General features: G+C 70.1%; 53 protein-coding genes, 1 tRNA gene and 1 pseudogene (2 of these 55 running past the window's edge). 17 read left to right on the forward strand and 38 right to left on the reverse strand.

Going from position 1 to position 55,581, the window contains the following annotated elements:
• The 6 genes from ACIPY5_RS02155 to sufB form a co-directional block, all read right to left on the reverse strand.
• Positions 1-1,158, reverse strand: the 5' portion of a protein-coding gene (locus ACIPY5_RS02155; RefSeq protein ID WP_400966128.1) for a MalY/PatB family protein. Its footprint begins 15 nt before the window's first position; 1,158 of the gene's 1,173 nt are visible here — the first part of the coding sequence; it begins with the start codon at positions 1,156-1,158; its stop codon lies beyond the left edge, outside the window.
• A 76-nt stretch (positions 1,159-1,234) separates the two neighbouring features.
• Positions 1,235-1,564, reverse strand: coding sequence for a metal-sulfur cluster assembly factor (locus ACIPY5_RS02160; RefSeq protein WP_045252088.1), 330 nt, complete (start codon positions 1,562-1,564; stop codon positions 1,235-1,237).
• 9 nt (positions 1,565-1,573) lie between these two features.
• The gene (gene sufC / locus ACIPY5_RS02165) at positions 1,574-2,344 is read right to left on the reverse strand and encodes a Fe-S cluster assembly ATPase SufC (protein ID WP_309338343.1); all 771 of its coding nucleotides are present in this window, start codon (positions 2,342-2,344) and stop codon (positions 1,574-1,576) included.
• 46 nt (positions 2,345-2,390) lie between these two features.
• On the reverse strand, positions 2,391-2,726 hold the full coding sequence (locus tag ACIPY5_RS02170) for a non-heme iron oxygenase ferredoxin subunit (protein ID WP_400966131.1): 336 nt from the start codon (positions 2,724-2,726) through the stop codon (positions 2,391-2,393).
• Complete coding sequence (gene sufD, locus ACIPY5_RS02175; RefSeq protein WP_400966133.1) at positions 2,723-3,925, reverse strand: Fe-S cluster assembly protein SufD; 1,203 nt, start codon at positions 3,923-3,925, stop codon at positions 2,723-2,725. The genes ACIPY5_RS02170 and sufD overlap by 4 nt, the downstream gene beginning before the upstream one ends.
• A gap of 1 nt (position 3,926) precedes the next feature.
• Positions 3,927-5,345 (reverse strand): Fe-S cluster assembly protein SufB, encoded by a 1,419-nt coding sequence (gene sufB / locus ACIPY5_RS02180; RefSeq protein ID WP_105687815.1) that lies wholly within the window; start codon positions 5,343-5,345, stop codon positions 3,927-3,929.
• A 250-nt stretch (positions 5,346-5,595) separates the two neighbouring features.
• Between sufB and ACIPY5_RS02185 the strand changes: the two genes are divergently transcribed.
• The gene (locus tag ACIPY5_RS02185; protein ID WP_400966137.1) at positions 5,596-6,603 is read left to right on the forward strand and encodes a heme A synthase; all 1,008 of its coding nucleotides are present in this window, start codon (positions 5,596-5,598) and stop codon (positions 6,601-6,603) included.
• A gap of 10 nt (positions 6,604-6,613) precedes the next feature.
• Here ACIPY5_RS02185 and ACIPY5_RS02190 read toward each other — a convergent pair whose 3' ends face one another.
• Positions 6,614-7,585, reverse strand: a complete 972-nt coding sequence (locus ACIPY5_RS02190; RefSeq protein ID WP_309338355.1) for a hypothetical protein — start codon at positions 7,583-7,585, stop codon at positions 6,614-6,616.
• A gap of 281 nt (positions 7,586-7,866) precedes the next feature.
• On the opposite strand from ACIPY5_RS02190, the gene ACIPY5_RS02195 reads away from it, so the two are divergent.
• Positions 7,867-8,343, forward strand: a complete 477-nt coding sequence (locus ACIPY5_RS02195) for a hypothetical protein (protein WP_400966140.1) — start codon at positions 7,867-7,869, stop codon at positions 8,341-8,343.
• Here ACIPY5_RS02195 and ACIPY5_RS02200 read toward each other — a convergent pair.
• On the reverse strand, positions 8,289-9,221 hold the full coding sequence (locus ACIPY5_RS02200) for a heme o synthase (protein ID WP_309338376.1): 933 nt from the start codon (positions 9,219-9,221) through the stop codon (positions 8,289-8,291). The two genes, ACIPY5_RS02195 and ACIPY5_RS02200, sit on opposite strands and share 55 nt — an antisense overlap.
• Positions 9,222-9,453: 232 nt before the next feature.
• Between ACIPY5_RS02200 and tkt the strand changes: the two genes are divergently transcribed.
• The 6 genes from tkt to pgl are packed head-to-tail and all read left to right on the forward strand — an operon-like array spanning position 9,454 to position 17,602.
• Positions 9,454-11,556: a transketolase gene (gene tkt / locus ACIPY5_RS02205; RefSeq protein ID WP_400966144.1), complete on the forward strand. Its 2,103-nt coding sequence runs from the start codon at positions 9,454-9,456 to the stop codon at positions 11,554-11,556.
• A 21-nt stretch (positions 11,557-11,577) separates the two neighbouring features.
• Positions 11,578-12,690 (forward strand): transaldolase, encoded by a 1,113-nt coding sequence (tal, locus tag ACIPY5_RS02210; protein WP_309338363.1) that lies wholly within the window; start codon positions 11,578-11,580, stop codon positions 12,688-12,690.
• Positions 12,687-14,306: a glucose-6-phosphate isomerase gene (locus tag ACIPY5_RS02215; RefSeq protein WP_400966149.1), complete on the forward strand. Its 1,620-nt coding sequence runs from the start codon at positions 12,687-12,689 to the stop codon at positions 14,304-14,306. Before tal ends, ACIPY5_RS02215 begins: the two co-directional genes overlap by 4 nt.
• 35 nt (positions 14,307-14,341) lie before the next feature.
• A complete protein-coding gene (zwf, locus tag ACIPY5_RS02220) occupies positions 14,342-15,889 on the forward strand; it encodes a glucose-6-phosphate dehydrogenase (protein ID WP_400966150.1) in 1,548 nt (515 codons plus the stop codon).
• On the forward strand, positions 15,886-16,821 hold the full coding sequence (locus tag ACIPY5_RS02225; RefSeq protein WP_400966152.1) for a glucose-6-phosphate dehydrogenase assembly protein OpcA: 936 nt from the start codon (positions 15,886-15,888) through the stop codon (positions 16,819-16,821). Before zwf ends, ACIPY5_RS02225 begins: the two co-directional genes overlap by 4 nt.
• 1 nt (position 16,822) lies before the next feature.
• Entirely contained in the window at positions 16,823-17,602 is a 780-nt protein-coding gene (gene pgl / locus ACIPY5_RS02230; RefSeq protein WP_400966155.1) for a 6-phosphogluconolactonase, read from the forward strand.
• Positions 17,603-17,643: 41 nt separating this feature from the next.
• Here the strand turns inward: pgl and ACIPY5_RS02235 are convergent, their stop codons facing one another.
• The gene (locus tag ACIPY5_RS02235; protein ID WP_400968448.1) at positions 17,644-18,702 is read right to left on the reverse strand and encodes a multidrug DMT transporter permease; all 1,059 of its coding nucleotides are present in this window, start codon (positions 18,700-18,702) and stop codon (positions 17,644-17,646) included.
• Between the two features lie 163 nt (positions 18,703-18,865).
• On the opposite strand from ACIPY5_RS02235, the gene def reads away from it, so the two are divergent.
• The 3 genes from def (at position 18,866) to ACIPY5_RS02250 (ending at position 20,319) form a co-directional block, all read left to right on the forward strand.
• Positions 18,866-19,432: a peptide deformylase gene (gene def / locus ACIPY5_RS02240; RefSeq protein WP_400966158.1), complete on the forward strand. Its 567-nt coding sequence runs from the start codon at positions 18,866-18,868 to the stop codon at positions 19,430-19,432.
• A 141-nt stretch (positions 19,433-19,573) separates the two neighbouring features.
• Complete coding sequence (locus ACIPY5_RS02245; protein WP_309341520.1) at positions 19,574-20,086, forward strand: septum formation family protein; 513 nt, start codon at positions 19,574-19,576, stop codon at positions 20,084-20,086.
• 160 nt (positions 20,087-20,246) lie between these two features.
• Positions 20,247-20,319, forward strand: a tRNA-Asn gene (locus tag ACIPY5_RS02250).
• A gap of 68 nt (positions 20,320-20,387) precedes the next feature.
• Here ACIPY5_RS02250 and ACIPY5_RS02255 read toward each other — a convergent pair.
• Complete coding sequence (locus tag ACIPY5_RS02255) at positions 20,388-20,921, reverse strand: DUF1003 domain-containing protein (RefSeq protein ID WP_400966162.1); 534 nt, start codon at positions 20,919-20,921, stop codon at positions 20,388-20,390.
• A gap of 235 nt (positions 20,922-21,156) precedes the next feature.
• Between ACIPY5_RS02255 and ACIPY5_RS02260 the strand changes: the two are divergent.
• Positions 21,157-22,632: pseudogene (locus ACIPY5_RS02260) on the forward strand (Na+/H+ antiporter); the annotation flags it as partial.
• Here the strand turns inward: ACIPY5_RS02260 and ACIPY5_RS02265 are convergent.
• From ACIPY5_RS02265 to ACIPY5_RS02285, 5 genes are read right to left on the reverse strand one after another with little or no spacing between them, the layout of a single operon-like run.
• Complete coding sequence (locus ACIPY5_RS02265) at positions 22,596-24,338, reverse strand: inositol monophosphatase family protein (protein WP_400966165.1); 1,743 nt, start codon at positions 24,336-24,338, stop codon at positions 22,596-22,598. The pseudogene ACIPY5_RS02260 and the gene ACIPY5_RS02265 overlap by 37 nt on opposite strands.
• Positions 24,335-25,444 (reverse strand): ABC transporter ATP-binding protein, encoded by a 1,110-nt coding sequence (locus tag ACIPY5_RS02270; RefSeq protein WP_400966167.1) that lies wholly within the window; start codon positions 25,442-25,444, stop codon positions 24,335-24,337. Before ACIPY5_RS02270 ends, ACIPY5_RS02265 begins: the two co-directional genes overlap by 4 nt.
• Before the next feature lie 8 nt (positions 25,445-25,452).
• A complete protein-coding gene (locus tag ACIPY5_RS02275) occupies positions 25,453-26,274 on the reverse strand; it encodes an ABC transporter permease subunit (RefSeq protein ID WP_309357221.1) in 822 nt (273 codons plus the stop codon).
• Entirely contained in the window at positions 26,274-27,233 is a 960-nt protein-coding gene (locus tag ACIPY5_RS02280; RefSeq protein ID WP_400966170.1) for an ABC transporter permease, read from the reverse strand. The genes ACIPY5_RS02275 and ACIPY5_RS02280 overlap by 1 nt, the downstream gene beginning before the upstream one ends.
• Positions 27,230-28,375 (reverse strand): extracellular solute-binding protein, encoded by a 1,146-nt coding sequence (locus tag ACIPY5_RS02285; RefSeq protein WP_400966172.1) that lies wholly within the window; start codon positions 28,373-28,375, stop codon positions 27,230-27,232. The genes ACIPY5_RS02280 and ACIPY5_RS02285 overlap by 4 nt, the downstream gene beginning before the upstream one ends.
• A 189-nt stretch (positions 28,376-28,564) precedes the next feature.
• Here ACIPY5_RS02285 and ACIPY5_RS02290 point away from each other — a divergent pair, with 189 nt between their 5' ends.
• Positions 28,565-29,674 (forward strand): LacI family DNA-binding transcriptional regulator, encoded by a 1,110-nt coding sequence (locus ACIPY5_RS02290; protein ID WP_400966175.1) that lies wholly within the window; start codon positions 28,565-28,567, stop codon positions 29,672-29,674.
• Between the two features lie 78 nt (positions 29,675-29,752).
• On the opposite strand, the gene ACIPY5_RS02295 is transcribed toward ACIPY5_RS02290, so the two are convergent.
• From ACIPY5_RS02295 to dusB, 8 genes are all read right to left on the reverse strand, one after another.
• On the reverse strand, positions 29,753-30,151 hold the full coding sequence (locus ACIPY5_RS02295; RefSeq protein WP_400966178.1) for a pyridoxamine 5'-phosphate oxidase family protein: 399 nt from the start codon (positions 30,149-30,151) through the stop codon (positions 29,753-29,755).
• Positions 30,152-30,160: 9 nt separating this feature from the next.
• Complete coding sequence (locus ACIPY5_RS02300) at positions 30,161-31,003, reverse strand: universal stress protein (RefSeq protein ID WP_400966181.1); 843 nt, start codon at positions 31,001-31,003, stop codon at positions 30,161-30,163.
• A gap of 166 nt (positions 31,004-31,169) precedes the next feature.
• Complete coding sequence (locus ACIPY5_RS02305) at positions 31,170-31,826, reverse strand: hypothetical protein (RefSeq protein WP_400966185.1); 657 nt, start codon at positions 31,824-31,826, stop codon at positions 31,170-31,172.
• Positions 31,827-32,448: 622 nt separating this feature from the next.
• The gene (locus tag ACIPY5_RS02310; protein ID WP_309357228.1) at positions 32,449-33,321 is read right to left on the reverse strand and encodes an AraC family transcriptional regulator; all 873 of its coding nucleotides are present in this window, start codon (positions 33,319-33,321) and stop codon (positions 32,449-32,451) included.
• Positions 33,322-33,806: 485 nt separating this feature from the next.
• A complete protein-coding gene (locus ACIPY5_RS02315; RefSeq protein WP_400966188.1) occupies positions 33,807-34,577 on the reverse strand; it encodes an ATP-binding cassette domain-containing protein in 771 nt (256 codons plus the stop codon).
• Between the two features lie 53 nt (positions 34,578-34,630).
• The gene (gene dnaG / locus ACIPY5_RS02320) at positions 34,631-36,520 is read right to left on the reverse strand and encodes a DNA primase (RefSeq protein ID WP_400966191.1); all 1,890 of its coding nucleotides are present in this window, start codon (positions 36,518-36,520) and stop codon (positions 34,631-34,633) included.
• Positions 36,520-37,905: a deoxyguanosinetriphosphate triphosphohydrolase gene (locus tag ACIPY5_RS02325; protein WP_400966194.1), complete on the reverse strand. Its 1,386-nt coding sequence runs from the start codon at positions 37,903-37,905 to the stop codon at positions 36,520-36,522. Before ACIPY5_RS02325 ends, dnaG begins: the two co-directional genes overlap by 1 nt.
• Entirely contained in the window at positions 37,895-39,049 is a 1,155-nt protein-coding gene (dusB, locus tag ACIPY5_RS02330) for a tRNA dihydrouridine synthase DusB (RefSeq protein WP_400966197.1), read from the reverse strand. The genes ACIPY5_RS02325 and dusB overlap by 11 nt, the downstream gene beginning before the upstream one ends.
• A gap of 60 nt (positions 39,050-39,109) precedes the next feature.
• Between dusB and ACIPY5_RS02335 the strand changes: the two genes are divergently transcribed.
• A complete protein-coding gene (locus ACIPY5_RS02335; protein ID WP_309357233.1) occupies positions 39,110-39,601 on the forward strand; it encodes a glutathione peroxidase in 492 nt (163 codons plus the stop codon).
• A gap of 145 nt (positions 39,602-39,746) precedes the next feature.
• Here the strand turns inward: ACIPY5_RS02335 and ACIPY5_RS02340 are convergent, their stop codons facing one another.
• Positions 39,747-40,430 carry a DsbA family oxidoreductase gene (locus tag ACIPY5_RS02340; RefSeq protein WP_309337328.1) on the reverse strand — a complete coding sequence of 228 codons (684 nt, stop codon included), beginning with the start codon at positions 40,428-40,430 and terminating at the stop codon, positions 39,747-39,749.
• A 54-nt stretch (positions 40,431-40,484) separates the two neighbouring features.
• Here ACIPY5_RS02340 and ACIPY5_RS02345 point away from each other — a divergent pair, with 54 nt between their 5' ends.
• Positions 40,485-41,054 carry an AAA family ATPase gene (locus ACIPY5_RS02345; protein WP_400966202.1) on the forward strand — a complete coding sequence of 190 codons (570 nt, stop codon included), beginning with the start codon at positions 40,485-40,487 and terminating at the stop codon, positions 41,052-41,054.
• A gap of 54 nt (positions 41,055-41,108) precedes the next feature.
• Here the strand turns inward: ACIPY5_RS02345 and ACIPY5_RS02350 are convergent, their stop codons facing one another.
• Positions 41,109-42,053, reverse strand: a complete 945-nt coding sequence (locus tag ACIPY5_RS02350) for a tetratricopeptide repeat protein (RefSeq protein WP_400966205.1) — start codon at positions 42,051-42,053, stop codon at positions 41,109-41,111.
• A complete protein-coding gene (locus ACIPY5_RS02355; RefSeq protein ID WP_400966208.1) occupies positions 42,050-43,951 on the reverse strand; it encodes a glycosyl transferase in 1,902 nt (633 codons plus the stop codon). Before ACIPY5_RS02355 ends, ACIPY5_RS02350 begins: the two co-directional genes overlap by 4 nt.
• A gap of 187 nt (positions 43,952-44,138) precedes the next feature.
• On the opposite strand from ACIPY5_RS02355, the gene ACIPY5_RS02360 reads away from it, so the two are divergent.
• On the forward strand, positions 44,139-45,203 hold the full coding sequence (locus ACIPY5_RS02360; protein ID WP_309337340.1) for an AI-2E family transporter: 1,065 nt from the start codon (positions 44,139-44,141) through the stop codon (positions 45,201-45,203).
• 4 nt (positions 45,204-45,207) lie between these two features.
• Here ACIPY5_RS02360 and ACIPY5_RS02365 read toward each other — a convergent pair whose 3' ends face one another.
• The 9 genes from ACIPY5_RS02365 to rpsB form a co-directional block, all read right to left on the reverse strand.
• Positions 45,208-45,921 carry an alpha/beta hydrolase gene (locus tag ACIPY5_RS02365; RefSeq protein WP_400966212.1) on the reverse strand — a complete coding sequence of 238 codons (714 nt, stop codon included), beginning with the start codon at positions 45,919-45,921 and terminating at the stop codon, positions 45,208-45,210.
• A 1-nt stretch (position 45,922) separates the two neighbouring features.
• Positions 45,923-46,207, reverse strand: coding sequence for a hypothetical protein (locus tag ACIPY5_RS02370; protein WP_400966215.1), 285 nt, complete (start codon positions 46,205-46,207; stop codon positions 45,923-45,925).
• 13 nt (positions 46,208-46,220) lie between these two features.
• Positions 46,221-46,784 (reverse strand): transglycosylase SLT domain-containing protein, encoded by a 564-nt coding sequence (locus ACIPY5_RS02375; RefSeq protein ID WP_309337349.1) that lies wholly within the window; start codon positions 46,782-46,784, stop codon positions 46,221-46,223.
• Between the two features lie 220 nt (positions 46,785-47,004).
• Entirely contained in the window at positions 47,005-47,586 is a 582-nt protein-coding gene (locus ACIPY5_RS02380) for a DivIVA domain-containing protein (protein ID WP_292718250.1), read from the reverse strand.
• A complete protein-coding gene (locus ACIPY5_RS02385; RefSeq protein WP_400966220.1) occupies positions 47,583-48,650 on the reverse strand; it encodes a phosphatidate cytidylyltransferase in 1,068 nt (355 codons plus the stop codon). Before ACIPY5_RS02385 ends, ACIPY5_RS02380 begins: the two co-directional genes overlap by 4 nt.
• Positions 48,651-48,658: 8 nt before the next feature.
• Positions 48,659-49,213 carry a ribosome recycling factor gene (gene frr, locus ACIPY5_RS02390; RefSeq protein ID WP_309337356.1) on the reverse strand — a complete coding sequence of 185 codons (555 nt, stop codon included), beginning with the start codon at positions 49,211-49,213 and terminating at the stop codon, positions 48,659-48,661.
• A 103-nt stretch (positions 49,214-49,316) separates the two neighbouring features.
• Positions 49,317-50,033 (reverse strand): UMP kinase, encoded by a 717-nt coding sequence (gene pyrH / locus ACIPY5_RS02395; RefSeq protein WP_251440384.1) that lies wholly within the window; start codon positions 50,031-50,033, stop codon positions 49,317-49,319.
• A 139-nt stretch (positions 50,034-50,172) separates the two neighbouring features.
• The gene (tsf, locus tag ACIPY5_RS02400) at positions 50,173-51,000 is read right to left on the reverse strand and encodes a translation elongation factor Ts (RefSeq protein ID WP_309337362.1); all 828 of its coding nucleotides are present in this window, start codon (positions 50,998-51,000) and stop codon (positions 50,173-50,175) included.
• Positions 51,001-51,078: 78 nt separating this feature from the next.
• Entirely contained in the window at positions 51,079-51,975 is an 897-nt protein-coding gene (rpsB, locus tag ACIPY5_RS02405) for a 30S ribosomal protein S2 (RefSeq protein WP_400966225.1), read from the reverse strand.
• Positions 51,976-52,260: 285 nt separating this feature from the next.
• On the opposite strand from rpsB, the gene ACIPY5_RS02410 reads away from it, so the two are divergent.
• The gene (locus tag ACIPY5_RS02410) at positions 52,261-52,854 is read left to right on the forward strand and encodes a peptidoglycan DD-metalloendopeptidase family protein (protein WP_400966228.1); all 594 of its coding nucleotides are present in this window, start codon (positions 52,261-52,263) and stop codon (positions 52,852-52,854) included.
• A gap of 46 nt (positions 52,855-52,900) precedes the next feature.
• Here the strand turns inward: ACIPY5_RS02410 and ACIPY5_RS02415 are convergent, their stop codons facing one another.
• The 3 genes from ACIPY5_RS02415 to ACIPY5_RS02425 form a co-directional block, all read right to left on the reverse strand.
• Positions 52,901-53,803 (reverse strand): tyrosine recombinase XerC, encoded by a 903-nt coding sequence (locus ACIPY5_RS02415; RefSeq protein WP_400966231.1) that lies wholly within the window; start codon positions 53,801-53,803, stop codon positions 52,901-52,903.
• A 118-nt stretch (positions 53,804-53,921) separates the two neighbouring features.
• Positions 53,922-55,178: a DNA-processing protein DprA gene (gene dprA, locus ACIPY5_RS02420; RefSeq protein ID WP_400966234.1), complete on the reverse strand. Its 1,257-nt coding sequence runs from the start codon at positions 55,176-55,178 to the stop codon at positions 53,922-53,924.
• A protein-coding gene (locus ACIPY5_RS02425) for a YifB family Mg chelatase-like AAA ATPase (RefSeq protein ID WP_400966237.1) crosses the window boundary here: on the reverse strand, positions 55,175-55,581 show its 3' end. 1,123 nt of this gene lie beyond the right edge of the window; only the last 407 of its 1,530 coding nucleotides appear in the window; the start codon falls outside the window, past its right edge; its stop codon occupies positions 55,175-55,177. Before ACIPY5_RS02425 ends, dprA begins: the two co-directional genes overlap by 4 nt.

The following is a 55,581-nucleotide window of genomic DNA, read 5'->3' on the forward strand; positions in this document are numbered from 1 at the left end:
AGCCGCGATCCGCAGCACGGCCTCGGTCAGCACCTCCGGCGCGCAGCCGAGGTTGATCCGCACGTGCCCGTTGCCTTCGTCGCCGAACGTCGGCCCGCGATTGAGCGCGACCCTGGCCTCGCGCAGGATGCGTCCTGCGGGGTCGTCGCCCCAGCCGAGGTGGCTCAGGTCGACCCAGGCGAGGTAGCCCGCATCGGGCAGGCGATAGCGGGCGCCCGGGATGTGCTCGGCGAGCAGGCGGCCGAGAAGGCGCCTGTTCTCGTCGAGCGCGACGAGGAGCGCGTCCAGCCAGGCGTCGCTCGCGGGATCCCAGGCGGCCACGGCCGCCATCGCGCCGAAGAGTCCCGTGCGCCACTCCACCTCCGGCGGAAGCGCGTGCACCACGGCGGCGGTCTGCTCGCTCGCCGTCACCATGACCGCGCACTTGAGCCCGGCGAGGTTGTACGCCTTGCTCGCACTCGTGACGGTGTAGCCGACCTCCCCGGCGAGAGGCGATGCGGCCAGGAACGGCGTGTAGTCGACGCCGGGCTGCACGAGCGGCGCATGGATCTCGTCGCTCACCACGACGGCCCCGTGCGCGGCCGCGAGCTCGGCGAGCCGTGCCAGCACTGCGCGGCTGTGCACGGTCCCGGTCGGGTTGTGCGGGTTGCACAGCAGCACGGCGCGCGCGCCGTCCGCGAGTGCTCGCTCGATGCCCTCGAGATCAAGGATCCAGGATCCGTCGACGTCGAGGAGCGGCACGCGCTCCACCACGCCCCCGGCCTCCTCGACGCAGTCGAAGAACGGCGGGTACACGGGCGGCGCCACGATCACGCGATCGCCCGGCGTCAGGACGGCACGGAGGATCTCGACCACGCCCATCATCACGTCGCACGTGGACCGGATGCGCGCGGGCTGAACGCTCCAGCCGAACCGGCGCTGAGCGAAAGCCGCGAACGCGTCCCGAAGCCCCGGGTCCGGCGGGGTGTAGCCGGTGTCGCCGAGCTCGATCGCCGCGCGCAGGCGCTCCGTGATCGGATCCGCGAGCGGGAAGTCCGTCTCCGCCACGAACAGCGGCAGCACGTCGTCCGGATACGAGCGCCACTTGGTGCTGGTGCGACGGCGGAGCTGTTCGAGCGGCAGCGCCTGAAGGGCTGCGGTGGAGGCGGCGATGGTCACCGTTCGAGCCTATCGAGGCGCAGACGGCGAAGGGTCCGACACCGTCATACGGCGTCAGACCCTTCGGTCGTACGTGTCAAATCGCGAAGCCGAGGGCGCGCATCTGGTCGCGGCCGTCGTCGGTGATCCGCTCGGGACCCCACGGCGGCATCCACACCCAGTTGATGCGGAAGCGGTCGACGACATCGTCCAGTGCCTGGCCGGTCTGCTCCTCGAGCACGTCGGTCAGCGGGCACCCGGCGCTCGTGAGCGTCATGTGGATGACGAGGGCGTCGTTCTCCTCGTCCCAGGAGAGGTCGTAGATGAGGCCGAGGTCGACGACGTTGATCCCGAGCTCCGGGTCCACGACGTCCTTGAGCGCCTCGGTGACCTCGTCGTACTTCTCTCCGGTCAGCGTTGCCGTCATGCCTTCAGCCTACGCTTCGATGGGAGCGGCGGGGTCGAGGAAGCGGTCGTAGCCCTCGTCCTCGAGACGGTCGGCGAGCTCCGCGCCGCCCTCTTCCACGATCTTGCCGGCGACGACCACGTGCACGAAGTCGGGGCGGATGTAGCGCAAGATACGCGTGTAGTGCGTGATCAGCAGCACGCCGAGGTTCGTGTGCTCCTTGGCGCGGTTGACGCCCTCGGAGACGATCTTCAGCGCGTCGACGTCGAGGCCGGAGTCGGTCTCGTCGAGCACCGCGATCTTCGGCTTGAGCACCTCGAGCTGAAGGATCTCGTGGCGCTTCTTCTCGCCGCCCGAGAAGCCCTCGTTGACGTTGCGCTGCGCGAACTTCGGGTCCATGCGCAGGTTCGCCATGGACTCCTTGACGTCCTTGGTCCACTGGCGGATCGAGGGCGCCTCGCCGTCCAGCGCGGTCTTCGCGGTGCGCAGGAAGTTGGTGACGGTGACGCCGGGGATCTCGACCGGGTACTGCATCGCGAGGAAGAGACCCGCGCGGGCCCGCTCGTCGACGCTCATGGCGAGGACGTCCTCGCCGTCGAGCGTGATCGATCCGCCCGTGACGGTGTACTTCGGGTGACCGGCGATCGTGTACGCCAGCGTCGACTTGCCGGAGCCGTTCGGGCCCATGATCGCGTGGGTCTCGCCCGTGCGCATGGTGAGGGTGATGCCGTTGAGGATCGGCGTGGTGCCCGCCTCGGTCTCGACGGTGACGTGCAGGTCCTTGATCTCCAGGACAGTCATGGATGGTTCCTTCGTATTCGTGAAGCTTCGTGTGCGGATGCCGGGCTCAGAGGCCGCTGACGTCCTTCGTGACGGTGGGGTCGATCATGAGGTCGTCTCCGACGATCTCCGTGACGTACACCGGGACCGGCTCGTAGGCCGGGAGGTTCAGGGGCTTGCCCGAGCACAGCGAGAACGCGGAGCCGTGCGCCCAGCACTCCAGCGTCGTGCCCTCGACGAACCCTTCCGACAGCGAGATGTCGCCGTGCGTGCAGGTGTCGCCGATCGCGTGGATGTCGCCCTCGGAGTCGAGCACGACAGCGATCGGCACGCCGTCCAGCTCGACGCGCAGCGGAGTGTCCTCCTGCAGGTCGCTCACGGCGCAGGCCCGCTGGGCGGTCACGCGTTCACCGCCTGCAGCTCGAGCTCGATCGCGGCGAGCAGCTCCTCCTCCAGGGAGGGCACGCCGAGGCGCTGCACGATGTCGCTGAGGAAGCCCAGGACGACGAGGCGGCGAGCCTCCTCCTCGGTGATCCCCCGCGCCTGCAGGTAGAAGAGCTGCTCATCGTCGAAGCGTCCGGTCGCGCTGGCATGGCCCGCGCCGAGGATGTCGCCGGTCTCGATCTCGAGGTTCGGGATCGAGTCGGCGCGCGCGCCCTCGGTGAGCACCAGGTTGCGATTCGCCTCGTACGAGTCGGTGCCGGTCGCGGCCGGGCCGATCAGCACGTCGCCGATCCAGACGCTGTGCGCGCCCTCGCCCTGCAGCGCGCCCTTGTACAGGACGTCGCCGACCGTGTGCGGGCCCTTGTGATGCAGGTACACCTGGCTCTCCAGGTGCTGGCCCGCATCCGCGTACGACAGGCCGTACAGGCGGGCCTCGGATCCTGCTCCGGCGAGCTCCACGTTCGGGTTCACCCGCACGACACCGCCGCCGAAGCTCACGACGAAGTGCGTGAGCGAGGCGTCGCGGTCGACGCGGGCCTGGTGGGACGACGCGTGGATCGCGTCATCGGCCCAGCGCTGCACGCTGACCACGGTGAGGCGGGAGCCGTCGCGGGCGATGACCTCGACGTTCTGCGCGTACTGGGCGGAGCCGTGGTGGTCGAGCACGACCGTGGCCCGGGAGTTCGGCATCGCCTCGATGAGGATCTGGCCGAACGCGCGCTTGCCCGCGTCCGTGCCGTCGATGCGGAGCACGATCGGCGCGTCGATCTCGTCTTCCTGCGGAATCCGCAGGTGCAGGCCGCGACGCGCGTGCTTCCACGCGAGGGCGCTCGGCAGATCCTCGGGACGGAAGAACTCGCCGTAGGCGTCGGCCTCGTCGGGGACGAGGAAGGCCTCGACGTCGTCGAGGTCGATCGACAGAGCGACGTCGTCGCCGGGCTCATCGGCCAGCAGGCCGGCGAGCTGCGCGACGGGCGTGTGCTTCCAGTTGACCTCGCGCCCCGTCGGCGCGCCGAAGTCGGCGGGGTCGTACGAGTGCGGGCGCTCCGACCGGGTCTGCACCGGAACGGTCTTCTCCGCAGCCACGAGCTGGGCCGCGGGGTCGATGTGGGCGTGCGTGTCCTGCGCCTCCGCGGGCGCGGCAGTGGGGGCCGTCATCTCAGCCGACCGATCCTTCCATGCCCATCTCGATGAGCTTGTTCAGTTCCATCGCGTACTCCATGGGCAGCTCGCGTGCGATCGGCTCGATGAAGCCGCGCACGATCATCGCCATCGCCTCGTCCTCGGGCATGCCGCGGGACTGCAGGTAGAAGAGCTGCTCCTCGCTGACCTTCGAGACCGTGGCCTCGTGGCCGAGCTGCACGTCGTCGACGCGGATGTCGATGGCGGGGTAGGTGTCGCTGCGGGACTTCGTGTCCACGAGCAGCGCGTCGCAGCGCACGGTGTTGGCGGAGTGGTGCGCGTTCGCGTCCACCCTGACCTCGCCGCGGTAGCCGGCGCGCCCGCCGCCTCGGGCGATGGACTTCGACACGATCGACGACTGCGTGTAGGGCGCCATGTGGATCATCTTCGCGCCGGCGTCCTGGTGCTGTCCGGGACCGGCGAAGGCCACGGAGAGGGTCTCGCCCTTCGCGTGCTCGCCCATCAGGTAGATCGACGGGTACTTCATCGTCACCTTGGAGCCGATGTTGCCGTCGACCCACTCCATGGTCGCGCCCTCGTGCGCGACCGCGCGCTTGGTGACCAGGTTGTAGACGTTGTTCGACCAGTTCTGGATCGTCGTGTAGCGCACGCGGGCGTTCTTCTTGACGATGATCTCGACCACGGCCGAGTGCAGCGAGTCGCTCTTGTAGATCGGCGCGGTGCAGCCCTCGATGTAGTGGACGTAGCTGTCCTCGTCGGCGATGATCAGCGTGCGCTCGAACTGACCCATGTTCTCGGTGTTGATCCGGAAGTAGGCCTGCAGCGGGATCTCCACGTGAACGCCCTTGGGGACGTAGACGAAGGATCCGCCCGACCAGACCGCCGTGTTGAGCGCGGCGAACTTGTTGTCACCGGCCGGGATCACCGTGCCGAAGTACTCCTCGAAGAACTCGGGGTGCTCGCGCAGCGCCGTGTCGGTGTCCATGAAGATGACGCCCTGCGCCTCCAGATCCTCACGGATCTGGTGGTAGACGACCTCGGACTCGTACTGCGCCGCCACGCCGGCGACGAGGCGCTGACGCTCGGCCTCGGGGATGCCGAGACGCTCATAGGTCTCGCGGATGTCCTCCGGGAGATCCTCCCAGCTCTGCGCCTGCTTCTCGGTGGAGCGCACGAAGTACTTGATGTTGTCGAAGTCGATCTCACTGAGGTCGGCGCCCCAGGTCGGCATCGGCTTGCGACCGAAGAGCTGAAGGCCCTTCAGACGGGTCTTCAGCATCCATTCCGGTTCGCTCTTGAGCGCCGAGATGCCCCGCACCACGTCTTCGGAAAGACCGCGTCGTGCGGTCGCGCCGGCGGCATCCGTGTCGTGCCAGCCGAACTCGTACACCCCCAGACCATCCAGCTCCGGGCGGTCGATCAGCACATCCGACATCACACTCTCCTCTTGGGCCGTAACGGTTCATCCGCCCCGGCACACCGTCGGTCCCGTCGAGTCTGCAGGGAACGGGTGCCGCTTCTGGGCCCTCATCATGGACGCAAAGCATTCGCGCCTAAACTGTGTTGTCGATGGCATCGCCATGCGCGTTCCGCGCTCCTGCGACCATCGCCAACACCTGAGATTCTACAGGTTCCCTCCGACATCCGGGCCGCAGTGCGCCCGCCGGAAGGGTTCCGGAGGAGCCATGCCCGAGATCGCACCCCAGCCCGCCCCCCGCACCCGCTCCGGATTCCTGGGCCGGGTCCATGATTGGCTCCCGGATCGCGTGGACCTCCGCGTGCGGATCGCGGCCTGGATCTCGCTCGTCCTCGAGGTGGCGATCGTCGGCACCGGAGGCGCCGTGCGGCTCACCGATTCCGGCCTCGGCTGCGAGTGGCCGCTGTGCACGCCCGACTCGCTGTTCCCCACCGCGGCGCAGAGCTACCACTCCCTGATCGAGTTCGGCAACCGCGGCCTCAGCTTCTTCGTGGGCCTCGCGGCGATCGCGGTGATCGTGCTGATCTCGCGCTTCAGGGCCGAGCGCCGCGACCTCTGGGTCATGTCCTGGATCATCTTCGCCGGCGTGCTCGCGCAGGCCGTGGTCGGCGGGATCCTGGTGATCTTCCAGCTGCACCCGAACATGGTCGCCTTCCACTACCTCGTCTCGCTCGTGCTCGTCGCGGTGTCGGCGGCCTTCGTGGTGCGCATGGGACAGCGTCGAGGACCCCGGGAGCGCGCCGTGCCCAAGGGCGTCGCGATCCTGGTGCACATCACCTCCTTCGTCCTGGCCCTCACCGTGATCTTCGGCGTGCTCACCACGGGTGCGGGCCCGCACTCCGGCGACCCCGCGGTCACCCTGCGCAACGGCTTCGACGCGACGATCCTGGAGCATGTGCACTCCTGGCCGGCATACGCGCTGTTCGCGCTCACCCTGACGCTGCTCGTGATCGCACTCGCGAACTCCCTCACCGCGATCCGCAACGCGGTGATCGCCCTGCTCGCGATCGAGCTCGTGCAGATCGCCGTCGGCCTCTACCAGGCGCGCAACGCACTGCCCCCGCTCGCGGTCGGCGTGCACATGGTCCTCGCCGCGATCCTCGTCGCCGCGTGCACGGCCCTCGTGCTGCGGCTGAAGCGCCCGGCGGCCGCGACCTGGCCCTCGACCGCCGGCACCGACGACGCCGGCGCCGCCACGGCGGCGACGCGCGGCTGACCTTCGCCCCTCAACCGCCCGATCGCTCGGAGCCCGGACTGCCGTCCTGCGCCCAGGCGACCCCGAGCGCGAACAGCGTGGCGACGCCGTAGCGGTCCATCGCGGCGGCGATCCTGCGCCGTCCGGTGCGCGGTGTGATCCCGAGCGAGCGCGAAGCTGCATCCAGGGTCATTCCGCGACGCATGCGATGCAGCAGCTGGCCGTAGCCGCCCGGATCCTTCTCGACCGGACTGGCCTGCTGCCACAGCTCCGCGAAGTAGGCCTTCGCGATCCCGGCGATCACGGGGCTCGCGACCGCCAGCACGCTCTGCGGCGCCGTGTCGCCCCACGCGAGCGGCACGCCCGTGACGTCCAGATCGTCCACCCAGAACCAGCTCGGCGGATCCGGCAGCATCCGGAACTCCACGCCGGAATCCGCGAACGCGCGCACCATGGTCATCAGCCGCTCGTCCAGCGGCATCGCGGGGATGATCGCCTGCACCGACGTGTACGTCGACATCGCGCGGGCGAAGGCTCTGCTCCGCTCCGGACTGCTCGAGCGGTAGCGATCGAGGTCCGTGAGCACGGCGCGCACCCGGCCGCCGGATCCGACCCGTGACGCCTGCACGGCGAACCACAGATCCTCCGCCGCATGCGGTCCGTGCGCACTCTGCAGCGAGAGCCGATCCTGGGCCACCGCCTCGCCGAAGTTCCATGACGAGGTGCGGCGCGCGACCGCGTCCACGACCGCGGCGAGCCGCTCGCTGCGAGCCAGCGCCTCCGCGCGCTCCGACTGCAGCATCCGCTCGATCGCGATCGCCGCGGCATGCACGGGCGGGTTGAGCAGGATCACGCCGTCCTGCAGCGACAGGCTGCCCTCGTCCGCGAGGCGTCCCAGGCTCGCGCGCGCCGCGTCGGGCTCGAGACCGGACCGTGCGACGACGGCCTCCACGTCGAGGAGGCGCTCGCGCAGGAGAAGATCCAGCAGATCGTCATCGGTCATGATGTGTCCTCTTGCGGACAGCGCACGAACCGGACCTTGCGCCGTCCTGATCAGGTCAGTTGGAATGACATCTGGACGCTATCAGGGTGCTCCGGATCAGGGACGGATCCGCACCCGGCGTGCTGGGGATGCCGGTCCCGGTGCCCGGGTGCCGGGACCTCTCCCCCGGCGCGACACCTCCCGCGACGCCCCGACAGGAGCGCCCGCGACCGTGGCGGACACATACCGGCCTCATAGGCGACGCAGATCGGACGCACGAGTTCCCCGGTGAGGCTGGAACGATGACACGCGTACTGAACCGAAGCATCCCGTTCTGGATCCTCCTCGCCGCCTCGATCGCCCTCGTGGCCGCCGGCCTGCTCATCGTCCTCGACCATCTCGGCACCATGACCGCGACCCTCAAGGACGGCAGCGCGACAGGACTCGAGGTCTACGGCGGACAGTCCTGGATCGTGCTCGGAGCGGCCCTGCTCGGAGCCGGAGCGCTCGGAGTGCTGCTCTCGCTCGCGCTGGCGGTCGTCTCCTCGCTGCTCGGCGCCGCCACGGCGAAGCCGGTGGACCTCGCCCCGCTCGCCTTCGACGAACTCGAGCAGGATGCCGATCCGGAGGGAGCCCTCGACGCTCCGGCCGCGCCGCACGAGATCGAGCAGGAGCAGCAGGACCGTGCCGAGACTCAGACCGACGACGCGCCGGCCGAGGAGGCTCAGAACGGAAGCAGCGGGTCGACCGCGACGGCGACGAAGATCAACGTCAAGTAGGTGATGGAGGCGTGGAAGACGCGCATCGGCTTGGCCGATGCGCCCTTCACCGCCTGCGAGTACAGCCGGTGGGACTCGTACACGAACCAGCCGCCGAAGACCAGCGCGGACACCGTGTAGACCAGGCCCATGCCCGCGACGGGGATGAGCAGCAGCGAGCAGGCCAGCGTCGCCCAGGCGTACAGGATGACCTGCAGCCCGACCTGGGACGCGGAGCGGGTGACGCCGAGCATGGGCACGTCCACGTCGTCGTAGTCGTCCTTGTACTTCATCGACAGCGGCCAGTAGTGCGCCGGCGTCCAGAGGAAGACCAGCACGAAGAGCACGAAGGCCGGCCAGTCCAGAGAGCCGGTGACGGCCGCCCAGCCGATCAGCACCGGGAAGCACCCTGCGATGCCGCCCCAGATGATGTTCTGCTCGGTGCGGCGCTTGAGGATGAGCGTGTAGATGACCACGTAGAAGAAGATCGCGGCGGCCGACAGCGCGGCGGCGACCCAGTTGGTGGTCAGCCACAGCCAGACGGTCGAGAGCACGGCGAGCACCCAGGAGAAGATCAGCGCGCCGCGCGGCGAGACCTCGCCGGTCACGAGCGGGCGCTTCTCGGTGCGGTGCATGTGCGCGTCGATGTCGCGATCGATGTACATGTTGAACGACGCCGCGGATCCGGCGCTCATCGACCCGCCGATGACGGTCGCCGCCACCAGCCAGAGGTTCGGCAGACCGTGCTGCGCGAGGAACATGACGGGCACGGTGGAGACGAGCAGGAGCTCGAGCACACGCGGCTTGGTCAGCTCGACATAGGCCTTGATGGTCCGCTTCAGAGAGCGCTCGGCGGCGACGGACTCGATGGTGGTCGCGATGCTGACCGCCTCCTTCATGCGCACACGGGAACGCGTCCATCCTACGCCACGACGGACTCCGGCCCGTCCGCTCCGGCGCCGCCGCGCACCGCGGACGACCGTGCGCAACATAGCGCCCCGACCGGCCACGCCGGCATGCGACCGCACTATGCTGAAATCACTCGCGCGCCCGTCAACGTGCCACGCCTCCGTGAAGTCGCGGTTGCGCGCTACAGCCGGGCGCACTCACTGTCTTGGAAAGGGCTCTGGAGTGTCGGAACTGCTGTGGGATGAGATCGATCGGCGCGCGGTGGACACCGCCCGGATTCTGGCGGCGGACGCCGTCCAGAAGGTCGGCAACGGCCATCCCGGAACCGCCATGAGCCTGGCCCCGGTGGCCTATCTGCTCTACCAGCGCGTCCTGCGCCACGACCCGGCGGACACCCACTGGATCGGCCGCGACCGGTTCATCCTCTCGGTGGGACACTCCTCGCTCACGCAGTACATCCAGCTCTACCTCGGCGGATTCGGCCTCGAGCTGACGGATCTCGAGGCGCTCCGCACCTGGGGATCGCTCACCCCGGGCCACCCCGAGTACGGGCACACCAAGGGGGTCGAGATCACGACCGGGCCGCTCGGCCAGGGCCTGGCCTCCGCCGTCGGGTTCGCTTACGCCTCCCGCTACGAGCGCGGCCTGTTCGACCCGGATGCCGCCGCCGGCACGAGCCCCTTCGACCACCACGTCTACGTGATCGCCGGTGACGGCGACCTTCAGGAGGGCGTGACGAGCGAGGCGTCCTCGCTCGCCGGCCACCAGCAGCTCGGCAACCTCATCGCGATCTACGACTCGAACCGCATCTCGATCGAGGGCGACACGAACGTGGCCTTCACCGAGGGGGTGCGCGAGCGCTACGAGTCCTACGGCTGGCAGGTGCAGCACGTGGACTGGGTGCGCACCGGCACCTACGTCGAGGACGTGAAGGAGCTCTTCGACGCGATCGAGCAGGCGAAGGCGGAGACCTCCAAGCCGTCGCTGATCATCCTGAACACGATCATCGGCTGGCCGGCGCCCAACAAGAAGGGCACGGAGTCGGTGCACGGCAACGCCCTCGGCGCGGACGAGGTCGCCGAGACCAAGGTCGTCCTGGGCTTCGACCCGGAGAAGTCCTTCGTCGTCGAGGACGCCGTGATCGAGCACACCCGCGAGCTCGGCGCACGTGCGGCCGAGAGCCGCGCCGTCTGGCAGGAGGGCTTCGACGCCTGGGCCGCGGCCAACCCGGAGCGCAAGGCCCTCCTCGACCGCCTCGAGGCGCACGAGCTCCCCGATGGCATCGAGGATGTGCTGCCGGTGTTCGAGGCCGGCACGGAGCTCGCGACCCGCGCCGCGTCCGGCAAGGTCATCAACGCGCTCGCTCCCGAGCTCCCCGAGCTGTGGGGCGGCTCCGCCGACCTGGCCGGATCCAACAACACCACGATCGCGGGTGCGAAGTCCTTCATCCCCGCGACCTGGTCCACGCACGACTGGGACGGCAACCCGTACGGCCGCGTGCTGCACTTCGGCATCCGCGAGCACGCCATGGGCTCGATCCTGAACGGCATCGTCCTGCACGGCCCGACTCGGCCGTTCGGCGGCACCTTCCTGATCTTCAGCGACTACATGCGTCCCGCGGTGCGCCTCGCCGCCCTCATGAACGTGCCGAGCGTGTTCGTCTGGACGCACGACTCCGTCGCCCTCGGCGAGGACGGCCCGACCCACCAGCCGATCGAGCAGCTCGCCTCGCTGCGCGCGATCCCCAACCTCGCCGTGGTGCGCCCCGCGGACGGCAACGAGACGGCCGCCGCCTGGCTCGAGATCCTGCGCCGTCACGGCGGTCCCACCGGGATCGCGCTGACCCGCCAGAACGTGCCGAACTTCGCACGAGACACGGGCGCGGCGTCAGGCGACACCTTCGCCGCCGCATCGAACACGGTCAAGGGCGCCTACGTGCTGGCCGAGGCTCCGAACGGCACGCCCGACGTGATCCTCATCGCCACCGGCTCCGAGGTCCAGCTCGCCGTCGCCGCGCGCGAGACGCTGGCCGCAGAGGGCGTCAACGCCCGCGTGGTCTCTGCGCCGTCGCTCGAATGGTTCGCGGAGCAGGACGAGGCCTACCGCGAGTCGGTCCTGCCCTCCGGCGTCAAGGCCCGCGTCTCGGTCGAGGCCGGATCCACCCTGACCTGGCACGGCATCGTCGGCTCGACCGGACGCTCGGTCGGCATCGACCACTTCGGTGCCTCCGCCGATCACAAGACGCTGTTCCAGAAGTTCGGCATCACCGCCGAGGCCGTCGTCGCCGCGGCCCACGAGACCATCGCCGCGAACGCGGCCGCATAAGCACGGATTCGAGGAGAACGCATGACCACCCCCACCGCAGCACTCGCCGCCGCCGGAGTCTCCATCTGGCTGGACGACCTGTCCCGCACCCGGATCACCTCCGGCAACCTCGCCGAGCTCATCGCCACCCGCAACGTCGTCGGCGTGACCACGAACCCGACGATCTTCGCGAACGCGATCACCAACCCCGACGACACCTCCTACGACGCCCAGGTCGCGCAGCTCGCAGCGTCCGGCGCGAGCGCCGAGGAGGCGATCTTCGAGGCGACCACCCAGGACGTCCGCGACGCGCTCGACGTCTTCCGGCCCGTCTGGGAGCAGACCGGCCACGTCGACGGCCGCGTCTCGATCGAGGTCTCCCCCGACCTCGCCCACGACACCGACGGCACGGCCGCCCAGGCCAAGGAGCTCTGGGCCAAGGTCGACCGCCCCAACCTGCTCGTGAAGATCCCCGCGACGAAGGCCGGCCTTCCGGCGATCACCGCCGCGATCGCCGAGGGGATCAGCATCAACGTCACGCTGATCTTCAGCCTCGAGCGCTACGCCGAGGTCATCGACGCCTACCTCACGGGCCTCGAGCAGGCCAAGGCCGCCGGTCATGACCTGTCCACGATCCACTCGGTCGCCTCGTTCTTCGTCTCGCGCGTCGACACCGAGACCGACAAGCGCCTGGCCGCGATCGGCACCGATGAGGCCGTCGCGCTCAAGAGCAAGGCCGGCCTCGCGAACGCGCGCCTCGCCTACGAGCTGTATGAGCAGACGTTCGCCGGAGACCGCGCCGCTGCGCTGCTCGCCGCGGGCGCCAACCGTCAGCGGCCGCTCTGGGCGTCCACCGGCGTCAAGGACCCCGCCCTGCCGGACACGCTGTACGTGACCGAGCTCGTCGCGGCGAACGTCGTCAACACGATGCCCGAGAAGACCCTCGAGGCGACCTTCGACCACGGCGTCGTCACCGGCGACACGGTCACCGGGGCGTACGAGGAGTCCCGCGAGGTGTTCGCGGGACTCGCGGCCGTCGGCGTGGACTTCGCGGACGTGACCCAGGTGCTCGAGGACGAGGGCGTCGAGAAGTTCATCGACTCCTGGCACGGCCTGCTCGCCCAGGTCCGCGAAGGACTGGAAGCCCAGCGGTGAGCTTCGAGATCCACACGTCGGGCGCGCCGAAGGCCGCGATCGACGAGGTCGTTCCTCGTCTGGTCGGCGAGCTGATCGCGTCCCGGATCACCGGCGGCGACCCGACCGTGTGGGGCGAGGCCGCCGAGGCCGAGGCGGGCATCCGTCTCGGCTGGGTGGACGCCGTCTCGGTCTCGCGACCGCTCGTGCCCGAGATCGTCGCCCTGCGCGAGGAGCTCGCGGGCAAGGGCGTCACGCGCGTCGTCCTGGCGGGGATGGGCGGATCCTCCCTCGCTCCCGAGGTCATCTCGCAGACCGCGGGCATCGACGTCACGATCCTCGACTCGACCTCACCCGGCCAGGTGCTGGCAGCGATCGACGCCGGCCTCGCCGACGTCGTGCTCGTGGTGTCGTCCAAGTCGGGGTCCACCGTCGAGACGGATTCGCAGCGCCGCACCTTCGAGGCGGCGTTCCGCGATGTCGGGATCGACCCCGTGGAGCGCATCGTCGTGGTCACCGATCCCGGCTCGCCGCTCGACGCGTCCGCGCGCGCCGCCGGCTACCGGGTGTTCAACGCCGACCCGAACGTCGGCGGCCGGTACTCCGCGCTGACCGCGTTCGGCCTGGTGCCCTCCGGTCTTGCCGGCGTCGACATCTCCGAGCTCCTCGATGAGGCCGAGGCCACGCTGCTGCAGGTCGCGATCGACTCGGCGGAGAACCCGGCGCTGCTGCTCGGGGCGGCGATCGCCGCCAGTGCGCAGACACCGGGCGGCCCGCGCCGCGACAAGCTGGGACTGATCACGGACGGCACGCACATCGTGGGCCTGCCCGACTGGATCGAGCAGCTCGTCGCCGAATCCACCGGCAAGGAGGGCACGGGGATCCTTCCCGTCGTCCTGCTCCCCGTCTCCCCCGAGGTGGAGAACCGGCCGGCGGATCTGCAGCTCGTGCGCCTGGTCGACGAGGCCGACGAATTCCACCTTCGCGAGCGTCACCCCGGCGAGATCCTCGTGAGCGGAACGCTCGGCGCGCAGTTCGTGGTGTGGGAGTACGCCACCGCGATCGCGGGGTACCTGCTCGGGATCAACCCGTTCGACCAGCCCGACGTGGAATCGGCCAAGGTCGCCGCCCGCGGTCTGCTGGATGCGCGTCCCGAGGCCGCACCCGCCGCCTTCGTCCAGGACGGTGTCGAGGTCCGTGCCTCCGACGCCTCGCTGCTCCTCTCCGGCACGATCGCCGGCGTCCTGGACGCCCTGTGGCAGACGCTGCCGGATGACGGCTACGTCTCGATCCAGGCGTACGTGAACCGCCTCGAGATGCCGCAGCTGCAGGGCCTCCGCGAGCTCGTCGCCGCCGACTCCGGCCGACCGACCACGTTCGGCTGGGGACCGCGTTTCCTGCACTCGACCGGCCAGTACCACAAGGGCGGTCCCGCGCAGGGCGTGTTCCTGCAGGTCCTGGAGCGCACGGACCTGGACGTCGAGATCCCGGACCGGCCGTTCACGTTCGGCCAGCTCATCGAGGCGCAGGCCGCCGGCGACGCGGGCGTGCTCGCGGCGCACGGCCGCCCCGTCGTCACGCTCACGATCACCGAACCCCAGGACGACGTCCTGGACCTCTTCGAGGCCGCGCAGTAAGCGCCCCGGAGAGCACTCAGGAGAATCCCCCACCGATGACTGTTCCCGTCTCCCGCGGCAGCAACCCGCTCCGCGATCCCGACGACCGCCGGCTGAACCGGATCGCAGGGCCCAGCGCCCTGGTGATCTTCGGCGTCACCGGCGACCTGTCGCGCAAGAAGCTGATGCCCGCCGTCTACGACCTCGCCAACCGCGGTCTGCTGCCCCCCGGGTTCGCCCTGGTCGGCTTCGCCCGCCGCGACTGGGAGGACCAGGACTTCGCCCAGGTCGTCTACGACGCCGTCAAGCAGCACGCGCGCACCCCGTTCCGTGAGGAGACGTGGGCGCAGCTGCTGCAGGGAATCCGGTTCGTCTCCGGCGAGTTCGGCGACCCTGACGCGTTCCGGCGCCTGCGGGAGACCGTCGAGAAGCTCGACGTCGAACGCGGCACCATGGGCAACCACGCGTACTACCTGTCGATCCCGCCGAACCAGTTCCCGCTCGTCGCGCAGCAGTTGCGCGACTCCGGACTCGTCGAGGCGCACGAAGACGCGGACCACTGGCGCCGCGTGGTGATCGAGAAGCCGTTCGGACACGACCTGGCCTCGGCGCGGGCGCTGAACGACGCGCTCGAAGGGACCTTCCCGGCCGACTCGATCTTCCGCATCGATCACTACCTCGGCAAGGAGACGGTGCAGAACATCCTCGCGCTGCGCTTCGCGAACGAGCTGTACGAACCGATCTGGAACCGCAACTACGTGGACCACGTGCAGATCACGATGGCCGAGGACATCGGCGTCGGAGGACGCGCCGGCTACTACGACGGCATCGGCGCGGCCCGCGACGTGATCCAGAACCACTTGCTGCAGCTGCTCGCGCTCACCGCGATGGAGGAGCCGATCAGCCTCTCCGCCGAGCACCTGCGGGCCGAGAAGGAGAAGGTCCTGGCCGCGGTCTCGCTGCCCGACGACCTCTCCCTCGCGACCGCCCGCGGGCAGTACGCGGGCGGCTGGCAGGGCGGCGAGCAGGTCACCGGCTTCCTCGACGAGGACGGCATGGATCCCGAGTCGACCACGGAGACGTACGCCGCGGTGAAGCTCGAGATCAACACGCGGCGCTGGGCCGATGTGCCGTTCTATCTCCGCACCGGCAAGCGGCTGGGCCGCCGCGTCACCGAGATCGCGGTCGTCTTCAAGCGCGCCCCGGAGCACCTGTTCGGCAGCGGGCAGACGTCGGAGCTCGGGCAGAACGCCCTGGTCATCCGCGTGCAGCCCGACGAGGGAGTGACGCTCCGCTTCGGCTCGAAGGTGCCGGGCAGCGGCAGCAACGTGCGCGACGTCACGATGGACTTCGGCTACGGGCACGCCTTCACCGAGGCCAGCCCCGAGGCGTACGAGCGGCTCATCCTGGACGTCCTGCTCGGAGATCCGCCGCTCTTCCCGCGCCATGAGGAGGTCGAGCTCAGCTGGAAGATCCTCGACCCGGTGGAGCAGTACTGGGCCGCGGAAGGCGGCCCCGTGGAGCAGTACGCTCCCGGATCCTGGGGTCCGGCCTCCGCCGACGCCCTGCTCGCCCGCGACGGACGTGTCTGGAGGCGCCCGTGATCATCGATCTGCCCGACACCACCACCAGCCAGGTCGCGAAGAACCTGGTCAAGGCGCGCGAGGAGGGCGGCGTCGTCGCCCTCGGCCGCGTGCTCACGCTCGTGATCGCCGCGACCGACGACGTCGCAGAATCGGCCATCGACGCCGCGAACGACGCGTCGCGCGAGCACCCGATGCGCGTCATCGTGCTGACCACGAGCGAGGGCGAGTCCCGCCTCGACGCGCAGATCCGCGTGGGCGGCGACGCCGGCGCGAGCGAGGTCGTGGTGCTGCATGCCTACGGCGACGCCGCGAGCAACGAGGAGAGCCTGGTCACCGGCCTGCTGCTGCCCGACGCCCCCGTGGTGGTGTGGTGGCCGCGCGAGGCGCCGGAGGCGCCCGCCGCCTCGCCGCTGGGCCGCATCGCGCAGCGCCGCATCACCGATGCCGCGACGGCGCGCGACGTCCGCGCACAGCTCGAGGTGCTCGGCCACAAGCACGTCCCCGGCGACACCGACCTCGCCTGGACCAGGCTCACGCACTGGCGCGAGCAGCTGGCGGCCGTGCTCGACCAGCCTCCGTACGACGAGGTCACCGCGGTCGAGGTGCGCGGATCCGCCGCCTCGCCGTCCACCGCGCTGCTGGCCGGCTGGCTGCGCCTCGCCCTCGACGTTCCGGTCCGCTGGGCCTACGAGAGCCCGCACGTGTGGCAGGAGGGCATCAAGTCGGTGCGCCTGACCCGCGCGAACGGCGACATCCTGCTGGAGCGTCCCGTGCCCGGCTCCGCCGTGCTCACCCAGCCGGGTCAGCCCGACCACGAGCTGCACCTGCCGCGGCGGACGCTGCGCGAGTGCCTCGCCGAGGAGCTGCGCCGGCTCGACCCCGACGTGCTGTACGGTCGCGTCATCACCGAGGGCTGGGAGCTGCTCGAGGCCCCGGAGCCGGTGGCCTGAGATGGCCGCAGACTCCCCCGCCAAGCGGGTCGTCATCGGCGAGGATCCGGCGTCCCTCGCCGGGCTCGTCGCCGACCGCTTCCTCGTCCGCGTGCAGGCGCGCATCAGGGACGGCCGGATCGCCCACGTCGCGCTCACCGGCGGCAGCATGGGATCCGCGGTGCTGCGGGCCGTCGCCGAGGACGCACGCGCGGCACAGGTGGACTGGTCGCTCGTGCACTTCTGGTGGGGCGACGAGCGCTTCGTGCCTGCGGATGATCCCGATCGCAATGCTGGGCAGGCGCGGGAGGCGCTCCTCGACCGGATCCCGGTGCCCGCGGAGAATGTGCACGAGATGGCGGCGAGCGATGCGGGTCTGAGCCTCGACGAGGGCGCCGCGGCCTATGCGGCCGAGCTCGCGCGCTTCGGCGACGGCGGGCGCGCCTGGCCCTCGTTCGCCGTGTGCTTCCTGGGCGTCGGGCCCGACGGCCACATCGCGTCGCTGTTCCCCGACCGCCCCGAGATCACCGCGACCGAGGCGGCGGTCCTGCCGGTGCGCGATTCCCCCAAGCCCCCGCCGGAGCGGATCACGCTGACCCGCCCCGTCATCAACGCCTCCAAGCGGGTCTGGCTCGTGCTCACCGGCGCCGAGAAGGCCTCGGCCCTCGGCCTCGCGCTGGCCGGAGCGAACTACGAGAACGTGCCGGCCGCGGGCGCCAAGGGCCGCAAGCGCACGGTGTTCTTCGTCGACGAGGCGGCAGCCTCCGAGGTCGCACCCGACCTCATCGACGTCGACTACTGATCGAGATCGCCGTCTGAGCGGGGACCGGAGCCGGTCTCCGTTCAGACGCCCGCGGATCCGTTCCCGCGCTCGTCGGCGTCGCCGCCGGTGCGGGGCGGATCCTCTCGCCGGATCGGGGCGACGTTGGATGGCCACTCCGGCACGTTCCCGGGCGGCACCCCGGGTGACGTTGACGGCTCCGAAGGCGTCTCGGTCGAGGAAGGCCGGGGATCCGCATAAGCGGCCGAGGGCTGCACGCCGCCGGAACTGCCTCGCGTGATCGGCAGCTCCTGGCTCTCGCTGACGACCTGCGGGTGGTAGCGGGCGAGCGTGACGACGCCCCAGCCCGCGATCGCGCCGGAGATGCCGAAGGCGACGAACACCCACACCGGCGCCGCCGCGCCCTCCTCGAGGACGAGGAGTCCGATCAGCACCGCGACCATCGGATCGACCACCGTGAGGCCGGCGATCACCAGGTCGGGCGGTCCCGATCCATAGGCGGTCTGCACGAAGTACGCGCCCGCGGCGCCCGCGGCGATCAGCGCGATGACGCACACGGCCGTCAGCCAGTCGAACTGCCCCGCCTGGATCCGGTTGATCACGGCCTTGGCGAGCGTGGCCACGAAGCCGTACAGGATGCCCGCGCCCGTGACGTAGAAGAGGGCGCGCATGCGGTGCCGCAGGATCAGCCAGCACGCGCCGAGCAGGATGATCACGACCAGCAGGATCGTGAGGATCGTGAACAGCTGGATCTCGCTGATCGCGCGCTCCACCGCGAACAGCGCCGCGAACAGCACGAAGATGAAGATGCCGCCGACGCACGCGAAGATCGACACGAGGGAGCGCTTGGTCGGCGTGATGCCGGTCACCCGGGCGTTCAGCAGCGTGGTGATGACGAGAGCGATCGCGCCCAGGGGCTGCACCACGATGAGCGGGGCCTTCGTGAGCGCCGCGAGCTGGCAGACGATGGCCAGGGCCAGCATGAGCGTGCCGACGATCCACGAAGGACGCGTGAGCAGCCCGCGCACCTGCACCCAGCTGAGGCCCGTGGCCGCATCGGATCCGCTGAGCCGCTCCACCTTCTCCACGCCGCGGTGCTGATATTGCGCGCCGAGCGACATGAACACCGCGCCCGCGAGGGCGAGCGGAATGCCCAGGAGCAGGCCGGGGTTCTGGAAGACCCCGGCGAGATGTTCGCCGACGTCGGCCGCCCCTATGGTCCGCGTCACGTTCTCCAGCACCCTTCGAGCCTACCTGTCGTCTTGCGCCGACTAGGGTTGACGCGTGGCTGTGCTTCCGATTCGCATCATGGGCGACCCCGTCCTGCATTCCCCCGCCGACCCGGTCGGCGAGATCACCGAGGAGATCCGCACCCTCGTGGCGGACATGCACGAGACCATGGACGTCGCTCCCGGCGTCGGGCTCGCAGCCCCCCAGGTGGGCGTCGGCCTGCGGATCTACGTCTACTCGTATGTCGATGACGACGAGAACCCCTGGCGCGGAGAGATCATCAACCCCGTGCTGTGGATGGCGCCCCTCGAGCCCGGTTCCCCGGATCCCGACCTCGAGTCGGAGGGCTGCCTCTCCTTCCCCGGTGAGCGGTTCCCGCTGCGGCGCTCCGAGCGCGTTCTCGTGACCGGCATCGATCTGAACGGCGATGACGTACGCATCGAGGTCGACGGCTGGCGCGCCCGCATCATGCAGCACGAGTTCGATCACCTCGACGGCATCCTCTATGTCGATCGCCTCGGCGACGGCGACTGGAAGACCGTGCAGAAGATCGCCCGCAAGCGCGGCTGGGGCCGCCCCGGCGCCAGCTGGATGCCGGGCGTGGACGATCTCGAAGGCTGATCCCGAAACTTCGACTCGGAACAGAAATCCCCCTGAACAGACCGACTTTCTTGCAGGTTTGAGATTTCCTCGCCTGCACCGGTACGTTCGTAGCGGTCCCGCTTTCTGCGTGGATTCATAGCTTCTAGAGGGGGAATTCCCATGAACGACCGCGCACTTCTCCGCGGCGTCGCCGTCGCCGGCGCCGCGCTGGTCCTGGCCGCCGGACTCAGCGGCTGCAGCGTGCTCAACAGCGTGCTCGGCAGCGGAGGCGGCGATGCGCCTCGCGACGACAAGTCCCAGGTCACGGCGAGCTCGAACATCGGCATCTTCAACCTCAAGCTCGGGGACTGCAAGATGAGCGACAGCGGCACGACGGTCAGCGAGACCGACGTGGTGCCCTGCGACAAGCCGCACGACGAAGAGGTGTTCTACGAGTTCAAGCTCGCCGGCGCCGAGTACGACTCCGCCGCGATCGACGCCGAGGTGGAGAAGTGCGCCGGCGAGGCGTTCACGACCTTCATCGGCATCGCCTACGACGACTCCTCGCTCGACGTCTCCTACATGACGCCGACGAAGGACACCTGGGACTCGATGAACGACCGCCTCGTGCAGTGCATCGTGAGCGACCCCGCCGGCCAGACCACCGGCTCCCTCAAGGGCGCAGCACGCTGATCCGCACGGATCCCGCGTCCTTCGGAGGGGCTCGCCACGGCGGGCCCCTCCGTCGTCCGCCCGCGAGCGCGGAGGGCGACGCGCCCGGGCTCCGCCCCGTGTCGGAGTCGGCGCGCATCCTTTGCTATAGTTGACGAGTTGCCCGCGCAGCGGGAAGCATTCCTCGGTAGCTCAATTGGCAGAGCAGCCGGCTGTTAACCGGCAGGTTCTTGGTTCGAGTCCAAGCCGGGGAGCGATCCCCCGAAGCCCCGTCCTCGTGACGGGGCTTCGTCGTTGGCGGGGCCGTCATGAGATCCCCCTGTCACTTCTCGGCACCGCCTGCGGAGGACGGGCGCCCATCCGCATTCGGCTCATCCCCTGCGGAGGGAACGACGTGGGCGTGGATCTGTGCCGTCATGTCGCGGATCTGCTGAGACAGATCACGGATGGTGCGGGTGAGCTCGGTGTTCTCGACGAGCAGCTTCTCCTGGTCGGAGTAGTCGCGGTCCGCCTTGGCCTGCTGGAACGACGCCTGGCGGTTCTGACCGATCATGACGAAGGTCGACAGGAAGATCGCCTCGAGCGACACGACCAGCGTCAAGGTCGGCCACGGGTTCTTCTCCATCCAGAGCATCCACACCGCGAAGAGCACGATGTGGATGTAGACGAAGGCCATCGATCCGGCGAAGGTGGTGATCCAGTCCGCGATCCGGAGCTGGACACTCGCCGCTCGATGCTCCGCCTGTGCAAGAACCGCGGGATGCAGACGCGTGCGGTCGACGTTCTTCAGGAGCCGCGAGGGTCTGAGATACGGGCGATGCTGCTTGTCCGTCGAGGGTGCTGTCGTCGTGGTCATGTCGTCCTCCGCCCGGCAGGCGCGTCCTGCCACGGGGGCGAGAGTACTCCCCCGGGTTCGGCGCGCTCGACATGCCGCCCGGGGCACCACGTGAGCGAAACACTCCCTGCCCGTGCCGGAAACCGCATCGAAACAGCGCGCTGAGACCCTTCTCTCCACCGAGCCTTCCGGATCGGCGTCGCGATGGCGGGATCCCCGGTCCCCGGCTCCGCCCATCCGCCGGAGAGGACACCCCATGAATCCGCTCGCCGTCTTCGTCCTGGTCGGGTCGCTCGTCGTGGGCGCATCCTGGATCGCGCCGCGGCTTCACCTGCCCGCCCCGCTGCTGCAGCTCCTCGCCGGGCTGCTGGTGGGGATCATTCCGGAGGTGCGGAGCATCCACCTGCCCTCGGAGGCGGTGCTGGTGCTCTTCCTCCCGGCGCTGCTCTTCTGGGAGGCGCTGATGACTCCGCTACGGGAGGTGCGACGGGATCTGCGGGTCATCCTGCTGCTGAGCACGCTGCTGGTCGTGGCTACGACGTTCGGTACGGCGGGGATCGGCGTGGCCCTCGGCTGGGGATGGCTGCCCGCGCTGATCCTGGGGGCCGCCTTGGCCCCCACCGACGCGACCGCGGTCGGGGCGCTCGCCCGAGCGCTCCCCCATCGGAACATCGTCCAGCTGCGCGCCGAGAGCCTGATCAACGATGGAACGGCCCTCGTCGTCTCCTCGGTCGTGATCGGGCTCGCCGGGAGCGGCGCCTCGTACTCCGGCGTGGAGATCACCGGACTCGTCGCACTCGCCTACGGCGGCGGGGCAATGGTCGGCCTCCTCGCCGGCCTGCTGGGCACGGTCGTGCTCCGACGGCTGGGCGACCCTCTCCTGCACAACGCGGCGCTGATCCTGGTGCCCTTCGCCGCATTCCTCGCAGCGGAGCAGATCCACGCTTCCGGCGTCATCGCCATCGTGCTCGCGGGCCTGCATCTGAGCCGCACCGGGCCGCGCTCCGGAACACCGCAGTCCCGGCAGCAGCGGGACGGCTTCTGGACCCTGACGACCACGGCGCTCAACGGCGCGCTCTTCGTGCTCATCGGGATCGAGGCGCAGTCCGCTCTGCGGTCCGTCTCACCGCAGAGCATCCCGATGCTGCTCGCCCTCTGCGCCCTGATCTGGATCGTGATCCTGCTCATCCGCCTCGTGTTCCAGCTGCTCACCACGTGGACGATCCGGCTCGTGGATCGGAGCCCCGCACAGCGCAGCAAGCGGATGACGCACCGCGCCAGAGTCGTGGCGACGGTCGCGGGGTTCCGCGGGGCGATCTCCCTCGCGGTCGCGCTCGCCGTGCCCGCCGGGATGCCCGGTCGCGCCGAGATCGTCTTCGTCGCCACCGGGGTCGTGATCCTCACGATCCTCGCCCAGGGCCTGCTCCTGCCGGCCGTGATCCGCTGGGCGCGCTTCGAGCCCGACACCCTGGTCTCCGCCGAGTTCACCCGTGCGCACCGGAGCGCGCTGCTCTCCGCGATCCGCGCGATGCCGGCCCTCGCACAGGATCTCGATGCCCCGGGACATGTCCGGGACCGGCTCGCGAACGAGTATCGGGAACGCCTCGAGCGGATCGACGGTTCGCCCGAACCGGAGCGCCGCACCCGCCGGGACGTGGATCGCGACTACGCGGCCCTGAGCCTCGCCCTCGTCGATCACACCCGCGACGTCGTGATCCGCCTCCGAAACCACGGCGCGATCAGCGACACCACCCTGCACCGGTTGCAGGCACGCCTGGATCGCGACGCGCTGCACCTCGCACCTGCGTCGACGGGACAGCACGAGTGATGCGGGTCAGATCGTGAGCCGGCTCCCGCCCTCTCATCGCGCCCATCGGACGCGGCCCGCGACGCGGCCTCCCGCCAGATCAGATGCAGCGCACGAGCGGAGCGCTCGTCCACGCCCGTGAACACCGGCCCGGGACCGGGGTCCAGCGTCGGGCGGCCTTCCGCGTCGAGCACGCAGCCGCCCGCCTCCGCGACGATCAGCAGTGCCGCCGCGTGGTCGAGCGGGCTGTAGCGGTGCACCATCGCCGCGATCCCCCGGCCGAGCGCGACGCCGGCGAGCGTCGCGGTGCCGGAACCGGGGATCCGCAGCGTGCAGTGCCGCTCCGCCAGCGCGTCGAGCATGCGGCTCAGCCCGGGCCACGCGCTCGTGCCGGCGAGCTCGGTGGTGACGATCGCGCCGGACAGCGGGTCCTCCCCGGCCCCCGGCGACGACACGAGCCGAGAACCGCGCCGCCACGCGCCCCTCCCCTCCCCTGCGATCACCGGCACGGGAACGGAGATGCCGTCCTTCGCCTCCCCGACGGGATCCAGCACAGCGCCGACGACCGGACGGCCGTCCTGCACGAGAGCCAGGGAGAAGCTCGTCCAGGGCACCCCGTTCGCGAGGTTCGCCGTGCCGTCCACGGGATCGAGGTACCAGCACGGCCGCGTGCCGTCGCTCTCGCCCCCTTCCTCCTCGCCCACGATGTCGTGCGCGGGGAACTGTGCACGGAGCGCGACCCGTACGCCGTGCTCGATCTCACGGTCGATCCGCGTGACGTGATCCCCCGGATCCTTCTTCGTCTGCACCGGCCCGATGCCGTCGATCCGAGCCAGAGCCGTGCGCTCGGCGGCCCATTCGGCCAGCTCCCGCACGATCCCGGCCGCGCGCTCGCCCTCGTCCGAGTCCGAGGAGCCGGTCGTGACATCGGCGACCGCGGCCTGCAGGCGGGGCAGCACGTTGGTCGTCACCGAGTCCACTCCGAGCCGCGCCAGATGCGCGGCCTGCGCCGGCTCGTCCACGGTCCAGACCGCGACGCCGAGTCCTCTGGCGTGCACGCCGGAGACGAAGTCCGCGCCGACGATCAGATGCGGAGCGTTCACGACGCTCGGCCTGAGTTCGGCCAGCTCCGCTTCGGACGGCGGCACGGGACTCGCCCAGGGCATCCAGATCTCCGCATCCGGGAGTTCCGCGCGCACTCGGCGCATCGCGTCGAGATCGCCGCACCACGCGGTCGCCGTGTCGGCGGGAGACGAGCGCACGACCTCCGCGGCCGCCGCGGCCGGCACCGCCTCGTCCATGTCGATGAGCAGGACGACGCCGCTGCCGTGCAGGAGGTCGAGCGCCTCCGAGAGCAGCGGGATCCGGCGCTCCCCTCCGCCCCGTTCCCTGACCTCCGCGAGCTCGAGGTCTGCGATCGCCGACCTGTCGCCCCACAGCCGCTCCAGGGTCGGATCGTGCAGCAGCACGACCGCGCCGTCCCTGGTCCGGCGCACGTCGATCTCGATCCACGTGGCGCCCGCCGCCACGGCCGCGCGCAGCGCCGCGAGCGTGTTCTCCCGCGCACCGCCCGTCTCCTCCGCGTGCAGCCCGCGGTGCGCCACGAGGCGAGGCATGCCGGGCCGGGTCATGCGAGCACCCGCCGCTCCGGCGCGGTGACGGCCGTCAGGTTCGCCGTCTCGGACGCGAGCGGCACCGGCTCACCCGATGCCGCGTGATCAGGATCCAGCATCCCGTCCCGATAGCGCAGCGCTCTGACGACGCGAACGCCGACGACCGCGCCGGCGCGGGGTGCACCACCGGACGCGAACACCCGCAGCTCGAGCCCCTCGCGCACGCTCAGGACGAGCTCCGCGAAGTGCCCGTGCGGCAGCACCCGCGAGACGGTGGCCGCCTCCGTGCCCGGCGTCCCCTCCGCCTCCACGACGATGTCCTCCGGGCGGGCGATCCAGTGCACTCCGTGCTCCACCGTGCGGAGGTCGGGGTGCGGGATCCGGTTGCTGACGCCGATGAATCCGGCGACGAAATCGGTCGCAGGGCGCTCATAGAGCTCGGTGGGCGTCGCGACCTGCTCGATGCGGCCCTCGTTCATCACGGCGATCCGATCTGAGACGGCGAGCGCCTCCTCCTGATCGTGCGTGACGAGCACTGTCGTGATCCCCAGGCGCTGCTGGATGTCCCGGATCTCCTCCCGCACGCGCACGCGCAGTTTCGCGTCCAGGTTCGACAGCGGCTCGTCGAGGAGCAGCAGCGAGGGCCGGCGCACCAGCGCTCGTGCGAGCGCCGCGCGCTGCTGCTCGCCGCCCGAGATCCGGGCGGGGCGGCTGTTCGCGTGGTGCGACAGGCCCACGAGCTCGAGCGCCTCGGCCACCCTGCGCGTGATCTCGGCCCGCGGCGTACGCGCGATCCGCAGGGGGAAGCCGACGTTCTTGGCGACCGTCATGTGCGGCCACAGCGCATAGTTCTGGAACACCATCGCGCTCGGCCGGCGCTCGGGGCCGAGCGCGGTGACGTCCTGTTCGCCGACCCCGATCCGACCCGCGTCCGGGAGGAGGAAGCCGGCGATCATGCGCAGCGTGGTGGTCTTGCCGCACCCGGACGGGCCGAGGAGCGAGACGAGCTCGCCTGGTGCGATGTCCAGGTCGAGGTCGTCGACGATGGTGCGCCCGCCGAGGACCTTGGAGAGCCCTTCCAGGCGCAGCCCGGCGGGTGCGGAGTTCGCGATGTCGGTGGACATGGAGGGTCCTAACGGATCTGGAAGCCCTCGGCCAGCTGCCCGCCCATGATGTATTTGCGGGTCAGCAGCAGGAGGACGACGGACGGGAGGGAGAGCAGGATCGCGAACACCGCGGCCACCTGCTTCGGATAGTTGAGGACGAGCGTGTACATCTCGGTCGGCATGGTCATGAAGGTCGGTGCTCCCACGAGATAGGTCCCCTGCGCCTCATCGAACGAAGCGAGGAAGCTCATCACGCAGGCGACGAGGATGCCGGGGAGCGCCAGCGGAAGCGTCACCGTGAGGAACGTCCTGATCCGGCCGGCGCCCGCGTCCCTCGCCGCCTCCTCGAGCGACCGCGGGACCGCCGAGAACGCCGCCGCCGGGATCCACGTCATGAAGACCACCGTCCCGATCACGTGCACGACGATGACGCCGAACGCGGTCCCCATCAGGTGCAGGCCGTAGAAGACGGTGGCCATCGAGACGAAGAGGCCCATCTTCGGGAAGGCGTTCGTGGCGAAGAGGCCGATGAGGAAGAACCGGCGGCCGGGGAAACGGAACCGGGAGAAGGCGTAGGCGGCGGGCAGGCAGACGACCGCGGAGACGAGCACCGTCACCGGTGCGAAGAACAGCGTGTTCTGCATCGAGGCGAACAGCGTCGGGTCGGAGAACACCACCCCCCACCAGCGCATCGTGAGGCCGTCCGGCAGCAGGTTCGGATAGGTCCAATCGCTCGCGAAGGCGTGCATCCCGAGCCACAGCAGGGGCCCGAGGATGAAGAGCGCCACCAGGGCCACGAGCACGATGGCGAGCAGGCGCCCTCCGGCGCGGCGCAGCAGTGCGGGCATCAGGCTCGCCCCTCCTTCTCCGCAGTCCGGAAGTTCGCCCACACGTAGAGTGCGGCGACGCCCGAGGCGATCAGGAACACGACCACGGCGATCGCCGCGGCCTGCTGCGGATGGTTGAAGGACTGGAAGTACTTGCTGATGTCCACGCCCAGCTGCTGCGGCGCACTCGGCCCGGTGAAGTACGGGACGGTGAACTGCCCGAGCACGCCGATCGCGGTGAAGGTCGCCGCGATGACCAGCGGGATGCCCGCCATGGGGACGAGAACACGGCCGACGATCGCCGTGGTAGAGGCGCCCGCGTCCCTGGCGGCGTCGATCAACGCATCCGGGACGCCCTGCATGCCGGAGGCCGCCATGAGCAGCGCGAACGGCAGGTTCACCCACACGGAGGCGATGATCACGCCGGTCACCGTGAAGCCGAACACCGGCCCTTCTGCGCCCAGCTGCGCGAACAGGCTGCGCACGAAGCCGTCGCCGGAGTAGAAGGTGAGGATGGCCCACGACGCGATGACCACGGGGATGAACAGCGGCACCACGCCGAGTCCGGAGAGCACGGTGCCGGCCCAGCCGCCACGAAGACGCAGCGTGACCGCGATCCCGATCGCCAGCGCGAGCGTGAGGACGGTCGTGCACACCGTGACCAGCACGGTCGCCCCGAGATCCCGGCCGAAGCGCGCGTCCGCGAAGAGATCCGCATAGGCCGCGAGCGTGAAGGGCGCACCCTCGTGCACGTCCTGGCCGATCGCGGCGACGGTGCTGTTGAGACCGCCGGTCATCCCGAAGCTGAAGCCGATCGCGAGCACCACGGGCAGACCGACGAACAGCGCCAGGAGCAGCACCGGCGGCAGCACGAGCGAGAACCCGGTGGCAGCGCTGCGACGCTCGGCCCGCCGGGCCGGAGTGGCACCGGGGCGCGCGCGGTCGGCGCGCACCCCGGTCATGACGGTGGATTCGCTCACGGGACCCGGGAGTCCCACTGGTCGGCCATGTCGCCGGAGACCTCGGCGAAGTAGCTCGGGCGCAGCGCGGACGGGTCCGCGTCGGCGAAGGTCTTCGCGGTCTCCTCCGGAAGCTTCTTCACGTCGATCACGGGATAGCCGGAGATCTTCTCCGCGATGATCCGCTGTCCGGCGGGGCTCAGCACGAAGTTGACGAGATCGATCGCGCCGGCCGTGTTCTTGCTGGTCTTCGGGATGCCGAGGTACGACGCGGATCCGGTGAAGCTGGGACCGCTGATCTGCGTGTACTTCACCGTCTTCGGGATGAGTCCGTTCTTGACCGAGGTCATGATCTGGTCGCTCCACACCGGCGCCATCGAGATCGCGCCCGTGCCGAGCAGATCGATCACCTGGGTGTTGCCGTTCGGATAGACACCGCTCTGGTACATCGACGAGCCCAGCTGCTTGAGACGGTCGAAGCCCTTGGCCCAGCCTGCCTCCGCCGCCGTGTCGTGGCCGGTGCGCAGAGCCTGCTGCTCGGCGTCGGAGAGGTAGCTGTCCAGGACCGTCGTGACGAAGGCGCCACCCGACCCGCCGGTCGCCGGCGAGTTGTAGGCGAACTTGCCCGGGTTGGCCTGGATCCAGGCGAGAAGCTCGTCGAGGGTCTTCGGCGGCGTCTGGACCTTGGTGCTGTCGTAGGCGAGGAGCACCGAGGAGGCGCGGTACGGGATGCCGGTGCCCTTGCCGGCCTTGACGGTGGCGGCCGGGACGTCGGAGAGCCCGGAGACCTTTCCGTCGATGTCGAGCAGAGTGCCCGCCTCGGTGGCGCTTCCGGTCACGAAGCCGGCGTCGACGAGGTCGTAGCCCGGGGCATCTCCGGCCTTCGTGGCGGTGACCAGCTTGGCGACCGTCTGCTGGTCATGCTCGCCGTGCAGGTCGATCGTGGTGCGCACCGAGGCACCGGGGTGCGCGGATTCGTAGGCGGGGATGATCCCCTTCTCCCAGAGATCCTGGACGTTGGTGTCACCGGAGATGAACACCGTGAGGGACGTGGCGCCCGCGGAGGACGCGGGGGCGCCTGTGGAGCTCACCGGCGCGCAGGCGGCCAGGGCCACGGCGGCGGCGGCAAGGCCGAGGGGGATCGAGAGGACGCGCTTCTTCATCGCGGGTTTTCCTGCTTTCGTGGAGGAATCGAACGCTTCGGGAAGGAACTCAGATGGGATCCCTGATCCGGATCGCATCGTTTCGATTGAAGGCGCCGCATGTGACGAGGGCGTGAACTCGGCATGTACTCTCCGTGTGAGCCGACGGAACGAAACGATGCGATCCGCCTCTTCACTAAGGTGGCCCTCGTGGATCAGGTTCGGTTCTCCCCCGTGCGGGGCCGTGGGCGCCAGGGGCGCGTCACCATCGCGGACGTCGCCGACCTCGCCGGGGTCTCGACCTCGACGGCGTCGCTCGCGTTCCGCGCCCCGGATCGCGTCCAGGAGGCGACGCGGCGCGGCATCCTCGATGCGGCGGAGGCTCTCGGCTACGAGGGTCCGCACCCGGTCGCCAGCTCGCTGCGAAGCGGGCGCACCGGCATCGTCGGGATCGTGATCACCGATCGGATCCAGCGGGCGTTCGGCAACCCCGTCGCGCAGGCGACCATGAACGGTCTCGCCGAGGTGCTCGATCGCGAGGGCTACGGAATGCTCCTGCTTCCAGGTCGCGATCCCCGCAGCGGCGGCCCGGTGCTGTTGCGGACGCTTCCCGTCGACGCGATCGTCTTCGCCACGCGCGGCGAGGCCGCGGACGCGCTGCTGCCGGTGGGACGGGCGCGAGGTGTGCCGATGGTGGGCGTCGAGGGCCCGCACGAGAGCGACGTGACCGTGGTCGACGTCGACGACCGGCGCGGAATGGCGGAGCTCGCCGGGTTCGTCGCCGCCCTGGGCCACACCCGGATCGCGGTCGTGATGCGCCGGACGACGATGGGACCGGAGCACCCGCCAGGCCCGCCGCGCCCGATCGGGGCCGATCTCGATGCGATCGCCAACCCCACGATCCGTGGGAGGCTCGAAGCGGTGGCCGAGGCCTTCCCGCACGCCGTCAGGGTCGAGGCCGGAGGACGGGACGCGGCCGCCGGCGCCGCGGCGGCGCGGGTGCTCCTGGATCATCCGACCGCGCCGACCGCGATCCTCGCACAGAACGACCTGCTCGCCCTCGGCGCCCTTCAGGCGGCGCGCGAGCGCGGGCTACGGGTGCCGGAGGACCTCACGGTCACGGGATTCGACGGCATCGAGCTGCCGGGTCTGGACCGGACGCTCACCACTGTCCGCCAGCCTCTCCACGAACGCGGCCGGACCGCCGGGGAACTCGTCACGGCGCTGCTGCGCGGGGAGCGACCTGAGAGCGTGGTGCTGCCCGTCGAGCTCGTTCCGGGTCAGACGGCCGGTCCGCCGCCGGCGTTCGACGCGCGCTGAACGGTTCGGAGCGTCGCCCCGGGCGCCGTCGCCGCATGGTCGATGAGACCTCGGGGCGGTCGACGAGCGCACTCGGCGTCACGGCGCCTGATCGCCGTGCACGCTACGCCCCGTCATGCTCTCGATGTGGAAGCGCAGCGGCAGATCCCTCTCGCCACCGGCCCATGGCGACACGCGGGGCAGGACCGCGGCCGCCTCCTCCTCCGGGACGCGAGAGAGCGGCCCGTGCATCAGCACGCTCCACGCCGTCCGCGAGAGGGGCACATGGCCGTCGACTTCGAACGCCACCTCCACCGGCACCTCGGACAGCGCGCCGAGGAGCCCCTCGGCCGTGGTGCGCAGAAACAGATCCCGCCCTGAGACCACGAAGTTGACGGGGAGGATCAGCACCCGGGCGTCGTGCACGAAGCCGATCCGTCCGACCGTCGTCGCCGTGAGCAGGTCGTAGCACTCCTGCTCGCTGAGTTCGATGATCATGGCCCGCTCCTATCGGACGACGACCGTGACCGTGGCCGGATGTCCGATGACCTCCTGGCTGATCGATCCGAGCAGGAAGCGCCGGATCGCGCCGCGCCCCCGTGAGCCCACGACGCAGAGCGAGGCCGCAGCCGCGAGCTCGTCGATCACTCGAGAGGGATAGCCGCTCTCGACGACGGGGATGACCGTGAGATCGGGATAGTCGGTCGACAGGCCGGCGAGGGCGATCGCGAGGATCTCCTCGGTGGCGGTCTGCATGTTGTCGAGGTACGGCTGCGCATAGCTCACCAGGCCGTACCCCGGGGCCGTCAGGGGCGTCCAGACCGAGACCGCCGTCAACGGCTCCTGGCGACGGTCTGCCTCCGCGGCGGCGAAACGCAGCGCGCTCTCCGAGGTCTCGGATCCGTCGACGCCGACGACGACCCCCGTGCGATCGGAGACGTCGAAGTCCGGGACCACGACGACGGGGCATTTCGCGGCCGCGGTGATGCGCACGCCGTGGAATCCGCGGACCGAAGGCGATGATCCGCCCTGATAGTCGCTGCCGATGACGAGCAGCGAGGCGTCCTCCGAGATGGCCACGAGCCGCTCGATGGGGTTGCCCACCTCCACCCGCAGGCTCAGCTCGACGCCGCGCTCGGCGTGCCGCCGGACGTGCTCCTCGAGGAACGAGCGCGCCGCGGCGGTCGCCGCGGCCAGCGGCCCCCCTTCGCCGAGAGTGCCGATCGCTCCCCCGACGACGGAGACCAGTTCCACGCGCTGCGATCGTTCCGCGGCACGTGCGATCGCCCACTCCACGACGCGCTCCGCGACCGGTGCGTCCGAGACTCCTACAACGATCATCTCGGTCATGACTCGTCCTCTCATCTCCGCCTTCTTTCGAGAGTAGCCAGAGATGCCCGCGCCGTGCAGGGGTCGCGCCCGTGTTTAATGTCCCGCGATGCCTCGACCCCGGCACCGCATCCGCCGAGGACCCGCAGGTGCGTCGGGCGACGGCCGGCGCACCTGCGGGCTCGGGTCAGACGGTCGCCGTCCCGGTGAAGTTGACGGTGCCCGCGCCGAAAGCCACCAGACCGGTCGCAAGTCCGTGCAGGTTCCAGGTCAACACCATCGGGCACTGGATCGAGAGGCCGATTCCGTACTGAAGCGTCGTCTGCACCGTCACCGTGAGCTTGGTCGGCACATCGGTGTAGTTGCCGAGACCGCCGATCGCCCCGCCGTTCGGGAGCGACACGTTCGTGAACACGAAGGCGCCGGGCATAGCGCCGACGGTCGAGATGTTCCCGGCGCCGGCGCCGAGCCCGACCGCGGAGTTGTAGGTCTTGCCGTCGGACATCGTCAGCGTCGCCTGGGTCACGATGTAGGTGAAGGCGGGCTGGAAAATGTTGGTGAAGCTGATCCCGCACTGCGTCGCGTCGAGCCCGAAGATCGACGGGAACGCGATCGTGCCCTTGTTCCCGACGACGACAGCCTGAGACGTCCAGGCGCCGGAGATGATCCCTCCGACGATCGGGAATCCCGCCTTGATACAGGTCGGGCAGGCCGGCGTCGATGCGGAGGCCAGCGGCATCGCCGCAGCCGCAGCGACGACCGGGATGCTCCATGCGGCGCCCTTGACGACCGTCCGGCGGTCGATGCCGGGGTGCCTCGTCCCCATGGTCTTGCTTTCGGACATGTGTTCCTCCCCAGGAGAAGTGGTGTTCGGACCGCGCGGTCCGGTGCGCCTCAGGTCGACGCGCCACGGCCACGCTGGATCATCATCGAAGTCCACCGCGACGAAATGGGGTTCTGAGACGCAATTCCGACGAAAGGTGGCGCGGAATGCAATGTCACTGTCCGCGAGCAGCACGAAATGGGCACGGGAATCGGTGACTCGACATACCCTGAGCGAGCCACCGGACCCGTTCACCGCTTTCGCGGCGAACTATCTGCATCGACGAATTGTCGCGATGCCGGGACAGTGCCGGACCCGAGAATAGGGATATCCGCATTGCCCCGATGAGATGATCCCGGCGAGGAGGCCTTTCGACCATTGTCAGACCGACGGGAAATTCGGTCGGCACCGGCAATCATCCGCCCTCCGGGGACGTTCGACAAGGATCCGGGAATCCATCGACAGAGAAGGCGTGCAACACATCAAATCACACCGACGGCGGCTCCGGCCGCGAAAATGGCCATAGACGCGAAGATCGTCGTGCGAACGCATCCAATGGACGCATTGACGATGTCCGTGTCGCAGAATCGAAGAGTTCTGGCGCGAGAGTGACGAACGGTGGCGGGCCGCGTCACCGGGAGGGTCAGCGACGCGAGGCTCTGCGCAGCTCGCGCGGCGTTGCCAGTCCCGCCCAGGCGAACGCCCGGCGCAGGGCCGCCGGATCCCGGAAGCCCGCGAGCTCCGCGATCTCCCCGATCCCCAGCGGCGCGTTGCCCGCATTGGCCAGCAGTTCCTGCGCGAGATCCACCCTCGCTCGTCGCAGTTCATCCGCGGGCGTGGTGCCGTCGATCGCGAAGAGCCGCTGCAGGTTGCGGATCGACATGTGCAGGTCCTGCGCCAGCGCGGCGACGCCGAAGTCGGGCTCGGTGCGCCGGATCAGGATGAGGGTGCGCGCTCGTGCGATCCCCGGCGCCTCGATGCCTGCGATCGTCGTGCGGGGCCCCGCCTCCACGAGGACGCCGAAGACCATCTCCGAGATCAGCTGCTCGACGAGATAGTCGGTGTAGAGCGTCGGCTCCGAAGGCTGAGTGAGCAACGAGTCCAGGAACGCGCGCAGCCCGCGCCCCAGCGCGCTCGCCGGAATCACTTCCATCGGGGCACCGACGCCCGACTCGATCTCCGCCAGTTCGCCCCAGGGGACCCACGCGATCATCACCGTGCCGGCTTTCACGGCGCCCACCGACGCCACGCGATGGGGATGCAGGAACACCAGTGCGCCGGGATCGACCTCGCACGGCGCCCCTTCCACACCGCGGATCTCGAGCGGGATCGAGGAGACGAGAAGCGCCGCCGTCTCCCTGCCGTCCCTCTCCTGCGGCTGCCATCGCCACACAATGTCGCGGCCCACCACGTGCTGCGTCGCAAGGACGCTGCGATAGCGCAGCGCGACGATCGGATGATGCCGCTCCCCGCGGAGCAGTCGTGTCAGATCCCGTGACGCTGTAGCATTCCCCATTTAACGATCTTCCCCCGTCGATCACCGCGAGAGCGACTCCCCCAGATGCGATATCCCGCGTTAACATAACGTCATCAAATGCGGCTCGGCAACCGAGTGCGCTCCGAGCACGTGACACCATGATGAGGCTTGCGGCGGTCCGATCTTGTAGTGTTTCCCACAGGCCGCTGATTCGCAGAGTCACTGTGCTCGAAGTGGCTGCTGGGGAGGTCGGAAATGGCGCGGGAAAGGCGACGCAGTCGTGCGCGCAAGGGCGATGGCGATTATGAACGGCCCTGGCTCCTCAAAGAGCTCTATGGCGCGCCCGTCTGGGCTCTCCTCGGCTTCGGTCTCGTGCTTCTGGGACTCGGAGTCGCATATCTCCTGCATCGCTAGTCCGCGGCGCGGAGGTTCTCCCGTCGTGACCATCGACGCGCCGCGACGATGCCGCACCGTCCACCGGAGCGATCACGGACGAACGGCGTCGAGACCGCCCCTGCAGCGGCTCAGCGCGTGTGCTCGGTGCCGGGCGTCCATAGCAGATCAGCACCGGCGCCCCGCGCGACGACGTGCCCCTCGCGGATCATGAGCGTCTCCGCGCCGAGCTCGCGTGCGAACGCGGCATCATTGCTCACCAGCAGAGCCGCCATCTTGCGTTCGGTGCGACGGCGCGTGATCGCGGCGAAGACCACGGGACGCACCTCCAGATCGAGGTTCGCGAGCGGCTCGTCGGCGATCAGCACGGTAGGGTCGAGCACCAGGGCCCGGGCGATCGCCACGCGCTGGCGCATCCCTGCGCTGAGTTCGTAGGGGAAGGACGAGGCCAGCCCCAGCGGCAGGTGCAGCTCATCCAGCAGACTCGCCACGCGGATCGCGAGTGCCTTCACGTTCACGCGCCGCTCGCGCTGCAGGATCGGCTCGGCGATCGTCTCCTGCACGGTCAGCTGCGGTGTGAGCAGCGCCCCGGCATTCTGCGGCAGATAGCCGGCCCGGTAGGTCAGCTCCCGCAGGCGGCGACCGGGGTGGCGCACAGAGACACCGCACACCGTCGCGGATCCGCCGACGACACGGATCGAGGGATCGGCGGCGCCCGCAAGAGCGCCGACGAGCGTCGACTTCCCGGACCCCGTCGCGCCCGCGATGCACATCAGCTCCCCGGCCGGCAACGCGAAGGTCACGCCGTCGATCGCCCTGGTGGGCGCGGAGTGCCCGATCCGGTCGATCACAATGTCCTCGCAGACGATCGCCGTCGATGCATCCCCCGTCGCACGTGCCATGCACCCATCCTGCACGATGCCTGCCGCCACCGGGCCGCGGCCGACGGCGGGCCTCAGTACTCGATGAAGCGCTGCCGCTCGGCGTCGATCTCGACGATGCGGCGCGCGATCGAACGAGCGCCGTCGGAATCCGCGGGCAGCCGCTGGATCGCGCCCAGCAGCTCGTGCTTCTCCCGTTCCAGGCCGCGCACGATGAGCCGGCGGCAGAGGTCGGTCGCGGACGCCCTGGCGCCCTGCTCGTCACGCGCCGGGAAGGCGGCCATGAGCAGCTCACCGCCCAGACCTCGGTAGGGCTCCCGCACGGCGTCCACGGCCTGCAGCGCCCACCCAGGCCGCTGCCGGTCGGGGATCTGCGCGATCGCCTCGCGCACGGCGTCGAGCGCGGGCACGGAGAACGGCGCGGTCACCGCACGCTGCAGCAGCTCCGCCTCGAGCTGATGGCCGTATTGCAGCGCCCCCATGAGCGCGTCGCGCTCGAGCGGCGCGTCTCCGGTCCGAGGGAGCGAGGCGAGCGTCACCGCCGGCATCGGCGCCGGAGCGGACGCGTCCGCAGCACCGGGCCGCGTCCCCGGGGCAAGGGCCGCCGCGTGCTGCTCGTGCGCGCCGGAGTCGCCCTGACGACGGCGGCGCTCGTGGCGGCGCACCTCGGCGTGCACGTCGGTGGGGTCCATACCGAGACGGCGAGCGAGGATCCGCTCGTATTCGGGGCGCAGCAGCGTGTCGCGGATCTCTGCGACGATCGGCGCCGCCGCGCGCAGCGCGCCGACCCGTCCCTCCGCGGTGCTCAGGTCGAAGGATGCGATCTTGCGGTCGATCACGAACTCGAACATCGGCACCTTGGCGGACATGAGTCCGCGCACGGCCTGATCGCCGCGCTGCAGGCGCAGATCGCAGGGATCCAGGCCGTCGGGCGCGACCGCCACGAAGGTCTGCGCGTTGAACCGGTCGTCCTCCGCGAAGGCCCGGAGCGCCGCCTTCTGCCCGGCCTCGTCGCCGTCGAAGGTGAACACGACCTCGCCGGCCGCGGAGTCGTCGCCCATGACACGGCGCAGGAGCTTGATGTGCTCGGCGCCGAACGCGGTGCCGCAGGTGGCGATCGCGGTGGTGACGCCCGCGAGGTGGCAGGCCATGACGTCGGTGTACCCCTCGACCACAACCACGCGCTTGGGATCGCCGCGCGAGATGTCCCGCTTGGCCAGATCCAGCCCGTAGAGCACCTGCGCCTTCTTGTAGATCGGCGTCTCGGGCGTGTTCAGGTACTTCGGACCCTGGTCGTCGTCGTAGAGCTTGCGCGCGCCGAAGCCGATGGTCTGGCCCGTCACATCGCGGATCGGCCACACGACGCGTCCGCGGAACCGGTCGTAGACGCCGCGCTGCCCCGCGGAGACGAGCCCCGCCGCGGTGAGCTCGTCACGGGTGAACCCCTGCGCGCTGAGGGCCTTGAGCATGCCGTCCCAGCCGCGCGGCGCGTAGCCCACTCCGAAGTGCGCGGCGGCGCCCGCGTCGAATCCGCGCTGGCCGAGGAACGCGCGCGCCGACTCGGCTTCGGGGCTGAGCAGCTGGCTGCGGAAGAACTCTGCGGCCGCGGTGTTGGCCGCATAGAGCCTGCTGCGCCCGCTCGTCTCCGGTGCGGGCCCGCCGTCCTCGTAGTGCAGGGTGTAGCCGACACGGGCGGCGAGACGCTCGACGGCCTCGGTGAAGCTCACGTGGTCCATCTCGCGCAGGAACGAGTAGACGTCGCCGGAGGCGCCGCAGCCGAAGCAGTGGTAGTAGCCGACCTGCGGGCGCACGTGGAAGCTCGGGCTCTTCTCGTCGTGGAACGGGCACAAGCCCTTCATCGAGCCCACGCCGGCGGACTTCAGCGAGACCCGCTCCCCCACGATGTCGGCGATGTTGGTGCGCGACTTGACCTCGTCGACGTCCGCCTGAAGGATCCGCGGCATCAGCGCCCGCCGTGTTCGACGTCGACGAGCGCGGCCCGCGGAGTGTGCGCGGGGCGGGGCCTGGCGTGCCGGGGCGACCAGATGCCGACCTCGGCGGGGTCGATGTCTCCGACCAGGCGGTTGTGCCAGTCCACCGCGGTCTGATCCGTGAGGCTCGCGACCTGGTCGACGACCACCCTGGCGCGCTCCGCATCGGATCCGGCCGCGTGGAAGTCGGCCGCGAAGGCCGGCTCCAGCACGTCCGCTCCTGCCGTCCACAGCGCGTCGGTGGACCACAGTGCATCGGCCAGGCGCTTGAGCACCCGTCGCTGCTCCTTGTAGACGCCGCGGCGGGCGTCGATCGTGACGATCGCCTGGCCCATGATGCCCTTGAGCACGGCGATCTCGGCCTCGATGACCTTCGGCACCACCACGTGAGCGCTGTACCGCGCGAGGTTCGCACCCGGGTACGCCTCGCGTGTCGCGGAGACCGCGGCCCGCGCGAAGCGGCCGATCATGTCGCTCGTGAGGTTCTTCAGCCGGGCGAGGTCGCGACGGGAACGGTCGAACGAGGACAGCCACATCGGCTGGCGGGTGAGCCGGTACAGCGCGTCGGCGAGGTCCTCACGGGTGAAGTCGTATCCCACCCATTGCTGCACCCGTCCGACGAGCGCATGATGCTCGGCCGGATCCGCCAGCTGCGCGACATCGAGGTAGCCGTTGACGATCGCGTCCTCGAAGTCGTGCACCGAGTAGGCGATGTCGTCGGAGAGATCCATGATCTCGGCCTCGATGCAGCGCAGACGCCCCGGCGCGCCCTCCCGCATCCACCGGAAGACGTCCTCGTCATCGGGGTACACGCCGAACTTGAGCCGGCCACCGGGGTCGGGCAGCGGGCTGTCCGCGGTCCACGGGTACTTGCAGGTCGCGTCCAGACTGGCCCGCGTGAGGTTGAGCCCGACCGAGCGGTCGTGGTCGTCGAGGACCTTCGCCTCGAGCCTGGTCAGGATCCGCAGGGACTGCGCATTGCCCTCGAAGCCGCCGATGTCCTCCGCCCAGTCGTTGAGCGCGCGCTCGCCGTTGTGCCCGAACGGGGGGTGCCCCAGGTCGTGACTGAGGCATGCGGTGTCCACGACATCGGCGGAGACCCCGAGCGCGACCGCGAGCTCGCGCCCGACCTGCGCCACCTCGAGCGAGTGCGTGAGACGGTTGCGGGCGAAGTCCGCCGTGCTCGCGGGGCTCAGCACCTGCGTCTTCGCGGCGAGTCGGCGCAGTCCGGCGGAGTGCAGCACGCGGGCGCGGTCCCGGGCGAAGTCGTCCCGTTCGGAGCGGTGGGTCTCGGCGAAGAAGCGGGCGGCGTCGTGCGCGTCGTAGCCGTCGACGAGCACGACGGTCTCAGCCGCCACTGTTCTCGACCTCGGCGCCGCGCATCATGTCGGAGACATCGGAGGCGACCTCGCGGGAGTCCAGCCAGCCGTCCGGCAGCGCCGTGCGCTTGGGCGTGCCCGCGCGGCCGCGCTGCCCCTCGGCCGGAGCGCCCGGATACGGTGCGTCACCCAGCGTGCCGAGGATGTCGTCGATCTCCTGCAGCGTCGAGACGCGGGCGAGCGCCGCCCGGGTCTCCCCGCCCACGGGGTAGCCCTTGAAGTACCAGGCCACGTGCTTGCGGACGTCCTTGCAGCCGCGGTCCTCGTCCTCGAAGAACTCGACGAGAAGCTCCGCGTGCCTGCGGAACGCGTCCTTCACGAAGCCGAGGGTCGCGTCGACCTGGACCGCGCTCTCATCGCCGAACGCGCCGGCGAGCTCGCCGAACAGCCACGGACGGCCGAGGCAGCCGCGGCCCACCACGACGCCGTCGCATCCCGTCTCCGCCATCATCCGCACGGCATCGTCGGCGCTCCAGATATCGCCGTTGCCCAGGACCGGGATCGAGGTCACCGCCTGCTTGAGCTCGCCGATCGCGGGCCAGTCCGCATGTCCGGAGTAGTACTCCCCCGCCGTCCGCGCGTGCAGCGCGACGGCGGCCGCGCCGGCATCCTCCGCCGCGCGCCCCGCGTCGAGGAACGTGAGGTGATCCTTGTTGATGCCCTTGCGCATCTTCACGGTGAGCGGCACGTCTCCTGCGGCCTTGACGGCGCGGTCGACGATATCGGCGAAGAGGCCGATCTTCCAGGGCAGCGCGGCACCACCGCCCTTGCGGGTGACCTTGGGCACGGGGCAGCCGAAGTTGAGGTCGATGTGATCGGCGCGGTCCTCCGCGACGATGATCCGCACGGCTTCGGAGATCGTGTGCGGATCCACGCCATAGAGCTGGATCGATCGCGGCGTCTCGCTCTCGTGGTGTTGGATGAGGCGCATGGTGATCGCGTTGCGCTCCACGAGCGCCCGCGACGTGATCATCTCACTGACGTAGAGGCCTGCGCCGTACTCGCGGCAGAGGCGACGGAAGGCCGTGTTGGTGATGCCCGCCATCGGCGCGAGCACGACGGGGACGTCGATGCGCAGCGGGCCGATCTGCAGGGGCCGGACGGAGGCAGGGGCGAGAGTCATATCCTGTCCATTGTCCCAGATCCCGAGCCGGTGATCCCCGTCGCTCCTAGGCTGGGGGATATGTCCGATACTCCGCTGCGCCAGATCCCGTTCACCGATGCCGAAGGCAGCACCCGCACTTTGGACGACTACGGCTCGGGCCCCGTGCTCGTCGTCAACGTCGCGTCGAAATGCGGGCTGACGCCGCAGTACGCGCAGCTCGAGGAGCTGCAGCGCCGATTCGGCGAACGCGGCCTCACCGTGGTCGGGTTCCCCTGCAACCAGTTCTTCGGCCAGGAGCCCGGATCCATGGACCAGATCCTCGAGTTCTGCTCCACGACCTACGGGATCTCGTTCCCGATCAACGACAAGGTCAAGGTGAACGGACGCAGCGCCGCCGACCTCTACAAGACCCTCAAGCAGACCGAGGACGGTCACGGCAAGGCCGGACGCGTGGAGTGGAACTTCGAGAAGTTCCTCGTCGCGCCCGACGGATCCGTGCAGCGCTTCCGTCCCCGCCAGGTCCCCGACGACCCCGAGATCGTCGCCGCCATCGAGAACGCCCTGCCCTGACCCTGGTTCGCCCCTCTCCCGGAACCCCCGTCTTCTGACCGCGAGACTCCAACTGGGCGACGAGACTGCGCGTTCTCACTGCAGTCTCGTCGCGGAGATGGAGTCTCGCGGTCAGAAGCGGGGGACGGGGAGGCGGCGCGAACGCTCAGGCCTCGGGGACGGGGGCGGCGTCGGAGCGCTTGGACCACAGGTCGCGCAGCACTCCGGCGAACGCCTCGGGCGGCTGCGCGCCGCTGACGCCGTACTGACCGTCGATCACGAAGAACGGCACGCCCTGGATCCCGTAGGCCTGGGCCTGCGCCTGGTCCGCCCGCACGTCTGCGAGATGCCGCTCGGAACGCAGCGCCTCGAGCGCAGCCTCCCGGTCGAGCCCGACCTCGGCGGCGAGGTCGGCGAGGTCCTCGACCCGGCCGACATGACGTCCCTCGATGAAGTACGCGGACATGAGCCGCTCCTCCATGTCGTGCTGGCGGCCCTGCGCCTTGGCGTGGTGCAGCAGCTCGTGGGCCTTGACCGTGTTCGTGTGCTGCAGCAGGTCGAACCGGTACTCGAGACCCGCCTCCTTCGCGACGCCCGTCACGCGGTCGAGCATCTGCTCCACCTGAGCGCGCGGCATGCCCTTGTGGCCCGCGAGGAAGTCCGCCTCGTCGCCCTCGAAGTCGACGGGGGTGTCCGGGGAGAGCTCGAACGAGTGGAACGTGATCGTCACCTGCGGCGCGTCGTCGTCCTCCGCCGTGGCCGCGAGCCCCGCCTCGAGATTGCGCTTGCCGATGTAGCACCAGGGGCAGGCGATGTCGGACCAGATGTCGATCGAGATGGGTTCACTCACATCTCGATTCAACCGCATGTTCTTCGGGGATATTCCGGATGCTAGCCTCATCCGATGCCCGCCGACCCCGCCGCTGCGCCCTCCGCACCGCAGCGGATCCTCATCGCGGGCGTGACGGGGAGCGGGAAGACCACCCTGGCGCAACGGCTGAGCGCGATCCGGGACCTCCCCCGCGTCGAGCTGGATGCCCTGTTCCACGGCCCCGAATGGACGCCCCGGCCGACCTTCCTGGACGACGTCCGCGCGTTCGCCGCCACCGAGCGCTGGGTGACCGAGTGGCAGTACACCAGCAAGGGCACGGATCCGATCCTGGCCCCGCGCGCCGACCTCGCGATCTGGCTGGACTACCCGTACCGGATCGTGCGGGCGCGGCTGCTGCGGCGGACGATCTCACGGAGCGTTCTGCGCCGCGAACTCTGGAACGGCAACCACGAGGAGCCGCTGTGGGCCATGCTCCGCCAGGGCCCCGAGGAGAACATCCTGCGCTGGCAGAGCGCGACACTGCACAAGTGGCGCGAGCGCATGCCGGAGATCGCCGTGGAGCATCCGCGTCTTCCGATCCTGCGGTTCGCGCATCCTCGCGACACGGAACGCTGGCTGCGGACGCTGCCCCGCACCTCCTGAGTCACGGGCGCCCGCACGCGGCTCGCAAGACACCGGACTCAGAGGACACCCGACTCAGAAGAGCAGAGCGGCCAGACGCTTGCGGGCCGTCACGACACGGGCGTCCGCGTCGCCGACCAGGCCGAACAGCTCCACCAGGCGCTCCCGCACTCGGCTCTGCTCATCGGCGGGGACCGCCGTGAACAGATCGAGCAGGCGGTCGAACGCGTCTGCCACGTGGCCGCCCGCGATGTCGAGGTCGGCGACGGCGAACTGCGCGTCGATGTCCGTCGGTGCGGCGGCGGCCGCGGCACGCGCCTCGTTCAGATCGAGATCCTGCGTGCGGAACAGCAGCCGGACCTGTCCGAGGCCGGAGCGGGCCTCCTCGTCGCGCGGGTTCTCCGCCAGGGCCTTCTCATACGCGTCGATCGCCGCCGCGAACTCGCCGCGCTCGATCGCGTCGAACGCGGCCTGGTGCAGAGGCGGAAGGGGCTGCTCGACCGGCTCGGCGGGTTCGCCCTGCTCCGTGCCATCGCCGACCGGGATCGTGCCGGTCACACCGTGCTGGGCCGCGAGCTGCAGCAGCTGGGCGAACACCTCGCGCACCTGCTCCTCGGGCACGGCGCCCGTGAACAGCGGCACCGGCTGACCGGCCACGAGTGCCACCACCATCGGGATCGACTGCGCCCGGAAGCCCTGGGCGAGCTGCGGATTGGCGTCCACGTCGACCTTCGCGAGCACGACGCGACCCGCGAGCTCGGTGACGACCTTTTCGAGCACCGGGCTGAGCTGCTTGCACGGCCCGCACCAATCGGCCCACAGGTCGACGACGACCGGAACGCTCTGCGACAGCTCGAGCACCTGCCCGAACGTGGCGTCGGTGACATCGACCACCAGCGGGATGGCCCCGCCCTCTGCGGGGGCCTGTGCGGAGGCATCGGGCGCCGGCGCAGCGGGGCGGTTGCGCAGCGAGGAAAGGTCGACGGCGCCGCGAAGGGCCGCGGCGGACAGCTCGGTCATTTGATCTCCGTCACACTCTGGAGCTGCTGGGACGCGGCCAGCAGCGTGATCTTCGCATCGGATCCCTGCGCGGGCACGGCGAAGAAGAGCTGCATCCCGTACACCGACACGAAGCCCGTCTTGGACTCGTCGACTCCGGTGAGCGCCTTCGCCGGAGCGTTCACGACGGTTCCGTTCGTATCGACGTTCTTGATCGAGGCGTCCGCGCTCGTCGGCTTGATCGTCTGCGAGTCGTCGACCGTGACGGCGACGATCGCCCCGCTGTCGATGCTCGACATCGAGATGGGCTTCCCGGCGCCGACGGATGCGGCGAAGGACAGGCTCGAGGTCGTGTCGGCGCTCTTGTCCTTCAGCGCCTGGAGCACGGTTGCCCGGCTGTCCTGGACCGACTTCGCGAACGCGAGCGCCGACTTGTCGAACTTGTCGTAGAACTCGCTCTTGTCGCCCTGATCGATCACGTTCGCGAACTCGGAGGCGAGCTCGTCCGGCGCGACCACGAGGAACGGGGAGTCGGGCGGAGTGAGCTTGGCGCCCAGCCACGCGGGGGCCATGTTGGGCAGCTTCGCCGACGCCTGCATCTCTGCGACGTCCGAGATCTTGTAGTTCGACCACGGATCGGGCTGCGTCATCGTCATGATCAGCGGCGCGACCTTCTCGTTGCTGCCGTGCTCCACGAGCATCAGCACGGTGCGCGGCCAGGAGTCGTACGCCTGCGGAACCAGGATCTTGACCTTGTCGGCCGGGATCGTCGCCGGCAGAGCGAAGTCTGCGACGCTCTTGCGGACGGCGTACGCCGTCTTGCGCGCCTCGAGCGCCGATCCCTCCAGGCGGGTCTCGGCCTTCGCCACGTCGAGGTTCTTGTCCGCATCGGCGAGCGTGCCGGAGATGCTCTCCAGGATCCGGGCGGCCTGCGCCTCGGTGACCGCGGGGGCCTGCTGGCCCGCCTCGACGGCCTGGGTCTCGGTCGGCGTCGGAGTGGGCGACGCGGCGGGGTGCGGCCAGATGTCCGGCGTGCACCCGCTGAGGAGCGCCGCGGTCACGCCCACGGCGGGGATCAGCAGCAGCGCACGACGGCGCTTCGACCCCGTGGCGCGGCGTTCCCGCACGGCGCCGTCCTGGCTCGAGGCGGGATCGGTCTCCGGCTGCGCGCCCGCGGCGTCCGGCGCCGGCGCGGGCTCGGGGGCTGCGTCGGCCTCCGGCGCGGAGTCGATGGCGGCACGGTCGGCCACGTCGATCGGCTCGGTGACCGGAAGGGGCGGCGGAGCCTTGCGGCGCGGGCCGCGCCCGCGGCGCGAATGCCGGATCGCCAGCACATACAGCACCAGCCCGAGCAGGAGGAAGACGCCGCCGGCGACCATGAGCGGACCGGCCCACGGCGTGGCCGTGTCCAGAGGCCACTTCAGCGCGACGTCGGAAGGCGCCTCGGCCTTTCCGTCGGAGGCGAGCAGCACGCTCACGCCTTCCGGCACCTGCATGCGGTCGACCAGGGAGTTCTTGTCGGCGAAGCTGTCCAGCCACAGGTCGGATCCGGCCGGGTCGCGCTGCATGTCCGCGCCGGCCTCGCTCTTCGCGGTCGGCTCGACCAGTTTCGCGGTGGTCGTCGTGCCGTCCTTGGCGAGCGTGATCCGGTTGTAGCTCGTGTCGCTCAGCCAGGCCTCGAGATCGGCCGTGCGGGCCTGGGCCACGAAGATCGTGCCGTCACCGTGCGCGACGAGCGTCTGCTCACCCGGGTGGGCGCGGAGCACAGCCGAATCGATCACGGTGTACGCCTGCGGAGACTTGACCGAGAGCTCGGCCGTCACGTCCTTGGGCCCGAGGAAGATGGTCCGCTGCGCGATACCCGTCCCGATCAGGACGGCCGCCAGCACGAAGGCCAGAACAGCCCATACAAAACGCACGAAAAATCTCCTCCGCGATCCACGGGTAGGCGCCCGGGATCTCCGCTCGACGTTTCAGACTAGCGAAACGACCTGTATGGATGCCACGAGAGGCCCCTCCCCCTGCTCAGCCACGACCTCGGCAGCGATGCTCCGAGGCTCCGGGGGCTCCGCCGGTTAGGCTGAGGGACCGAGCCAGAAGGATCTCATGAAGCTGCACAACCCGTTCCGCACCGCGCTGGTGGCGACGCTCGGCGTCGGTCTGGGAATCATGCTCATCCAGAGCGTGCAGTCCCTGTCCACGATCCTGCTCTACGTCGGCACCGCCCTGTTCCTGAGCCTCGGCCTGGATCCGATGGTCAGCTGGCTGACCCGGCGCCGCCTGCCGCGATGGGCGGCGGTGCTGATCACGATCGTCGTCGTGCTCAGCGTCTTCGCCGGCATCGTCCTGATGGTGATCCCGATCCTGGTCAACCAGATCTCCCAGCTCGTCCAGCAGATCACGGTGATCGTCAACAGCGGCACCGCGCTGGCCGACTTCAAGCACTGGCTGGAGGGCCTCCTCCCCAATCTCGACGTCGACACCGTCTTCCGCTACATCAACGACTGGCTCAACAAGAACCTGGGCGACATCAGCAGCTCGATCGGGCAGGGCGTGATCGTGGTCGGCGGCGCGCTCTTCGCAGGGATCAGCGGGACGTTCATCGTGCTGATCCTCACCATCTACTTCACCGCGGCGATCCCCTCACTCAAGGGCGCCGTGTACCAGGTCGTGCCCGCCTCCAAGCGCGACCGGTTCATCGATCTCGCCGAGCAGATCACCGCCTCGGTGGGCCACTACGTCATGGGCCAGGTCGCCATGGGCGTGATCAACGGCGTGCTGAGCTTCATCTTCCTGTCGATCATCCAGGCCCCGTTCCCGATCGTGCTCGCCGTGATCGCGTTCTTCTTCTCCCTGATCCCGCTCGTCGGCACGCTGACCGGCTCCACGCTCATCGTGCTGCTGTGCCTCATCCCCGGCCTCGGGTCGCCTCCGTGGGCCTGGCTCATCGCCGCGGTGTACTACCTCGTGTACATGCAGATCGAGGCGTACGTCATCTCGCCGCGCGTGATGAACCGCGCGGTCGCCGTGCCCGGCGCCGTGGTCGTGATCGCCGCCCTTTCCGGCGGAGCGCTGCTGGGGCTGCTCGGTGCGCTCATCGCCATCCCCGTCGCCGCCAGCGTCCTGATCATCTACCGTCAGGTGCTGATCCCGAGGATGAACGAGCGCTAGCCCGTCAGCTCGCCGGCCACTCCCGAGCGAGAGGGAGCGCGGAAGGGTTCACGGCACGGACGATCTCGTCCATCACGCGTCGGGTCTGGCTCTCCCCCACCCAGAGGTGCCTCCCGCCGTCCACGGCGATCAGTTCGGTGTGCGGGATCGCGGCGAAGCGCTCGATGGCCTCTGCCGGCCTCAGATAGTCATCGAGCTCGGGCACCAGCACGACCACGCGACGGTCGTCGTGGGCCCACGCGGCGACCTCGTCGACGGTGGCCCGGTGCAACGGCGGCGAGAGCAGGATGACGCCCTCGATCTCATGATCCCGGCCGTACTTGAGCGCGAGCTCGGTGCCGAACGACCAGCCCACCAGCCAAGGCCGGGGCAGGCCGCGCTCACGCACGAACGCCATGGCCGCGGCCACGTCGTGCCGCTCGGCTCCTCCGCCGTCGAAGACGCCCTCGCTCCGTCCCCGTGGCGAGCTCGTGCCGCGAGTGTTGAAGCGCAGAACGGCGAGGTCTGCCAGCGCGGGCAGGCGCGCCGCGGCCTTGCGAAGGATGTGCGAGTCCATGAAGCCGCCGGCGGTGGGCAGCGGATGCAGAGTCACGAGGGTCGCCACAGGGGCGACGGCCTCGGGAAGGGCGAGCTCTCCGACCAGGCAGAGATCGTCCTCGGTGCGCAGCTCGATGTCCTCGCGCCGCGCGGGCAGCGCACGGGGTCCGCGGATCTCCACGTCAGTTCTTCTTCCAGCAGCCGTTGTGCCAGTGGCGCCGCGCTGCGAGATCAGCTGCGTCGCCCAGCACGCCATCGGCGCGCCAGACCACCAGATGCGCCGTGCCGGCGGCGATCACTCCGCGGCACCCCGGGCAGATGTACTCCTTCTGCGCCTGAGCCGCGGTGAGAGGCTGGACGTACCACTCGGTGCCGCCGCGCGTCTCGGTGCGCTTCCATCCGGCGATCAGCCGGTCGAGCGAATCCTCGCGCGGGCGCTCTTGACGTCGTCGATGCGGGCGTGGCATGGGCGAGCGCTGCTCACCACCAGTTGTTGGCGGACCAGAACGCGACCGCGGCGCCCCAGCTGCCGTAGCGTCCCACGGCGTAGCCGTTGCCCCAGCGCAGGTTGTCGACGGGGTCGTAGCCGTTCCCCGGCACCTTGCTGCACGGGAGCGCCTGCACCAGTCCGCAGGCGCCGGATCCGCTGTTGGTGGCGTTCGGGTTCCAGCCGCTCTCGCGGCTCACGATGTAGTCGACGTAGCCCCAGTCGCTCGAGGCGATGCCGGCAGCCGCCATCCATGAGGCCGGCTCACCGCCGCCGCTGTAGAACATCGGCCCGGCACTCGCCGAAGAGGAGGAAGACGATGACGAGGAGTCGCTGGAGGCGACCACGGGCTCAGGGGTCGGGGTCGGCTTCGGCGTGACGTAGACGTCGAAGGAGTCCCGCGTCTGCGCCGTCGGCGTCGCGCCGTGCACGGAGACGGTGATGTTCTGCGCGTCGTGGGCCGCGAGCGAGTACGCCGTGGTCACCGAGGCCTGAGCCGGCTCCGAGGCGGACATCGCGAGCCCTGCGGGGGCCACGATCGCGACGGAGACGCCCACCACTGCGAGCCCTGCGAACACCGCCGAGGTCGCACGTCGACCCGGGTGCGCCTTCGCATTCGAGCGGGATGCTGTGGCTGCGTCGTTCTGCGCGGCGGTTCGGGAGCGCGCCGCAATCGAATCGTTATCGGGAGTCACAATGGCTCCGAGTTTAGCCAGCCGAAGCTGAATTCGCCATGAGAATCGCCGCGAGACGCTCCCCCCACCGCATTCGCCGGGCTCAGCGGATCGCGAGCAGCACGTCGATCGTCGCGTCGAGCAGCGCGTCGACTTGCTCCTCCCGATAGCCGCGACGCTGCATCCGGAACGCGGTCTGACGCACCTGCTCCGCGGTCAGCGCGTCACCGTCGCGGAGGAAGCGCACGATCCTCTTCGCGACGTGATCCACCTCGTCGATCCGGTAGCCGAAGGTGAGGATCCCGGTCCGCGCGAACTTCCGTCCCTGAGGACGGCTGAGGTGATCCAGGATCACCTGTGCATCCGTGCGAGCCCTTCCGACCCACGCGGAGGCCCCGTCCGTCGAGACGACGAGAGCTCGCTCCCGCTGCGCGAACGCCTCCTCGACCCTGGCCAGTGCGGCGTCGACGGCGGCGATGTCGTACCCGCCGCGCACCAGCGGGAAGGAGGCCCCGCGGATGTCTGCGGATCCGACCCCTTCGGCGTCGTCCTCGAATGCGCCGCGTGCGCGCGCCAGGAACGTGTCCACGGCGGCGCGCTGGTAGCCCTTCTCGCGCCGAGGGACCACGGGGAAGCTCGCGGCGGCGCCGGAGGCGGCGCGGTCGGAACGTGCGGAATCGGTCATGCTGCCGCCAGAGGGGTGAGGAGGAAATACAGGGCGAGGGCGACGACGGCGGAGGGGAGCATGCTGTCCAGCCGGTCCAGCAGTCCGCCGTGTCCGGGGATCCAGGAGCTCATGTCCTTGATGCCGAGATCGCGCTTGAGCAGCGACTCGGCGAGGTCGCCGACGGTCGCCGAGGCGACCAGGCAGGCGCCGACGATGAGTCCGGCCCACCACGGCACGCCGAGGAGGTAGACGCCGACGAGAGCGCCTGCGACGAGGGATCCGACGACGGCGCCGGCGAACCCCTCCCAGGTCTTCTTCGGACTCACCCGCGGCGCCATCGGATGGCGTCCGCCGCGTCCGAACAGCAGACCGGAGGCGTAGGCGCAGGTGTCGGCCACGACCACCACGACGATGAGCGAGAGCACCCACCACTCGCCGCGCGGCTGGCGCAGGAGCATCAGCACGAGGGCTCCGAGGAACGGCACGTACACCTGGATGAACCCGCCGGCCATCGCGTCCGTCAGGACGTCACCATAGGTGCGCCCGTCCTTCGCGACCATCTGCCCGACGAGGCGCCAGACGACGACTCCGAACACGGCGACGAACAGCATCACCCAGGTCAGCCAGGGGTCGGCGAAATAGCCGCCGGCGGCCAGGAAGGCGCCGAGCACCAGCTGAGGCCACAGATCCACCTTGCGCCCGCCGCTGCGCAGCGCGAGCACGAGCTCCCAGACGGCGAGCAGGATGATCGCGAGGCCGATCACGACGAAGGACCACTTCGCGAACAGCAGAGACGCGAGGATCACGCCGCCGATCAGCAGGCCGACGCCGATGGCGACGACGAGGTCGCGGCCGGTGCGCTCCTTGATGCGCTCGTTGGCCTGGTCCAGCTGATCACGGGCATGCGAGACGTGCGTCTCGAGCTCCGCCTTCTTCGCCCGGAACTGAGCCTGCAGGTTGTCGCCGGTGCGCGTCTGCTGACCGTCGCCGGCGCGTGCGGCCGGGTTCTCGCCGGCACGCGGCGGAAGCGGTGGTCGCGGAGGGATCCTCGACGCGTCGTCGTCGTCGGACGGGGTGCTCATGGACGGTCTCAGACCTCGAGCAGCTCGGCCTCTTTGCGCTTGACAGCCTCGTCGATGAGGTCGACGTGCTGGCGCGTGAGGGCATCGAGCTCCTTCTCGCCGCGGGCGATCTCGTCCTCGCCGAGATCGCTCTTCAGGCCGTCCAGCTCGTCCTTGGCCTTGCGACGGATGCCGCGGACGTGGACCTTCGCGTCCTCGCCCTTGCTCTTCACGAGCTTGACGTACTCCTTGCGGCGGTCCGCCGTGAGCTCGGGCATCGTGACGCGCACGATGTTGCCGTCGTTGGTGGGGTTCGCGCCCAGGTTCGGCATGTCGCGGACCGCCTGCTCGATGGCCTTGAGCGCCGACTTGTCGTACGGGGTGATGATCAGCGAACGCGCCTCGGGGTTCGCCAGCGACGCGAGCTGCGCGAGCGGGGTGGGCGTGCCGTAGTAGTCCACCAGGACCTTCTGGAACATCTGCGGGTTGGCACGGCCGGTGCGCACCGTGCTGAAGTCCTCCTTGGCGGCCTCGACGGCGCGCTGCATGCGGGAGGTGGTGTCGGCGAGGACATCCGCGATCACGGTGGCTCCTATTCGTCAGGGGGGTTGCGTCCCCAGTCTATCGGGGAGGATGCACGGATCCCCGGCCGGACGTCGTGCGGCGCGGTCCGGGGATCCGTCGCGTTCAGGCGATGACGCGGGTTCCGATCGGCTCGCCCAGCAGAGCACGGGTGATGTTCCCCGCGGGCTCCATGCCGAACACCCGCATGTCCATGCCGTTGTCCATGCAGAGGCTGAAGGCCGTGGAGTCGACGACTTTGAGGCCGCGCACAAGCGCATCCTGGAAGGTGATCTCCTCGATCCGCTCCGCGGACGCGTCGGTCTTGGGGTCGGCGGTGTAGATCGCGTCCACGCCGTTCTTGGCGACGAGGACCTCGTCGGCGCCGATCTCCAGCGCGCGCTGCGCGGCGACCGTGTCGGTGGAGAAGTACGGCAGGCCCGCGCCGGCGCCGAAGATCACGACGCGGCTCTTCTCCATGTGCCGCTCCGCGCGCAGCGGCAGGTACGGCTCGGCGACCTGGGTCATCGCGATCGCGGACTGCACGCGCGGCGACGCGCCGGCCTGCTCCAGGAAGTCCTGCAGCGCGAGCGCGTTCATGACGGTGCCGAGCATGCCCATGTAGTCGGCGCGGGAGCGGTCCATGCCGCGCTGGCTCAGCTCCGCACCGCGGAAGAAGTTGCCGCCGCCGACGACGACGGCGATCTCGACGCGGTCGGTGGCTGCGGCGATCTCGCGGGCGATCTGGCTGACGATGTCGGGGTTGACCCCGAGCTGGCCGCCGCCGAAGGCCTCACCGGAGAGCTTGAGGACGACGCGACGTCGACCCTGTCGTTCGGTCATGGAGTGCTTCCTCTCATCCGTGGAACAAACTACCGTGCGCGAGCACGGAGAACTCGGGAGATGCGCCGCGCGGCGCATCGAGACCCGGGGCATGACGAAGGGGTTCGGATCCTGGTGGATCCGAACCCCTTCGATGACGTTACGCGCCGACCTTGAAGCGGGCGAAGCCGGTCACGTTCAGACCGGCGTCCTTCGCGACCTGGCCCACGGACAGCTTGTTGTCCTTGGCGTAGTCCTGCTCGAGCAGGGCGACCTGCTTGAAGAACGCGGTCACGCGACCCTCGACGATCTTCGGCAGGGCGGCCTCGGGCTTGCCCTCGTTGCGGGAGATCTCGGTGACGATCTCGCGCTCCTTCTCCACGTCCGCAGCGGGGACGTCCTCACGGGTGAGGTAGGAGGGGTTCGCGAACGAGATGTGCTGGGCGATGCTGCGAGCGGTCTCCGCGTCGCCACCCGTGTAGGCGACGACCACGCCGATCTGCGGCGGGAGGTCCTTGCTCGTGCGGTGCAGGTACACCTCGGTGTGGTCGCCCGAGATGGTCGCCACGCGACGCAGCTCGACCTTCTCACCGATGATCGCCGCCTCGTCCGAGATCAGCTGCTCGACGGTCTGACCGCCGGCGTCGGCCGCGAGAGCCGCCTCGACGGAGTCCGCCTTGATGGCGGCCACGGCGTCGGCGACCTTGTCGGCCAGCGCGATGAAGCGGTCGTTCTTCGCGACGAAGTCCGTCTCGCAGGCGAGCTCGACGAGCGTCACGGCGCCGTCCTGCTCACGGGCGACGACGAGGCCCTCGCTGGTGGAACGGTCCGCGCGCTTGGCGTTGCCCTTCGCACCCTTCAGGCGGAGGATCTCGACGGCCTTCTCGACGTCGCCGTCAGCCTCCTCGAGCGCCTTCTTGGTGTCGACCATTCCCGTGCCGAGCTGCTCACGCAGCGCCTTGATGTCGGCGATGGTGAAGTTGGCCATGTTGTGGTGGCTCCTTGCTTCGTGTGTGTGCGTGGTGGTTGCGGGTCGGCCGGCTTCCGCCGGCCGACCTACGGGCGATTACTTGTCGGCGGACTCGGCCTCGGTCGCCTCGGCGGCGGCGACCTCGGTCACCGTCTCGTCGGCAGCGGCGGCGATCGCCTCGTCGTGCGCGGCAGCGCCGGCCTCGTCCGCGGCGGACTCGGTCGCAGCGGTCTGCGCCTCGGCGCCCTCGAGCAGCTCCTGCTCCCACTCGGCGAGCGGCTCGGCGTCGCCGACCTCGGGGTTGTGCTTGAGCTGCAGGCCCTCGGCCGCGGCGTCGGCGATGATGCGCGTCAGCAGCGAGACGGAGCGGATCGCGTCGTCGTTGCCGGGGATCGGGTACTGGAAGTCATCCGGGTCCGCGTTGGTGTCGAGGATGCCGATCACCGGGATGCCGAGCTTCTTGGCCTCGTCGATGGCGAGGTGCTCGCGCTTGGCGTCGACGACCCACAGCGCCGACGGGGTCTTGGTCAGGTTGCGGATGCCGCCCAGCGACTTGTGCAGCTTGTCGAGCTCGCGCTTCTTGAGCAGGAGCTCCTTCTTGGTGAAGCCGCTGTTCGCCGGGGTCTCGTAGTCGAGCTCCTCGAGCTCCTTCATGCGAGCGAGACGCTTCGAGATGGTGGAGAAGTTGGTGAGGAGGCCACCGAGCCAGCGCTGGTTCACGAAGGGCTGGCCCACGCGGGTCGCCTGCTCGGCGAGGATCTCCTGGGCCTGCTTCTTGGTGCCCACGAAGAGGATGGTGCCGCCGTGCGCGACGGTCTCCTTGACGAAGTCGTAGGCCTTGTCGATGTAGCCCAGCGACTGCTGCAGGTCGATGATGTGGATCCCGCTGCGCTCCGTGAGGATGAAGCGCTTCACCTTCGGGTTCCACCGGCGGGTCTGGTGTCCGAAGTGAACGCCGCTGTCGAGCAGCTGGCGGATGGTGACGACGGCCATGGTCGTACTCCTTGTTGGTTGAGGTTGAGCTGCCGATCGGGCGATCGGCGATCCTGGTGCCCGGCGCGCACTCCGCTCTCTTCCGAAAGACCTGTGGAGTGTTCGCCACGTTGAACGCTGTGGGCACGCGTAGTCACCCCGACATACGGGATGCCCTGCAAGCATATCAGGGTCGGCGCCCCCGATCGTTCGCAATCCCTCCACACAATCGGGCCCTCTCGCGCGCTCCGCACCGGTTGCGTACATGCGACTCCGCGTTCGGGTCCAGCGGCGCAGGATCAGGGGATGCCCCGTTCCCTCTGTCGTCCTGCGGCACCGGCCGTCACCCGCCGCCCTTCGCTCATCACGGTCGCCGTCGCGGCCGGGCTTCTCGGCGGGCTGGTCCCGGTGCTCCTGCCCGCAGCGGGCCCGGTGGCGTCCGCCGGGTCCGCGGCCGCAGCGTCGGCCGGGTCCGCCCTGCCGGACCGGGACTGGCTGTGGCCCGTCGAGGGGCCCCGCACGGTGGTCGCGCCGTTCCGCGCCCCTGTGCACGATTACGGGCCGGGCCATCGCGGGATGGACGTCGCGGCGGCGGGAGCGGTGCGGGCGCCCGCCTCCGGGGCGATCGCGTTCCGCGGCACGGTCGTCGACCGGCCGCTCCTCACGATCGACCACGGGAACGGACTCGTCACCACGCTCGAGCCCGTGCAGTCGGACCTCGACGCCGGCACCGCGGTCCGGCGAGGCGACCGGATCGCGACCCTCGCCTCCGGCGGGCACACGCCTCCCGGGGCGCTGCACATCGGCGTGCGGTGGAACGGCGCCTACATCAATCCGATGCTGCTGTTCGGCGGCGTGCCGCGTGCGGTCCTGCTCCCCTGCGGATCCGACGGATGCTGACGCCGTGTCCCCGGGGCGCGTCGGTGTGAGCCGCCGGCGATCGCGGTCAGGCGCGCGGATGCGCGAGCCGGTAGCTCGCGGTCAGCCGCTCCGCCGAGACGTGCGTGTAGATCTGGGTCGTCCCGAGGCTCGCATGGCCGAGGATCTCCTGCACCGCGCGCAGGTCGGCCCCGCCGTCGAGCAGGTGCGTGGCCGCGGAGTGGCGAAGAGCGTGCGGGCCCACGGTCTCCGCGCCGATGACGGGTGCGAGCACGCGGGCGACGAGTTCGTACACCGTGCGCGGCCCGAGCGTGCCCCCTCTTGCTCCCCGGAACAAGGCGGGTCCAGGCCGCTCGGCACGCGCCACGAGCACGGGGCGCGCCCGGCGCAGGTACTTCGCGACCGCGTCGCGCGCCGGCGCGCCGAACGGCACGACGCGCTCCTTGTCGCCCTTGCCGACCACGCGGGCGGTGCCCCGGTCGAGGTCGAGGTCGTCGACGGCGAGGCCGCACAGCTCGGAGACGCGCATGCCGGATCCGTACAGCAGCTCCAGGATCGCGCTGTCGCGCAGCCGGATCGGATCCCCGTCGAGTGCGCTGTCGCGCGCCTCGTCCAGCAGCACCCGCATCGCGTCGGCCGAGGCGACGGCCGGCAGCGTGCGCCCGCGCTTGGGCGTGACGAGACGCAGAGCGGGATCGACGGTGACGAGCCCGTTCTCCGTGGCCCAGGAGAAGAACGAGCGCACCGCCGCGGTGCGCCGAGCCAGCGTCGAACGCGCATCGCCGCGCTGCGTGGCCCGCCACAACCAGTCGCGCAACGCCTCGAGGTCCACCTCGGGGAGTTCCGCATCCGCCGTGGAGACGGCGAGATCGGCCAGGTCCGAACGGTAGGCGCGCACCGTCGCCGGGGAAAGCCGTCGCACCTGAGACAGGTGCGACGTGAACGCCGCAGCGGCCTCGGATACGCGCATGGCTCCAGCATGCGCTCCCCTGCGCCGCCTTGTCCGGAGTACGCGCGGGCGGGGTGCCGACTCGATGCCGGTGCGCTCCGAGCCTGCGTCGCTCCAGCCTGCGTCGCTCCGGCCTCGCTCAGTGCAGGACGCTGCGCCATCCGCGTTCGGAGCGGACCGCGCTGCCGTCCAGCTCCAGGATTCCGAGGAGCGCCTCGACCCGGTCGACGCTCAGCCCGCTTCGTTGCGCCAGCTCCGTGCTGCTGCGGGCCGCGCGCACGTTCAGGGCATCGGCGAGGCGCACCATGTCCGGATCCTCCGCGCTGTGCGTCGCCGCGACACGCACTCCGCCGAGCAGCTCCCGCACGTCTTCGACCGATGTGACGCAGCGCGCGTCGTAGTCGCGCAGCAGCCGATGGCATCCGGCCGACGTCGTCGAGGTGATCGGCCCCGGCACGGCGCCGAGCGGACGGCCGAGCGCGGCGGCATGCCCCGCGGTGTTCAGGGATCCGCTGCGATGTCCCGCCTCGATGACCACCGTCGCGGCGGAGAACGCGCTGATCAGCCGATTGCGCGCCAGGAACCTCCACTTGGTCGGCGCGACACCGCACGCGACCTCGCTCACGAGGGCGCCGCTCGCCGCGATCCGCTGGAACAGCTGCGCGTGCCCGCTCGGATACGGACGATCCACGCCACCGGCCAGCACCGCCACCGTCGTCCCCCCTGCGCGCAGCGCGGCGCGATGCGCGATGCCGTCGATACCGTAGGCGCCTCCCGAGACGATGACGTGCCCCTCCGCGGCGAGCCCTCCGGCGAACTCTCCGGACACGTGCTCCCCGTAGCTCGACGAGGCCCGTGCGCCGACGAGCGCCACACCGGGTCGTGCCAGTGCCGTCGCATCGCCGAGCAGCCAGAGCCCGAGTGGTGCGTGCGCGCCGAGGTCTGCCACGGAGGCCGGCCATTCCGGATCCGACGGGAGCAGGAGCCGCACGCCCCTGCGCCCCGCGGCGCGCAGGCCGACCAGATGCGGTTCGGGATCGAGGCGCGGGGCCCATCGCCGGCGCCCCTCCCGCAGCGCGCCGGCCGCGGGACGCTCACCGTCGACGGGCTCCGCCGGTCCGCCCTGCCCGCTCGTCATCACCTCCAGCGCCTCTGTGGCGCCGAGCGTCGCGACGAGCGCTCCGGCCACTCCGTCGCCGGGCTCGGTGATGAGACTCCAGATCAGACCGTCGCGCACGTCGGGCTCCGCGGCATCGGGACGGATCCGGTCCGCCGCCGCGAGGAAGTCGGTGCTCTCGCGCAGCGTCCTCAGCAGGGTCTTCATCTGCGGGATGCTCGGCGTGCGTCGCGTCGCGCCGTCGGCGGCCCCCGCGCCCCTGTGTTCCGCGCTGTTCATGCCGTCATCCCCTTCTTCAGGAGCAGCGCCCGGCCCACGTGCGCAAGCCCGGGGGCGTCCGCACCCGCCAGGTCGGCCACCGACCACGCCAGGCGCAGCACCCGGTCGTATCCGCGTAGTGTGAGCGCGCCGCGCTGCAGCGCTCGATCCAGGGGCGCCCGTGCCTCGAGCGGGAGCCGGAACTCGCCCTGGCGCAGCCAGGTGCCCGGCACATGCGCGTTGAGCCTCCACGGCGTTCCGCGCCATCGCCGCGCCGCGCGTTCGCGGGCGCCCTCGACCTGTCTCCGAGCCTCGGCCGTGGAGAGCGCGCCGCGTTCCTGCGTCGTGACCTGGGTGGCGGAGACGCGGGCGACCCGCACCTCGATGTCGAGTCGGTCTCTGATCGGGCCGGACAGCCTCGCCG

Origin of the sequence: Microbacterium sp. NPDC089698, from assembly GCF_044749045.1 — a bacterium.
In the GTDB taxonomy this organism is placed as follows: Bacteria; Actinomycetota; Actinomycetes; order Actinomycetales; family Microbacteriaceae; genus Microbacterium.

Excerpts from the sequence above, each read along its gene's own strand:
- ACIPY5_RS02160 (WP_045252088.1), bottom strand. The coding sequence starts at position 1,564 with ATGACGGCAACGCTGACCGGAGAGAAGTACGACGAGGTCACCGAGGCG.
- sufC (WP_309338343.1), bottom strand. The coding sequence starts at position 2,344 with ATGACTGTCCTGGAGATCAAGGACCTGCACGTCACCGTCGAGACCGAG.
- sufD (WP_400966133.1), bottom strand. The coding sequence starts at position 3,925 with ATGACGGCCCCCACTGCCGCGCCCGCGGAGGCGCAGGACACGCACGCC.
- sufB (WP_105687815.1), bottom strand. The coding sequence starts at position 5,345 with ATGTCGGATGTGCTGATCGACCGCCCGGAGCTGGATGGTCTGGGGGTG.
- ACIPY5_RS02185 (WP_400966137.1), top strand. The coding sequence starts at position 5,596 with ATGCCCGAGATCGCACCCCAGCCCGCCCCCCGCACCCGCTCCGGATTC.
- ACIPY5_RS02190 (WP_309338355.1), bottom strand. The coding sequence starts at position 7,585 with ATGACCGATGACGATCTGCTGGATCTTCTCCTGCGCGAGCGCCTCCTC.
- ACIPY5_RS02195 (WP_400966140.1), top strand. The coding sequence starts at position 7,867 with ATGACACGCGTACTGAACCGAAGCATCCCGTTCTGGATCCTCCTCGCC.
- ACIPY5_RS02200 (WP_309338376.1), bottom strand. The coding sequence starts at position 9,221 with ATGAAGGAGGCGGTCAGCATCGCGACCACCATCGAGTCCGTCGCCGCC.
- tal (WP_309338363.1), top strand. The coding sequence starts at position 11,578 with ATGACCACCCCCACCGCAGCACTCGCCGCCGCCGGAGTCTCCATCTGG.
- zwf (WP_400966150.1), top strand. The coding sequence starts at position 14,342 with ATGACTGTTCCCGTCTCCCGCGGCAGCAACCCGCTCCGCGATCCCGAC.
- pgl (WP_400966155.1), top strand. The coding sequence starts at position 16,823 with ATGGCCGCAGACTCCCCCGCCAAGCGGGTCGTCATCGGCGAGGATCCG.
- ACIPY5_RS02235 (WP_400968448.1), bottom strand. The coding sequence starts at position 18,702 with ATGTCGCTCGGCGCGCAATATCAGCACCGCGGCGTGGAGAAGGTGGAG.
- ACIPY5_RS02245 (WP_309341520.1), top strand. The coding sequence starts at position 19,574 with ATGAACGACCGCGCACTTCTCCGCGGCGTCGCCGTCGCCGGCGCCGCG.
- ACIPY5_RS02255 (WP_400966162.1), bottom strand. The coding sequence starts at position 20,921 with ATGACCACGACGACAGCACCCTCGACGGACAAGCAGCATCGCCCGTAT.
- ACIPY5_RS02265 (WP_400966165.1), bottom strand. The coding sequence starts at position 24,338 with ATGACCCGGCCCGGCATGCCTCGCCTCGTGGCGCACCGCGGGCTGCAC.
- ACIPY5_RS02270 (WP_400966167.1), bottom strand. The coding sequence starts at position 25,444 with ATGTCCACCGACATCGCGAACTCCGCACCCGCCGGGCTGCGCCTGGAA.
- ACIPY5_RS02275 (WP_309357221.1), bottom strand. The coding sequence starts at position 26,274 with ATGCCCGCACTGCTGCGCCGCGCCGGAGGGCGCCTGCTCGCCATCGTG.
- ACIPY5_RS02285 (WP_400966172.1), bottom strand. The coding sequence starts at position 28,375 with ATGAAGAAGCGCGTCCTCTCGATCCCCCTCGGCCTTGCCGCCGCCGCC.
- ACIPY5_RS02295 (WP_400966178.1), bottom strand. The coding sequence starts at position 30,151 with ATGATCATCGAACTCAGCGAGCAGGAGTGCTACGACCTGCTCACGGCG.
- ACIPY5_RS02300 (WP_400966181.1), bottom strand. The coding sequence starts at position 31,003 with ATGACCGAGATGATCGTTGTAGGAGTCTCGGACGCACCGGTCGCGGAG.
- ACIPY5_RS02305 (WP_400966185.1), bottom strand. The coding sequence starts at position 31,826 with ATGTCCGAAAGCAAGACCATGGGGACGAGGCACCCCGGCATCGACCGC.
- ACIPY5_RS02310 (WP_309357228.1), bottom strand. The coding sequence starts at position 33,321 with ATGGGGAATGCTACAGCGTCACGGGATCTGACACGACTGCTCCGCGGG.
- ACIPY5_RS02315 (WP_400966188.1), bottom strand. The coding sequence starts at position 34,577 with ATGGCACGTGCGACGGGGGATGCATCGACGGCGATCGTCTGCGAGGAC.
- dnaG (WP_400966191.1), bottom strand. The coding sequence starts at position 36,520 with ATGCCGCGGATCCTTCAGGCGGACGTCGACGAGGTCAAGTCGCGCACC.
- dusB (WP_400966197.1), bottom strand. The coding sequence starts at position 39,049 with ATGACTCTCGCCCCTGCCTCCGTCCGGCCCCTGCAGATCGGCCCGCTG.
- ACIPY5_RS02335 (WP_309357233.1), top strand. The coding sequence starts at position 39,110 with ATGTCCGATACTCCGCTGCGCCAGATCCCGTTCACCGATGCCGAAGGC.
- ACIPY5_RS02345 (WP_400966202.1), top strand. The coding sequence starts at position 40,485 with ATGCCCGCCGACCCCGCCGCTGCGCCCTCCGCACCGCAGCGGATCCTC.
- ACIPY5_RS02350 (WP_400966205.1), bottom strand. The coding sequence starts at position 42,053 with ATGACCGAGCTGTCCGCCGCGGCCCTTCGCGGCGCCGTCGACCTTTCC.
- ACIPY5_RS02360 (WP_309337340.1), top strand. The coding sequence starts at position 44,139 with ATGAAGCTGCACAACCCGTTCCGCACCGCGCTGGTGGCGACGCTCGGC.
- ACIPY5_RS02370 (WP_400966215.1), bottom strand. The coding sequence starts at position 46,207 with ATGCCACGCCCGCATCGACGACGTCAAGAGCGCCCGCGCGAGGATTCG.
- ACIPY5_RS02380 (WP_292718250.1), bottom strand. The coding sequence starts at position 47,586 with ATGACCGATTCCGCACGTTCCGACCGCGCCGCCTCCGGCGCCGCCGCG.
- ACIPY5_RS02385 (WP_400966220.1), bottom strand. The coding sequence starts at position 48,650 with ATGAGCACCCCGTCCGACGACGACGACGCGTCGAGGATCCCTCCGCGA.
- pyrH (WP_251440384.1), bottom strand. The coding sequence starts at position 50,033 with ATGACCGAACGACAGGGTCGACGTCGCGTCGTCCTCAAGCTCTCCGGT.
- tsf (WP_309337362.1), bottom strand. The coding sequence starts at position 51,000 with ATGGCCAACTTCACCATCGCCGACATCAAGGCGCTGCGTGAGCAGCTC.
- rpsB (WP_400966225.1), bottom strand. The coding sequence starts at position 51,975 with ATGGCCGTCGTCACCATCCGCCAGCTGCTCGACAGCGGCGTTCACTTC.
- ACIPY5_RS02410 (WP_400966228.1), top strand. The coding sequence starts at position 52,261 with ATGCCCCGTTCCCTCTGTCGTCCTGCGGCACCGGCCGTCACCCGCCGC.
- ACIPY5_RS02415 (WP_400966231.1), bottom strand. The coding sequence starts at position 53,803 with ATGCGCGTATCCGAGGCCGCTGCGGCGTTCACGTCGCACCTGTCTCAG.
- dprA (WP_400966234.1), bottom strand. The coding sequence starts at position 55,178 with ATGAACAGCGCGGAACACAGGGGCGCGGGGGCCGCCGACGGCGCGACG.